We start from the raw sequence: 54,921 nt of genomic DNA on the forward strand, positions 1-54,921 counted from the left end.
CGCCGGCGCCGGGGCCGCTCGCCTCCTCGCCCTTGCGGACGAAGCGCTGGAACGGCGAATCCGCCTCGAACACGGTATCGAGATGGCCGATCAGCAGCAGCCGTCGGGTGCCGGGCGCGCCGCCATGCGTCGCGATGATGTGGCCCGCGCGGCCGGTCTGCGGCAGCGGCTTCCACGTCACGGTGAAGCCCAGCCCGCGCAGTTCCTCCGCCATCATCGCGCCGACCTTCGTAACGCCGGGCAGGTTCATCGTGCCGCTGTTCTGATTGACCAGCCGCTCCAGCAGCGTAACCGAACGTTCGTATTCGGCATCGACCGTCGCGGCCATCCGCGCCTCCGCCGAAGACAGGCGTGGTGCGGGATCGGCGGCGGCGGGGCTGGCCGCGAGCAGCAGCGGCAGGAACAGCGTCAGCATCACGACGCGACCCTCGCCGCCATCAGCGACAGGGCCGCGGTCTTGCTGCCGGTGAGCTGGACCTGATAACGACCGGGGGCGAGATCGAAATCGACCATCTTGCGGATCGGCGAGCAGGCGGGACCATGGCCGTGCGTAGCGGACGCGACGATGCGGTCGCCCGCGACCACGTCGATCCACGCGCCGCTTCCGAGCGCGATCCGGTAGCGGCCCCGCGTTGCGACCGAGAGCGTGAAGACACCGCCGAAGCCCGCAGGCGTGCCGGCTTTCCCGGAGGCCTGCGCCAGACGCAAGGTCGACGTGGCGACCAGCGTCGCGCGGACGCCACTACCGATCGGCAGCGCTGGTGCGTCTCCGGCGGACACGCCGGCGGCGAGCGGGACGGATCGCGCCCAGCCGGACAGGCCGGCAGGCAGGACCGTCGATCCCGACGGGCAGGATGCGGTCGGCGATGCGGCGGGAACGGCGACCTGTACGGCGGCCGCCATCATCGCGCCCCAAAAGATCGATAGCATTCGCACCATCCTCCATATCGTTCGAGGACGAGGATAGCAGGGGCGTCCGTCGTGTCACGGCCCGATCCGCGCGAGCCACGATCAGGCGTCGAGAGCAGAAACACCTTCTTACGCTCTAAAAATCCAAACCCAGATTGATTTGTCCGACCAGTTGGGCCTAAACGGGAATATCCGGAATGGACGTTACAATCGCCGGCCGGATCAAAGGGGAGCGGTGAAACGGTGATGATCGGGACAAAAGTCATGAACGCCGACGTGCACGACCATGTTTGCGTGTTGCTGCTGGATACACTCGATCTGCTGGACGAGCAGGGGGCGACGATGGCCGCAATCCACGTCAGTCACGCGCTCGAGGTGCTGGGGTGTGCGGTTACCGATCCTGCGGATCGGCCCGCTGCAGCGGTATAGCGGCAATTTCCGTCAGCCATGCACGGATCGTCGAGCGGCCGGTCTGGCTCAACGCCAGCATCGTCACACGCCGGTCGCTGACATCGTCGCTGCCAAGAACCAGACCCCGGTCCTGCAACAGCTTGATCCAGCGTAACGCGGTGGTGCGCGGAACGCCGGCGGCGGCGCAGCAGGCATTGGTGGTCACCGTGGCACCGTTCAGCCCCTCGGCGAACAGGAACAGCATGATGTCCAGTCCGGGATTGGCGAACAGGGATGCTTCCAGATGATCGGCGAGCTTGCGGCGCGCTCCGGTGATGCTGCACGCTAGCGTCGCAAGCGCGTCGTCACCGGGCTGAAAACCAGTCGCGTCGATCGGCATCGGTGAACCGGCAAACCGGCTGACACCGGTTTCCCGATCGACAGAGGCGGAGACATCCTGTTCGCGCAATATGGCATCCATCGTGATCGTCGCCTCCTTTACCGCAGCACGGCATAGCCGGAGACGATCCGAAATCAACCCGTGTCAACGTTGTCGAGGTCCACGGGTAGCCCCTCGCGGCGATAACGGGCGAGCGATTCCGACAAGCTGCGGCCCAGATCTTCCAGTGTAACCGTCTCGAGCCGCCGATCGATCGGATCGGTGGAGCGGAGCACGTCGGCGATCGCCAGCTGCGCCTGGGTGATCCGGTCGATCACCTGCAGGCTGTGCATATGCCGGCGCAGCGTTTCGCTGTCGCTCGCAAGGTCGAACGCCAGTTCGGCGAGCAGGCCGGTGAGACCGACCAGCTCATCCGCCAGTGCATAGGCCATGGCGGGCTCCATGCCGTCGAGCGACGGGTCCGCCCCAGGGACGGGAATGGCGCGGATGATCGATTGATGGATCATTTGCCACACAATTTCAGGATCGTGCCGGCCAGCTGGTCCGCCGGCACCGCCTGCGTCGCGATCCGCCGCGACATCACGAAGCCGTCGGCGCGCCGTTCCGCCGGCACGATGCCGTAGCTTCCCCCCGCCTGCAGCGCGCGGACGCCGGCATCGCCATCCTCGCCGTCGGCCCCGAGCAACAGCCCGACCGCTTCGGCGCCGGCAGCCTTGGCGATCGAGGCGAACAGGATCGAGATCGACGGCCGCTCGCCCGCCACGGGATCGCGCGGCAGCATGCGGAGGCGCCCGTTCGGCCAGCCGTCGACGACGACATGATGCTCGCCCGGCGGCGCGAGGTAGATCGTACCCTGTTCGATCGCCATGCCATCCTCGGCCAGCACGATCCGCGGCGCGATCTCGGCGGCCATCGTATCGATCATCGTACCGGCAAGGCCTGCGCCCAGATGCTGGACGACGACGGTCGGCGGGCAATTCGCCGGAAAGGTGCCGAACAGGTCGAACAGCGCCTGCGTGGCGGCCGCCTCGCCGCCGATCGCGACGATCCGGCCGTTCCAGTCGAGCGGCGGAGCGGCGACGGGCTTCGCACCGCCACTCGGCTTGACCGCCGCGCCCTTCGCGGCCTTGATCCGCTTGCCGAGCTTGCTCAGGATCTTGTCGAATTCCGCGGCGACGGCGACCTTTGGCTTGGGGAAACAGTCGATCGCCCCCAGCCGAAGCGCCTCGATCGACGCCTCCGCGCCGGCTTCGGTGCGGGTCGAGAACATGATGATCGGCATCGGCCGCGATGCCATCACCTCGGCCAGATATTCGAGGCCGCTCATTCCCGGCATCTCGACATCGAGCGTGATGACGTCGGGGTGCAGCTGTTCGCGCATCGTGCGGGCTTCGTCGGCACCGCCCGCCGATCCGACGACAGCAACGCCGGGAATGCGTTCCAGCGCGCCGGACAGCAGGGCGCGCATGGTGAGGGAATCATCGACGACTAGGACTTTAACCGGGGCAGCCATGGCGGTGTTCACTTTCTGTGGCGGGTCTGCGGCGTTCAGGCGGCGTCGGCGAGCGGCATCGACGGGTCGGTGAGCCGTTCGAGCGCCAGGATCAGGATCAGGCGCTGATCGATCGTCGCGAGCCCTTCGAGGTAGTTGGCGGCGGGCGTTTCGCCGATGTCGGGCAGGGGCTGCATGCCGTCGGCGGGGACGGTGACGATGTCGTTCACCGCGTCGACGATCAGGCCCTGCAACTGGTCGCCGATGCGGACTACGATGATGACGTGACGCGACGACGGATCGGTCATGCCCCAGCCGAGGCGGTGGCTGAGATCGAGCACGGGCAGGACGACGCCGCGCAGGTTGACGACGCCGCGGACATGCGGCGGCACGTTGGGCAGCGGCGTCGCGGGCGACCAGGCGCGGATTTCACGGATCGCCATGATATCGACGCCGAGAACCTGCTCGCCGATCTGGAAGGTGATGAGCTGACGGGACATGGAAGGTCTCCTGAAGGGCGATCAGTGCAGGACGCGGCGGATCGCCGCGGCCAGCTTGTCGGGATGGAAGGGCTTGACGATCCAGCCGGTCGCGCCGGCGGAGCGCGCGCGATTCTTCTTCTCGTCGGAACTCTCGGTGGTCAGCACCAGGATCGGCAGGTTGCGATGGCGATCCTCCGCACGCACCTTTTCGATCAGGCCGAAGCCGTCGAGCCGGGGCATGTTGATGTCGGTGATCAGCAGGTCGGGTTCGATCCCGTCGAGCCGCTCCAGCGCATGGACACCGTCCTCGGCCTCCAGCACCTTGTAGCCGAGATCGGTCAATGCCGCCTTCAGCAGCATGCGCATGCTGGGCGAATCGTCCACGGTCATGATCGTACCGGACACGGATTTTCCTTCGTTGGGGGAATGTTGCATCAGAAGAACTCCACATCGCCGAGCTGTGCGGCGGGGATCGGAGGCGCGACGAGGCGGGGGCGTTCCGCGGGCCGGTCGGCGGCGATGCGGCACCGGGCGAGGCCCAGCGTCGGCCGGAATTCGACGCGCCGCGCACCGTGCCCGCCGACATCCTCGCCGACCAGCGCGATGCGCTCGTCACGCAGGAAGCGCCTGGCGAACAGTGCGTTGGTCGCGCCGATATCGCGGAACCCGTCGCGCAGGCTAGCGCCGCCATAGATGCGCGCCTTCAGGTTGGAGCGCGACGCGCCCATCGCCATCATGGCGTTGATCAGCACCTCCATCGCATAGACGCCGTAACGCTGCAGCGAGCGCACGTCGGTGTCGCCGTTGCCGGGTTCCGCCAGCAGGAAGTGGTTGAGGCCGCCGACTTTCGCGACCGGATCGTACAGGCAGGCCGAGATGCAGCTGCCGAGCACCGTCGTCATGATGACGCCGGCATCGTTCGATACCCTGGTCTCGCCCTGCATGATCGTCATGCGGACGAGGCCATCGGCCGGTCTGGGCAAGGCGCTCACGCCCGGCATTCCGACAGCAGCCGTGCGGCGATCCGCGCGAGCGGCAGCTGGACGGTCACTGCACCGATCCGGTGTGCGGCGGCGGGCATGCCGTAGACGACGCAGCTCTCTTCGTCCTGGCCGATGGTCATCGCTCCCCTTTCTTTCATGATCTTGAGTCCTTCCGCGCCATCCGCCCCCATGCCGGTCAGGATCGCTCCGACCGCCGATGCGCCGGCCCAGCGTGCGACCGACAGGAACAGGCGATCGACCGAGGGACGGTGGCCGCTCATCTTTTCGTCCACGACCAGCCGGCAGCGGCGCAGCGGCCCGCCAGTGATTTCGCAATGATGCGTGCCCCCCGGCGCGACATAGACGTGGCCCGGTTGCAGCGGTGCACCCGACCGGGCGACGCTGACGTGCGGTGCCGACAGGCGGTCGAGCCGTGCGGCGAAGGTCGGGACATAGGCCTCGGGCATATGCTGCACGATCACCGTCGGCGGGCAGTTGGCGGGAAAGCCGGACAGCAGCTCGATCAGCGTCTCGACGCCGCCGGTCGACGATCCGATCGCGATCATCGCATCGGCACGAGGGACGTAGCCCTGCGGCGGCTGCCCGGTTTCCGCGACGAAGCGAGGTCGGACCCGGCTGTTCGCAGCGGCCTTGACCAGCCTCGTGAGTTCTTCGCCCAGATCGCTGCCGAATGCCCGGTCGGGCTTCTGGTAGCAATCGAACGCACCCAGTTCGAGCGCGCGGACCGTCGCATCGGCGCCGCGCCCGGTCAGCGTCGACAGCATGACGACGGGCATCGGTCGCAGCCGCATGATCTTGTCGAGGAATTCCAGCCCGTTCATGCCGGGCATCTCGATGTCGAGCGTGATGACGTCCGGCGCCAGCTGCTTGATCATGTCGCGTGCGGAGGCGGTGCCGTCGGCGGTGCCGACCACCTCGATGTCCGGATCCTGCGACAGAGTGTGCGACACCATCGCGCGCATCGTCGGCGAATCGTCGACGATCAGCACACGCGTGCATGGCCGCGGCCGTCGCATGCCCGATGGCGCGGCCGGATCGGTGATGCTCATGCGTCGTTCTTCAGGAACGTCGTGCGACCGACGCAGGTGAAGCGCGTGGCGACGGATGCCGCCAGCCGTTCGGAATGACCGATGTACAGGAACCCGCCGGGCGCCAGCTGATCGGCGAGCCGGGTCTGCAGCCGCTCCTTGGTCGGCTCGTCGAAATAGATCATGACGTTACGGCAAAAAATCGCGTCGAACCGGCCCTTGATCGGCCATGGCTCGATCAGGTTGAGCTTGCGGAAGCTGACACGGTCGCGGATCAGCGGGTGAACCTCCGCGCGATCGTCCACCTTGGTCATCCACGTCGAGCGCAGCGGTAGCGGAACGCCCGCGGCGGTATCCAGCGCGTAGCGGCCGGCGGCGGCGGCAGCCAGGATCTCGGTCGACAGGTCGGTGGCGAGGATGCGCAGATCGGTGCGCGACAGGCGCTGGCCGGTGCCGCGCTCCTTGCCGAACATCGCCATCAGCAGCGAATAGGGCTCCTCGCCGCTCGAGCAGGCGGCGGACCATATCCGCACCTTGCCGCGCGCGGACAGGCGCTGTTCCAGCGCGGGCCAGGCATGTTCCATGAAATGGTCGAAATGGTGCGATTCACGGAAGAAGCTGGTGTGATTGGTGGTCAGCGCGTTCAGGGCGGCGGTGCGTTCCTTCGCATCGTGGCCGATCAGCGCGATATAGTCGGCGAAATTGGTCAGGCGGCATGACCGCACGCGGGGTGCGAGACGGCCGTAGACCAATTGCATCTTGCCGGGCGGCAGCAGGATCGCCGATTCCTCGTAGACCATGGCGCTGATCGCCTGATGATCGGCGGGCGTGAAATGAAATTCGGCTTGCCGGTCGCCGGTGCGGGCTGCGGCGCTCATGCCGCCAGTCCGATCGGTGCGGCGACGAGCCGGGGATCGCGTCGCCAGCGCGAGATCAGGGCATCGACGTCGAGGATCAGCGCGACGCGGCCGTCGCCCAGGATGGTGGCGCCTGCAAGGCCGGGAATCGCCTCGTAATTGGCCTCCAGGCTTTTCACAACCACCTGGCGCTGGTCCTGGATCGAGTCGACCATCAGCACGGCCTGGCCGGTATCCGATTCGACGACGATCAGCACCGCCTGCGAGGGATCGCTCTGCGCGCCGTGGATGCCGAGCTGTTCGGCGACGCGATGCACCGGCACGTACGATCCGCGGACGTCGAGCAGCGAGGCGGTCGGACCGAGCACCTTCACGCCCGCATCGGTCGGGCGCAGGCTTTCGACGATGTGGCTCAACGGAATGACGAAGGTCTGGTCGCCGACGGTGACGATCATGCCGTCGAGCACCGCCAGCGTCAGCGGCAGCGACAGCGCGAAGCTGGAGCCGGAACCGAAGTTGGAATTGATCCCGATCCGCCCGCCCAATGCCTGGACGTTCTTGCGCACCACATCCATGCCGACGCCCCGGCCGGAAATGTTGGACACGGTTGCCGCGGTCGAGAAGCCCGGTGCGAAGATCAGATTGTCGATATCCTCGTCGCTCAGCACCGCATCGGCAGCGATGATGCCACGCTCCACCGCCTTGCCGCGGACACGCGTACGGTCGATGCCACGTCCGTCGTCGGCGACGGTGATGACGATCCGTCCGGAATGATGCGCGGCGGACAGGGTGACCACACCCTCTTCGGACTTGCCGGCGGCGAGGCGGTCGGCGGGTGTTTCGAGGCCGTGATCGACGGCGTTGCGGATCAGGTGAGTGAGCGGTTCGCCGATCCGTTCGACAACGGTCTTGTCGACCTCCGTCATCTCGCCGACGATATCCAGGCGGACCCGTTTGCCGGTTTCCAGCTCCAGTTCGCGGATGATCCGCGGCACGCGGCTGAACACCGTCTTCATCGGCTGCGCGCGGATCGCCATCGTCGATTCCTGCAACTCGCGGGTCAGGTGATCGAGGTCGGTCAGCTCGCTGATCCCGCCCATCGCATGTTCCGACAGGCGCTGCGCGAGCATCGCCTGGGTGATGACCAGCTCGCCGACCAGGTTCACGAGCCGGTCCAGCTTGTCGAGGTCGACGCGGATCGTCTGTGCCGGGGGCGGTACGGCGGAACGCGACGCGGCGGCATCGGCGATCGGTACGATCGTCGCGACCGGCGTGATCCCTGCCGGTGGCGCGATCGCCGGTTCGACCGTCGGCTCGTCTCCGTCATCGAGATCGGTCGCGGTGTCTTCGACCGGCGCGGCGACATCGGCGCGGGTCAGGGTGAGTTCGCATGCACCCATGAATTCGAAGATCGCGCGGATATCGTCCTCTGCGGCCTCAGCCGGGACGATCACCGTCCAACCGAGATACGAACGATCGGGCCGAAGGTCGTCGAGCAGCGGCAGGCGCGATACATCGACCGAGACCGTCTCGCCGTCGAGCATCCCCAGTTCGCGCAGCAGCAGCAGCGGATCGCCGCCGTTTTCCAGCGCATCGATACCGGGGACGAAGGTCACCCGCCACTCGCCCACACCGGCGGGCGTCGCGGCCGGCGCTTCGCAGAGCGCGAACAGGTCGTCGAAATCGTCGAGCGGAGGCGTGGACGGCACGACATCGGCCACCGTCGTCGGCGTAGCCGCCGCGACCAGACGGGCCAGCATCGCGGTGTCGACCGGCGCATCGCCGCCATCACGTGCCGCGGCGACATGATCGGCCAGCATGTCGAACGCGCTGACGATCGTGCCGAGCAGGTCGGGTGTCAGCGACAGCGTGGCGTTGCGGACCAGATCGAGCAGCGTTTCGTATTCATGGGTGAACGCCTGCAACCGTTCATGCCCGAACGCTCCCGCGCCGCCCTTGATCGAATGCACGGCGCGAAAGATCGTGTTGATCGTCTCGTGATCGTAGTCGCCCTGCCGGACGAGGGCGAAGCTCGCCTCCATCATCGCGAGGCCTTCGTCGCATTCCTGGAAGAATATCTGCTGGATCTCGTCGAGATTCATCATGCGTCCTTTCAGACGACCGGATCGCGCACGGCGTCGAGCCGGGCGAGGGTGATCATGCGGGCGAGGGCGTCGCTCGGGTTATCGAGTCGAAAGCCGACGCCGCGCGCGATGGCGGTGAGGCGGGCGCTGGCCAGGACCTGAAGGCAGGCCTGCCCGATCCGCGCGACCTCGTTACCGTCGAGGTGCAGGGGTTCGCCACGGTCGATCGATGCGGAGAGCGTGTCACGCAGCGCGGTGGCGGCAGACGTATCGAGCGTGGCGGGGAGCGGATGAGCAGCCATGGTGTGCGACCTTCCCGGGGGGATCAGAATTCGGACCAGTCGTCCGCGGCAACGGCCACGGCGGCGGATCGACCACCGCGCGACTGCGCGGCCAGACGACGGCCCGCATCCGCGGCACGCTGTTGCAGGCGATGCACCGGCTGGTTCGATGCTCCGTTGCCGTTCGCCGCGTGCGACGTACCGTTTTCGATCTTGAAGCGGGCGACATGGCGGGCGAGTTCGTCCGCTTCCGTCGACAGGCTGCGGGCGGCGGCGGTGGCCTCTTCGACCATCGCGGCGTTTTGCTGCGTCACGCCGTCCATCTCGCTGACCGCGGTGTTGACCTGTTGCAGCCCATTGGCCTGCTGGTCGGCGGCGGTGGCGATCTGCGACACCAGCGTGCTGATTTCGGCGATGCGGCCGATGATGCGCTGCAAGGCCTTCCCCGTCTCGCTGACCAGCTCGACGCCGGCGTCAACCTGTTCGGACGACGCCATGATGCGGGTCTTGACGTCCTTGGCGGCCTCGGCGGAGCGCTGGGCGAGCGCACGCACTTCGGATGCGACGACGGCGAATCCGCGTCCAGCATCGCCGGCGCGTGCCGCCTCGACGCCGGCGTTGAGCGCCAGCAGATTGGTCTGGAAGGCGATGCCGTCGATGACCGAGATGATTTCGGAGATCTCGTTCGACGAGCGTTCGATGCCGCTCATCGCGTCGACCGCGCGGCGCACCACCTCACCCGACTGCTCGGCCTCGACGCGCGCTTCCTCGACGACGCCGTTGGCACGGTTCGCGCCGGCTGCGGTCTGACGCACGGTCGAGGTGATCTCGTCCATCGCCGCCGCGGTCTCTTCCAGGCTGGCGGCCTGTTGCTCGGTCCGCTGCGACAGGTCGTCCGACGCCTTGCGGATGTCGATCGCGCCGTTGCTGATCCCGCTGGTCGCTTCGGTCACCGCGGTCATCGTGTCGGCGACGGCGTCCAGCGCGCGGTTGTAATCGGCGCGGAGGCGCTCGTAATCGGCGGGGAAGGCCTGGTCGATCCGGTAGCTGAGGTCGCTGGACGCCAGCCGGGTCAGTCCCTCGCCCAGCGCGGACACCACGACCTGCTGCGCGGCCCCGGCGTGTTGCACCGTCTCGGCGTTCTGCTTGAACACCTCCATCGCCCGGGTCATCCGGCCCACGCAGTCGCGATAGTCGGTGAACTGGATCGGCGCATCCAGATCGCCCGCCGCGAGCGCTTCCATGCGGACGACGGTGGTGACGTAGGGATCGCTGATCATCTTGCCGCTGAGCAGGACCGTGACGACCGTGGTCGCGAACAGCGCAGCCGAGATCCCCATATAGATAGTCGCCTCGGCCGGCATGGCCTGCGCCGCGAGGAACGTGGTCACCACCCCGCCGCCCGCGATCGTGCTGTGGAGGAGAAGGAGCGTCTTGAACTTGGTGCGGATCGGCGCGTTCTTCTTGAACCAGGAAAACATCGGCATGTCCTTCGATCGATTGAGCGGGACGAGCCGGCACGACGTTGGCGACCCGGGAACTCGGGTTATCGACATGGCGGCATCTGCGTCCGTATTGGACAGACAATGGTGAAGGACGGGTAAAGCATGTCGATATTGGACGAATTATTTCACTGATCCGACGGCAAGTCGCGACCTGCGCGCGTCCGTGTGTCGTGCATCGCTGGTTGCAACGAAGGAGAGGGACATGACGTGCTACGGACTGGGCGATGTCGAGCCGGCGATCGGGGCGGACGTGTATGTCGCCCCCGGCGCGCACGTCATCGGCGACGTCATATTGGGTGATCGCGTGTCGATCTGGTTCGGCGCGGTCGTGCGCGGCGACAACGATCCGATCCGCATCGGCGCGGAGAGCAACGTACAGGACGGGGCGATGGTCCACGCCGACCCCGGCGTGCCCACGACGATCGGCCGCGGCGTCACGATCGGCCACCATGCGATCGTCCATGGCGCCACGGTCGGCGACAACAGCCTGATCGGCATGGGCGCGACATTGCTCAATCGCGCGGTGATCGGCGCCGATTCGATCGTCGGGGCGAACGCGCTGGTGACCGAGGGAAAGGCGTTCCCCGCCGGGTCGCTGATCGTCGGCAGTCCGGCGCGCGTGCTACGGCCGCTGACCGACACCGAAATCGCCGGGCTGCGCGTGTCGGCCGCGACCTATGTCGCCAACGCGCGCCGCTATGCCGACGGTTTGCGGCCGGTCTAGCCGTATCGTTCCGCTGCTTCGGCGACGAAGCGAACACATGCCCCCGGTGCGGTGATCGGGATCATGTGGCCGCCATCGATTACCTCGAGCCGCGCGTCCGGGATCTGCCCGGCGGTGCGATGACCGTGCAACGCCGGGTCGAGGATCGCGTCGTCGCGGCCGAACAGGATGGCGGTCGGCACCGTCAGTGTCGGATAGCGTGCGGCGATGGCCGCGACGTCGGTGCCGCCGGAGTGAAGATCGGCCGATGCCGCCGCGATGTTGGCGGGCCTCTGGCTCAATGCACCTCCGCCGCGGGTGATGAAATCGGCCGGCGGCGTTTCGGGCGCGAAGACGGCTTGCAGCACGCGATCGGCGGTCAGCCGGCTCATCGGTGTGCCGAGCGTCTGCGCCATCAGCCGGCGCAGCGACGGCGGGATCGCGGCGAGCCCCCTGAATGCATCCGGTACGTCGTCCTGCGCCTGCGACAGCGGTGCGATCAGGGCAAGGCCACGCACCAGCTCCGGCCGGTCGAGCGCCAGGGCCAGCGCCACCGCTCCGCCGAGCGAATGGCCGACGAGCAGCGGGCGATCGAGGCCCAGCGTATCGATGAACCGGCCGATGATCGCCGCCTGTTCGGGAATCGTCGGTTCGCCTTCGTCGTCCGCCGTGGAATAGCCCGATCCCGGTCGGTCGACCAGAATGACGCGGTGATCGGCGGCGAGCGGCTCCAGCATCGCATAGCTGAAGTTGCGCAGCTGGCCGCTCAGCCCATGGATCATCACGATCGCCGGGCCGCTGCCCTGATCGACATAATGCAGCCGCGCACCTTCTACCTGGATATGGCGGCCGTCCTGCGGCACCAGCCGCTCCGCCTCGCGCGCGATACGGTCGGAATAAAAGGACAGGCCCAGCCCGCCGGCGGCGGTCAGCGCGGCGCTGCCGAACACCGTTCCAAGCATCCAGCGTGTGCCGCTCTGCATCCGTGCCTCCCGTCCAAAGAGAGACAGTGTAGCACGTCAGGCGGTCGTGACGATCCCGTCCGCGACGACGACCGGCCATGGCGTCAGACGCTGGCCGATACATGGCCCGCCGACGCACAATCCCTCGTCCAGCGTGAACAAGGCGCCATGCCAGCTGCACGCGATCATCTCGCCCGACGGCGTCAGATAGTCGTCGAGCTGCTGCGCCAACGGCACGCCCGCGTGCGGGCAGCGATCGACATAGCCGACCGCCGTATCGCCGCGGCGCACCACGAAACCATGGAACCGACCGGCGCGCATCTGCAGGACGAAATTGCGCGCCTTGCCGTCGCCGATGTCCGCCAGCGGCGCGAGCGCGACGCCCGCCGGGGTCGCGGTGAGGCGTTCGGTCATGCGTCGGCGCTCATGCGTCCGCGTCGGGCTGGCGGCTCGGATGCGCGGCCTCGGCGAGCGCGGCGGCGCGTCTCGCCGCGGCGACGAGATGCGGGTAGGGCATTGTATCCACGCCGAACCGCTCCGCCGAATACAGCGCCGGCACGACGACGCAATCCGCCAATGTGGGCGTCGTGCCATAAGCGAAGTCGCCGCCATGCCGCATGATCAGCGTTTCCAGCGCGGCGAACCCGGCGGTCATCCAGCGCGCCATCCACGCGTTTACCTGATCCTCCGATGCGCCGAAATCCTGCCGCAGCGCCTTCAGCGTGCGCAGATTATGCAGGGGATGCACGTCGGTGACGATCGTCTGCACCATGCTCCGCACGATCGCGCGACCGTCCGCATGGGCAGGCAGCAGCGCTGGCTCGGGGAAACGCTCGTCCAGCCATTCGAGGATCGCGACGCTCTGGGTGATGATCAGTCCGTTGACCTCCAGCGCCGGCACCAGCCGCTGCGGGTTGAGCGCGGCATAGTCGGGCGCGGCCTGCCCGCCGGTGCGCAGGTCGTGGTTGACCTGTTCGTACGCCAGCCCCTTCAGCGCCAGCGCGATGCGGACGCGATAGGCCGCGCCCGAGCGCCAATAGCCGTGCAGGATCATGGCAATACCGCCTTGGGGAAGTCCGCCCACACCGCGTCGTAATCGAGCTGGCTGTGCTCCAGTGCGTATGACGTCGGCTTATACGGCCAGCAACTTTCCAGCATGAAGGCCATCGTGCCCTCGATCTTGTGCGGCTTGAGGTCGGCGGCGGATGCGCCCTGCCAACTGGCGAGGTCGGGGCCGTGGCCTGCCATCAGATTGTGCAGCGAGATGCCGCCGGGGGCGAACCCCTCCGCCTTGGCATCGTACGCGCCGGTGATCAGGCCCATCGCCTCGGACATGATGTTGCGGTGGAACCACGGCGGGCGGAACGTGCCCTCCGCCACCATCCAGCGCGGCGGGAAGATCACGAAATCGGCGTTGGCGCGGCCGGGCACGTCGGAGGGCGAGGTCAGCAGCGTGAAGATCGACGGATCGGGATGGTCGAAGCTGACCGTGTTGATCGTGTTGAAGCGCGACAGGTCGTAGCGCCAGGGCGCGAGGTTGCCGTGCCAGGCGACGACGTCGAGCGGGCTGTGATCGAGCGTCGTCGTCCACAGCGACCCCATGAACTTCTGGATCACCTGCGTCGTGTCGTCGCGATCCTCGAACCACGCCACCGGCGTTTCGAAATCGCGCGGGTTGGCAAGGCCGTTGGCGCCGATCGGGCCGAGATCGGGCAGGCGGAACAGGCTGCCGTGGTTCTCGCAGACATAGCCCTTCGCCGCGCCGTCCGGCAGCAGGGCGCGGAAGCGGACGCCGCGCGGGATCAGTGCGATCTGGCCGGGTGCGACCGCGATCCGGCCGAGTTCGGTGAGCAGTTCCAGACGCCCGGCTTGCGGCACGAACAGCAATTCGCCGTCCGCGTCGGTGAAGACGCGGTCCGTCATGTCCGCGCTGGCGGCGTAGACGTGGAGCGCGACGCCCTCCAGATCGGCGGGATCGCGGTTGGCGAGCATCGTCGTCATGCCGTCGATCAGGTCGGTGCCGGACGCGGCGTCGGCTATCGGATCCCAGCGGAGGCGATTGGGGGCTAGCGGCGCGTCGGTGGTGCCGGGGGCGAAGCGCTTTGCGCCCTCGTAGCGGACGTAGGGTGGATGCTCGGCGGTCGGGCGCATCCGGTAGAGCCACGAGCGGCGGTTCTCATGGCGCGGCGCGGTGAAGGCGGTGCCGCTGAGTTGTTCGGCGTAGAGGCCGAAGGCAGGGCGCTGCGGCGAATTGCGGCCGATCGGGAGCGCGCCGGGGACGGCCTCGGTCGAAACGTGGTTGCCGAAGCCGGGGATGTAGTCGCTGTCGGGGTGGTGGGTTGTCATTGTTCTGGCGTCCTCTCCTGCTCCACCACCCCTTGCCGCAAACTCGCCGTCACCCCCCGGACTTGTTCCGAGGTCCACCCATCCGCAGCGGAAGGCCTTTGAGCCTCTTGCTTCTCACGTTGCCGCGGAGTGGATCCCGGAACAAGTCCGGGATGACGGAGGAATTTAGGCGTCGACGGTGATCACGCCGCGACGGATTTGGTCGAGTTCAATGCTTTCATACAGCGCCTGGAAATTGCCGTTGCCGAAGCCCTCATTGCCCTTGCGCTGGATGATCTCAAAGAAGATCGGACCGACCATCGTCTCGGTAAAGATCTGCAACAGCAGCCCTTCCTCGCCGACGTTGCCGTCGATCAGGATGCGGTTGGCGCGCAGGCGTTCCAGGTTCTCGCCGTGGTTCGGCACGCGCTTGTCGACCAGTTCGTAATAGGTCTCGATCGTGTCCTGCAACTTGACGCCACGCGAGCGCAGCTTCTCGACGGTGGTGTAGATGTCGTCGGTGGTCAGCGCGAGGTGCTGGATGCCTTCACCATTATAATCGCGGATGAATTCCTCGATCTGGCTTTTGTCGTCCTGGCTCTCGTTCAGCGGGATGCGGATCGCACGGTCCGGCGCGATCATCGCCTGGCTGAAAAGGCCGGTCGCCTTGCCCTTGATGTCGAAATACTTCTGTTCTTCGAAGCCGAATATCTGGCCGTAGAAGGTCGACCATGTCCGCATCTGGCCACGACGTACGTTGTGGGTGAGGTGGTCGAGCAGGTCGAGTCCGACGTTGTTGGCGGCCTCCGCCTCGGCGGCGCCGGGGGTCTGCTTCCAATCGTCGTACACGCTGCCAGCCGCACCATGGCGATCGACCAGATACAGCAGCGAACCGCCGATCCCCTCCAGCGCCGGAATCCCGTCCAGCGCGGCCCCTGCCGGTGCCGGCTTCGCGCCGCGTTCGATCGCCGCATCATAGGCTGCCTGCGCATCCTGCACGCGGAACGCCATCGCGCTGGCCGACGGGCCGTGCGCCGCGCGGAAATCGGCAGCATGGCCGCTCTCCTCGCGGTTGAGCAACAGGTTGATCCTGCCCTGTTTGTAGCGGGTCAGCGCTTTCGTCGGATGGGTCGCGGCGACAACGAAGCCCAGTGCCTCGAACTGCGCGGCGAGCGCGTCGGGATCGGGCGAGGTGAATTCGCAGAATTCGAACCCGTCGAGGCCCATCGGGTTGACGTCCATATGTTCCATCGTCGCTGCTCCGATTGGTATCATTCGTTACCAATCGTGTGCGTCATTGCCAAACTGGTGTCAACTGATACGAAGCCATCATGGCTGCCAAGCGCCTCGTCCTGGATGATTTCATCCCGTATCGCCTGTCGATCACGTCGAACCTCGTCAGCGATTCGATCGCGCGAGCATATGAGTCGCTGTTCGGCCTGACCATTCCGGAATGGCGGCTGATCGCGGTAATCGCCGAAACCGGCGGCATCACCCAGCAGGCGATCGGTGCCAGGACGCTGATGGACAAGGTGACGGTATCGCGTGCCGCCATTGCGCTGGTCGATCGTGGCCTGCTCGTGCGGCAGGCGAATCCCGAGGATCGCCGCTCGCACTTGCTCGAACTGACCGACGCCGGCCGCGACCTGTACGCCGCCGTCTCGCCCAAGGCGCTCGATCTCGAAGACCGCATCTTCGCCGCGTTCGATCCGATCGAGGTGGCGCAATTCATGGACATGCTCCGCCGTGTCGAAGCGGTAACTGTCGCGATCGGGCGTTAGCGGCGAACAGCGACGCTCCGGCACAATTGTGCGACAATTGCCGTTTAGAGGCCCCGTCAGGATACGAATAAAGGGGCAGTTATGCGTTTGGCGGCGGTGATGATGATGGCGGCGAGCTGGCCGGCGATGGCGGCGGCACAGCAGGTGCCCGCGCCTGGCCCGGTTTCGGCCCCCGTCCCGGCGCAGACGACGACCGCTCCCACTGCCGCGCCCGCGACGGGCACGGCCCCGCAGGACCAGCCGGCCGCCGTCGCCGCCGACCCGACCGTGCCTGCCGCCGCCGCCGCACAGTCGCCCTCCGTGCCGCAGACGACCGCGGCGCAATCCGATGCCGAGGAGGGCGAGGAGAACGAGATCGTCGTCACCGGTCGGCGACCGCCCGGTTCGGTGGTGGGCGACATTCCCGCCGAACAGATCCTCAGCCCCGCCGACATCCGGAGCTACGGCGTCAGCAGCGTCTCCGACCTGCTCACCGAACTGGCGCCCCAGACGCGCAGCGGTGCGGGGGGGCCGCCGGTGGTGCTGCTCGACGGCAAGCGTATCTCCGGCTTCCAGGAAATCCGCGATATCCCGACCGAGGCGATCCTGCGCGTCGACATCCTGCCCGAAGAGGTCGCGCTGAAATACGGCTATACCGCCGATCAGAAGGTCGTGAACTTCGTCCTGCGACGCCGCTTCCGCTCGACCACGGTCGAGCTCGCCGATGTCATCCCGACGGAGGGCGGCAAGAACAGCCCGCAGGGCGAACTCGACCTGCTCACCATCCGCAGCGGATCGCGCTTCAACCTGCACAGCACCTATCGGCAAAGTTCGGCGCTGACCGAATCGGAGCGTGACATCGCGTTGGCGACGACCGAAGGCGGCACCAGCAGCTTCGACCAGCGGCCGTTCCGCACGCTGCAGCCGTTCAGCCGCAACTTCGGCACCAACGCCACCTTCGCGCAACCGATCGGCGACGTCTCCGCCTCGATCAACGGCGAACTCAACGCGACGCAGTCGGTCGGCCGCTTCGGCCTGCCGCTCGACGCGGCGGGCATTCCGATCAGCCGCGATCCGCTCGAACAGCGCAACAACAACGTCACCGGCCACGTCGGCACCAGCCTCAACGGGCGGCTCAGCCCGCGCTGGCTGTGGACCGTCACCGGCGGTTTCGACCGGGCGGAGAGCAACACGTATACCGAACGCAACGGCGATGGCGTGCCGAACCGCGCCCGGTCGATTTCGAACAGCGGCGAGGTGCAGGCCCTCGCCAACGGTCCACTGTTCTCGCTGCCCGCCGGCGACGTGTCGACCGCGATCCGCGTCGGTGCCGACACCAGCGATTTCACCAGCCGCTCGGTGCGCGGCGGCCTCGCCACCACCGGCGACGTGTCGCGCGACAGCGCCAACGGCCGCATCAACGTCGACCTCCCGATCGCCAGCCGCAGCCGTGCGGTGCTCGGCTGGCTTGGCAATCTGTCGCTGAACGGGAATGCCGCGGTCAACCGGCTGTCGGATTACGGCACGCTGACCTCCTATGGCTATGGCCTTAACTGGGGCCCGATCGAAGGCGTGCGGGTGATCGGGTCGATCAACCAGCAGGAGATCGCCCCCAGCGCCGCGCAACTCGGCAATCCGGTCGTCGTCACGCCGAACGTGCGCGTGTTCGACTTCGTGCAGGGCCAGACGGTGACGGTGACGACGGTGACCGGCGGCAACCCCGACCTGCGATCGAGCGACCGGCGCGTCACCCGCCTCGCACTCAACCTGAAACCGTGGAGCGCCAAGGATCTGACGCTCACCGCCAATTACACCAAGCAGGATGTGCGCAATCCGATCCAGGGGTTGTCGTCGGCGACGTCGGTGTTCGAGGCCGCGCTGCCCGGTCGCTTTATCCGCGACGCGGACGGCAACCTGACCCGTGTCGACCGGCGATCGGTCAATTTCGCGCGATCGGAGACCGAGAACATCCGCTGGGGGATCAACTTCTCCAAGCCGATCAAGTCCAAGATCCAGAAGCAGATCGAGGCGTTCCGCGCCGGCACCGGACCGAACCCGTTCGCCGGACTACGTTTTCCCGGTGCCAATGGACGTCCCGGTGAGGGCGGACCGGGGCAGCGAGGCGGCGGCGCACCGGGCGCTGCTCCCAATGCGGCCGGCACCGATGCACCGCCGCAGGGCGATCGGCCCAATGCTGGTGACCGCCCGGCCGGCGATGGCGCGCAGGCCAACGGCGGCGGCGAGGGCGGTGGACGTGCGCGCGGGGGCTTCGGCGGCGGCGGCGGCGGTGGCCGTGGTTTCGGTGGCGGCGGCGGGCGCGGCGGCCAGGGTGGCGGCCGCATCCAGTTCGCCTTCTACCACACGTTGAACCTGACCAACCGGTTGACGCTGGCGGAGGGGGGACCGGTGCTCGACGCGTTCAACGGCGACATCATCGGCTCCTCGACCAGCGACGGCCAACCGCGCCATGAATTCGAAGGGCAGGCGGGCTATTCCAACAACGGCATCGGCGTGCGCCTGTCGGCGAACTACGCTACGGGCGCCAGCGTCAACGGCGGCACCGCGGCCAACCCGACGCCCTTGCGCTTCGAAGGGCTGGCGACCGCCGACCTGCGCCTGTTCGCGGACCTCGGCCAGCAACTGGAACTGGTGAAGGCCCATCCCTGGGTCCGTGGTGCGCGTGTCACCTTGTCGGTTGATAACATCTTCAACAGCCGCCAGCAGGTCCGCGACGCCGCCGGCCTGACGCCGATCACCTACCAGCCGGACTATCGCGATCCTCTGGGTCGCACGATCCGGTTGAGCCTGCGCAAGCTGTTCTTCTAGGGACGGAAAGAAGGTTGGTTCGCGCGGAGGCGCGGAGAAGAAAGAAGAAGGTCTGCGGGGGCCGCGTGCTGCACCGCAGGCCTTCTGACCGAGTGATGAAAGCGGCTGCGCCGCGGCGGCATCCCTCTTCTTCTCCGCGTCTCCGCGTGAATCACATCTTCTAAAGCCCGATCCGCGTTGCCAGCCAGTCCGCCGCCTGTTCCGGCGTCCGCTTGTCCGCGTCGCGATCGACCTGATAATTCGCCTCGCGCATTGCACTCACCGGAATGCGCCCGACCAGCGGGGTCAGCGCCGCAACGAACTTCGCGTCTTTCGCCCGCGCCGGTGCGACCATCAGCAGCGCATTGTAGCTGGGTATCGCATGCCGCGGATCGCTCAATACCGTCAGCCGGTCCGCCGCGATCCGTCCGTCGGAAGAGAAAGCGGAGATCACGTCCGCCCCGCCACTCGCCAGCGCACGGTACATGAAGGTCGGCGCATAGGGCGTCGTCGCCTTGAACCGCAATGGATAGGCCTTGCGTACCGCCGTCCATTCCGGCCGTTCGAGGAATTCAAGGTCGCTGCCCAGCGTCAGCCCCGGCGCCGCATCGACCAGATCGGCCAGGCTCTCGATCCCCCGCCGCTTCGCATCGTCGCCGCGCATCGCAAAGGCATAGGCATTCTCGAACCCCAGCGATCCGATCGACCGCACGCCGCTGGTAGCCTGCGCCCAACGCCCGATCCCGGCGACCATCGCCTTCGGATCGGGCACGTCGGTCCGTCGCATCGGCCCGGTCCAGAGGGTGCCCGCATATTCGACATAGACGTCGACGTCGCCGCCGCTCAGCGCGCCGTAGATCACCGCCGACCCCAGCCCGTCGCGATAGCGGACGGTATAGCCGGCGCGCTCCAGCCGGTCGCCGATCAGCCGTGCGAGGATATATTGCTCGGAGAAGTTCTTGGCGCCGATGGTTACGACCGTGCCGTCCGCGCGCTGCCACAGCGGTGCGGTGGCGAGCAGCAGCCCGACGATCAGCGCGACGCTTGCGCCGATCCACAGTGGCCGGCGCCGCCGCGCGATGCCGCGCTCGATCAGCCCGATCAGCGCATCGGCGGCCAATGCCAGTCCTGCCGCGGCAAAGCAGCCCGCCAGCACCAGCGCCCAGTTCTGCGTCTGCAACCCGGCGAAAATCATGTCGCCAAGGCTCGGCTGCCCGACCGTGGTCGACAGCGTCGCCGCGCCGATCGTCCACACCGCCGCGGTGCGGATGCCGGCGATCAGCACGGGTGCGACCAGCGGCGCCTCGACCAGCCGCAATGTCTGGGCCGACGTCATCCCGACCGCCTGTGCCGCCTGTCGCACCGCCGGATCGATCCCGGTCAGCCCCGCGACGCCATTGCGGATGATCGGCAGCAGCGCATACAGCGTCAGTGCTATGAGTGACGGCAGGAAGCCGAGCGCCGGTATGCCGCCGCCGACCAGCGCCGACAGCCACAACAGCAACGGATAGAAGAGCGCGAGCAGCGCAAGGCTGGGCACCGTCTGCACCAGACTGGCGCACCCGAGGATGACGTTGCCCGCGCGCGGCCGGCGTGTTGCAAGGATGGCGAGCGGAAGGCTGATCACGATCCCGAGCACCAGCGCCGCCGCCGACAGCAGGACATGCTGCGCCAGTAACGGCGGCACCCGGCCGAGCGCGTCGAGAAAGGCGCTCATGCCGACAGGGCCCGCAGTCGCTCTGCCTGATGACGGGGCACCGCGACCAGCGCCTGTGCGGCGTCCCCGCCGCCGCCGTTCAGCAATGCGGCAGGGGTGGCATCCGCGACGATCCGCCCCGCCTGCATCACCAGCACCCGATCGGCGAGCAGCAACGCCTCCGCCATGTCGTGCGTGACGAGGATCGTGGTCAGCCCCAGCCGATCGTGCAGCGCGCGTATCTCGCCACCCAAGGCGTCGCGCGTCACTGGATCGAGCGCACCGAACGCTTCGTCGAGCAGCAGCAGTTTCGCCCCCGGTGCCAGCGCCCGCGCGATGGCGACACGCTGCCGCTGTCCGCCCGACAGCGCATCCGGCATGCGACCGGCGAGGTCGCGGGGCAGGTCGACCAGTTCGAGCAGCGCGACCACGTCGGCGGGCGGTTCGCCGGCGATGCGTGGGCCGATGCCGATATTCTCGGCGACGGTCATGTGCGGGAACAGGCCGATGCTCTGGAAGACATAGCCGATGCGCCGCCGCAGCGCCGGGGCGGGGCCGCACGCGACATCCGCGCCGTCCAGCAGCACGCGGCCCGACGTGGGTTCGATCAGGCGATTGATCGTTTTGAGCAGCGTCGATTTGCCCGACCCCGACGCACCGACCAGCGCGACGAAGCTGCCCCGCGCGATGCTCAGGTCGACCTGGTCTATCGCCAGCGTATCGCCATAAGCCTTGGTGACGGCGTCAAAACGGAGCGATTCTGCTGGCATCGGACGCGACGATGCGGGATGCCCGGATCAAAGTCCAACGAATGGACCGACCGGAGAGGGAACGGCATGAGCGATGTGAAGGCGATCTTCATCACGGGTGGCGGATCGGGCATCGGCCGTGCGGTCGCGCGACTGTTCGCCGAGCGGGGATGGCGGGTCGGGATCGCCGACGTCAACACCGCCGGCCTCGCCGAAACCGCCGCGATGCTGCCTCGCGGGATGGTCGAGACCTATGCCATGGACGTGCGCGACCGCGATGCGTGGACCGCCAGCCTGAATGCCTTCGTGCAGGCCAGCGGCGACCGGCTCGACGTTTTGTTCAACAATGCCGGGATCGGCACCGGCGGGCCGCTGGCGGAGGCGGATTTCGACGCGATCGACCGGACGGTGGCGATCAACCTGACGGGCGTGCTGAACGGTGCGCGGATCGGCCACGCCTATCTGGCGCGGACCCCGGGATCGGTGTTGCTCAACACCTCGTCGGCGTCCGGCATCTACGGGTCTTCCGGTCTCGCAACCTATTCCGCGACGAAATTCGCGGTACGCGGCCTCAGCGAGGCGCTGGACGGCGAATGGTATCGCGAGGGGATCAAGGTCCGCTGCCTGCTGCCCAGCTTCATCGAAACGCCGTTGCTCGACGGCGTCGCCGGCGGCACCAACCGTTCGATCCGCGAGGCGGTGACCGGTGCCGGCCTCGAACTGACCCCCGTCGATACGGTGGCAGAGGCGGCGTGGAAAGCGGTGCACGGCGACACCGTCCACACCTATGTCGGCAAGACCGCCGATCGCCTCCGCTTCGCAGCGCGCTGGATGCCGGGCGTGTTGCGCAAGCGGATGCGGCGGTCGATGCGCTGACCTATTCGTCGACTATCGCGTCGATCGCCTCCGCCATCTCGATATCGCGGCCCGACAGTCCGCCGGCATCGTGGGTAGTCAGCAGGATTTCGACGCGGTTGTAGACGTTGCGCCATTCGGGATGGTGATTGGCCTTTTCCGCCATCAGCGCGACCTGCGTCATGAAGCCGAATGCCTCGACGAAATCGGCGAACACGAGACTGCGGGTGATCGCATCGCGCGCCTCGTCATAATCCCATTCGGGCAGACCATCGAGCGCGTCGGCGCGTTCGGCTTCGCTGAGGGGCTCGATCATGCGTGCGTGTTCCTTGCTGGAGGGCAAGCAGACGGGGTATGGCGGCGGCGATGAACGGGCAAGATGCTTATGGACCGGCGCCGGACGCCGAGGCGATCGAGGGAATCGCCCGCGACACGATCGCGCGACTGCCGTCGACGTTCGCCACGCATCTGGGCGACGTGCTGTTGCTGGTGGAGGAAGAAGCAGATGCGGAGACGCTCGCTGCATTGGGTCTGGAGCACCCTCTCGACCTGACCGGCCTGTATCACGGGCGGCCGTTGGGCGAGAAATCGTCGATGGATTCCGGCACGATGCCCGATCGCATTCATCTGTATAGACAGGCGATCCTCGCCGAGTGGGCCGAAACCGGGGTGCGGCTGGACGATCTGGTCCGTCACGTGACCATTCACGAAATCGGCCATCATTTCGGCCTGTCCGACGACGACATGCACGCGCTGGAAGACGCTGTGGCGGATTGAGCGCACTGGCCCTCGCCGATGTCGCCTGCGCGCGCGGCGGGCGCATGTTGTTCGAGGGGCTGGGTCTGTCGCTCGGGCCGGGCGACGCGGCACTGGTGACCGGACCCAATGGAGTCGGTAAATCCAGCCTGCTGCGGATCGCGGCGGGACTGCTCCGGCCGGCGGCGGGGACGGTGAACCGGAATGGCGACGTGGCGCTGCTGGCCGAGGCGCATGCGCTCGATCCGGAAGTATCGTTGATGCGCGCACTCGCCTTCTGGATCGACGATCGCGCCGCGGCGGCTCTCGCCGCGACAGGGCTGGCCGGACTGGGCGAGGTGCCGGTGCGGGTCCTGTCTACCGGACAGCGGCGGCGGGCGGGGCTGGCCCGCGTTATCGGCACGCGGGCGGCGATCTGGCTGCTCGACGAACCTGGCAACGGGCTCGATAGTGCCGGGATCGCGCTGCTGGAATCGGCCGTGGCGGTGCATCGGGCCACCGGCGGTATCGTCGTCATCGCGACGCACCAGCCGGTCGACCTGCCCGGCGCGGTGCCGGTGAGGCTCGGCTGATGATGTTCGTCAGCCTCGTCGGGCGCGATCTGCGACGCGCGTGGATGGGCGGCGGGGCAGGCTGGCCGGTCGCTTTCTTCCTGCTGGTCGCGTGCCTGTTCCCGTTCGCGGTCGGGCCGGATGCCGCCTTGCTGGCGCGGATCGGCGGCGGTGTGATCTGGACGGCGGCTTTGCTCGCGGCGCTGCTGCCGGTCGAGCGACTGGTGGGCCCGGATGTCGAGGCGGGGGTGATCGATCAATTGGCGGTGCGAGGCGTGCCGCTGGCGCTGATCGGCCTCGCCAAAACGACCGCGCACTGGATCGGATTCGCGCCGCCGTTGATGGCGGCCGCGATCGTCGCGGCGGGATTGTTCGACCTATCGGCGGCGACCGTCTGGCGTATCGAACTGGGCCTCGCCATCGGCACGCCCGGACTCGCGGCACTTGCCGTGGCGACATCCGCACTGATCGCGGGATTACGCGGCGGCGGGGCGGTAGCCGGACTGGTCATGTTGCCGCTGGCGATCCCGCTGCTCGTCTTCGGCGCGGGATCGCTCGATGCCACTGCGGGGGAAGGAGCCCTCAAGCTGCTGGGCGCGGTCAGCCTGTTACTGGTGGCCGGCGCACCTTGGATCGCTGCCGCTGCGATGCGGGCCCGGATGGATTAGGGTCAAATTCAGGATTGATGATCCGAAGCATAGACCATCGCTGCGGCCGTACCGGTTGCCGGTTTTAAATGAAACCATTCAGGGCGATCGATCGCGGTAAGAAATGCGAGGACGGTCAGGCCGAACATCAACAGGGCAAGCCTGCCCCACAACGGATTCAGCGGCTGATCGTCGGTACGGTTATTGGTGTTGTCGTCGTTCGTCTGCATCGTTGTGCCTCCTTCGTGGGCAACAGCATATGCACATCAAAATTCTTCCGTACGACGAGCGTTCCGTAACGAATTCTTGCTGCGCTGCAGCGAGTGGCGGATGCGCGACGAATAGTGAGCGATGCCAAAAGCTTCGACGCTTTGTAACATTGCATGGCGGCCGATCGACGATCGGGCGGCAGGCCTTTAGCGGCTCCAGCGTGCCCAGATCGCCGTCGGCAGGGCAAGGCCGCGTGCTTCTTCACGCACGCCCAGTTCCCCCGCCTCGACCGTGCCGGGCAGGTCGGCGAACAGCTGGGTCAGCAACTCCCCGATCGCCAGCGCGGACATGCGCACCGCGTACACCGTCAGGAACAGGAAGCGGCTGTCCGCATCGATCAACTTGCGGCAGTCGGCGAGCAGGCGCGGCAGATCCTCCTCCAGCCGCCAGATCTCGCCCTCCGGCCCGCGGCCATATTTCGGCGGGTCGAGCAGGATACCGTCGTAGCGGCGATTGCGACGCACCTCGCGCGCGATGAACTTGGCGGCGTCGTCGATGATCCAGCGTACCGGCGCGTCCTGCATGCCCGACAGCGCGGCATTGGCCTTCGCCGCCTCGATCGACTTCTTCGATGCGTCGACGTGCACCATTTTCGCGCCGGCGCTGGCCATCGCCAGCGTGCCGACGCCGGTATAGCCGAACAGATTCATGCACTCCGCGCCCGGCTTGTCGGCGACCTGCTCACGCATCCAGCTCCACACCGGCGCCATGTCGGGGAAAAAGCCGAGGTGGCGGAACGGCGTCGTCTGCGCGGTAAAGCGAACCTCGTTCCACTTCAGCGGCCAGCCTTCGCGCGGCACCGGTTCGGCAAAGACCCAGCGGCCGCCGCCGTCTTCATCGCTGGCGGGGACGAATTCGCCATGCGCCTTCCAGTTTTCGGTCGCGGGCGCCCACATCGCCTGTGGTTCGGGGCGGACGAAGCGGAAGCGGCCATAGCGTTCGAGCTTCTTGCCATGCCCCGAATCGATCAGGCCGTAATCCGCCCAGGGTTCGCCGATCAGCGTGTCGAGCTTCACCGCATTCAACCCTTCGGCACCGCGCGTTCGGCGATGTAGCCGGTCACCGCCTCGAACGTGCCGGGCAGCTCGGCGAAGCGCTCCTCGCGGTCGAACAGGTCGCCGATCCGGCCGGGCAGTTCGGGACGCTGGCCGGTGGCGCGCTCGACGGCGTCGCGGAACTTGGCGGGGTGCGCGGTGGCGAGCGTTACCACGGGCACGTCGCTCGGGTGGCGGCGGGCGGCGGCGAGCGCGATCGCGGTGTGCGGGTCGATGACCTGACCGGCATGCTCGTGCGCCCAGCGCATCGCCAGTGTCATGTCGTCCAGATCGACGCGGTCGCTGGCGAACAGGTCCGCGCCGGTGTGCTGTTCGTCGGTGAGGCGCATCGCGCCCGACGATTCGAAGCCCTGCATCTGCGCCGACAGCGCCGCGCCGTCGCGCGCGCCGAGGTCGAACAGCAGGCGCTCGAAATTGGAGCTGACCTGGATGTCCATCGACGGGGTCGGCGTCTGCTGGACTACGCCCTTGCTGTAATCACCCGCCGAGATCGCGCGGTGCAAGATGTCGTTGACGTTGGTCGCGACGATCAGCTTCGAGATGGGGAGGCCCATCTTCGCGGCCACGTAACCGGCGAACACGTCACCGAAATTGCCCGTCGGCACCGAAAAGGCGACGACGCGATCGGGCGCGCCGAGGCGAACCGCGGCGTAGAAGTAATAGACCACCTGCGCCATCAACCGCGCCCAGTTGATCGAATTGACCGCCGAGAGCGCGAACGTGCCCGAGAAGCCGGGATCGTTGAACATCCGCTTCACCAGCGCCTGCGCGGTGTCGAAATCGCCGTCGATCGCGATGTTGTGGACGTTGGGGGCGAGCACCGTCGTCATCTGGCGGCGCTGCACGTCCGACACGCGGCCGGCGGGGTGGAGCATGAAGATATCGACGCCCTGCCGACCGGCGATCGCGTCGATCGCGGCGGAGCCGGTGTCGCCGCTGGTCGCGCCGACGATGGTGAGGTGCTTGTCCGTGCCGGTCAGGAATGTCTCGAACAACAGGCCGAGCAGCTGGAGCGCGACGTCCTTGAACGCCAGCGTCGGGCCGTGGAACAGTTCGAGCAGCCACTGGTCATGGTCGAGCTGGACCAGCGGCGTCACCGCGGCGTGACTGAAACGGCCATAGGCCTGCGTGCACAGGTCCTTCAGCTCTGCCGCGGTCAGCGCGTCGCCGACGAAGGGTGTCATCACCGCGACGGCGGTGTCGACATAGGACAGGTTGGCGAGGCCAGCGATCTGATCGCGGGTCAGGCTGGGCCATGCCTCCGGCAGGTAGAGGCCGCCGTCCGACGCCAGCCCGGCGAGGGTGACGTCACGGAAATCGAGGGCGGGCGCGGCCCCGCGGGTGCTGACATAGCGCATCGCGGCTGGGTAGCGGGCGAGGGCGTGAGGGGCAACGGCGGGATTCTTGGGGCGAGGCACGGTGGGGCTATCGCCCGGACGGAGCGGCGGAGAGGTGATTTGCCGATTCGAACGTTCGGAAGTTGCCGAAGTTGACGGTACGTCTGTGTCGAAAACGCCGCCTTGCCCGGTGCCGCAGGACACGCGGGTGGGTCGGTTGCGACGGTCGGACATGCGCGGGAGATACATTGCCGGCTGCGTGTAGGACAGCGCTTATGCGCTGTGGCGGGAGGGTGGGCAAAGGGTCGCCGGGGTGACGCGGGAGTGGTGCTGCCGTCTTCCCCCGGTCGTGAGGCTTACCGCCGCCGTCGTACCGCCAGAACGTAGATCACTGCGGCGATGGCGGCGAAGAAGAACCATTGCACCGCGTAGGACAGGTGATTGTTCGGGACGGACGACAGGTCCGGCTTGCCGTTCGCGCCCAGGCCCAGCGCAGGCGTATCGGCGACCAGCATCAGGCGTTGCGGGGTGCGATCGAACAGCGAGCCGATCAGCGAGCGCGAATCAGGGGCGTGACTGATGAAGCCCGAGACTGGGCCGCCGGTCCAGCGACCGGCAAACTTCGGATCGGGGGTGGTCCCGAGCTGGACGATCATCCCCGGACCCTCTGCCCCGGTGCGGCATTCGACGATGAGGCGGAAGCCCGCAGCACCGGCGCCAGCGAGGCGTTGCGCGACGGGTTCGACACATAGGCCGGACGCGCGCCGGAACAGCAGCGTCTCGTCAGGCAGATCGGGGAAGGCGATCGGCGGCTTGGCGGGGTTGGCCGCGAGCTGCGCGATATACGCGTCCTTCTTCGGGGCGCGATCGAGCAACTGCCAGAGGCCGAGGGCGATCATCGCCGCCACCGCGATGACGACGACGATGGTTGAGACGACGGGAATACGCTTCATGAATTAGGGTCGATCCGCCCTTCGCGCGCGGCGTTACGATATTCGGCGGACATCAGCGCGCCCTTGGCGATGCGGAGCGACCAGACGACTCCGGCCAGCGTCACCGGAATCCAGATCAGCATGTGCAGCCACAATGGCGGACTGAGCGTCAGTTCGAGGATGATTGCGCCGGCGACGACGATGGTGCCGAGGATCAGGGTGAGGAACGCCGCCGGTCCATCGCCGACGTTGAACTGCGTGTAATCGAGCCCGCAGGCGCGGCACCGATCGGCGAATTTGATCCAGCCGGCGAACAACGTGGGCTGTGCGCAGCGCGGACACAGCCCTTTCAGAGCGACCTCAACGATGGCCGGTGAGGTCGCCTCCGTCATCAGCCGCCGTGGACCGGCGCGCCCCAGCCACCCCAAACGTAGACGGTGACGAACAGGAACAGCCACACCACGTCGACGAAATGCCAATACCAGGCGGCGGCTTCGAAGCCGAAATGCTGGCGCGGGGTGAAGTCGCCCTTGTACGCGCGGATCAGGCAGACGGCGAGGAAGATGGTGCCGATCAGGACGTGGAAACCGTGGAAGCCGGTCGCCATGAAGAAGGCGGCCCCATAGTTGATCCCCTTGAAGGGGAAGGGCGCGTGAGCGTATTCATACGCCTGAATGCTGCTGAACAGCACGCCGAGCGCCACCGTCAGCCACAGCCCCTTGAGCACGCCGTCCCGGTTGCCGACGCCGAGAAGGCCCCACAGGCCGGTCTTCTCGCCGCCGCGCTGGTTGTGGATCAGCGCGTGGTGCGCCCAGGTGACGGTGGTGCCGCTGGTGAGCAGGATCAGCGTGTTGAGCAGCGGCAGTTCGAAGGCGTTGATGACCTCCAGCCCCTTGGGCGGCCATTGCGCGGCAATCGCGGCCGCACCCTCGGCAGCGCGTTCGACTTGGCCGTCGACGATGCTCATCGCGGTCGGGAACAGGCTGAAGTCGAAGAACGCCCAGAACCAGCCGACGAAGAACATGACTTCTGAGGCGATGAACAGGATCATGCCGTAGCGGAAGTGAAGCTGCACGACCGGAGTATGATCGCCGTGATGCGCCTCGCGCACCACGTCGGCCCACCAGCTGTACATCGTGAACAATACGCCCGCGAGGCCGGCGAAGAAAATCCAGCCGCCGCCATTGGCCTTGTCGGCGGCGAGGTGTCCGCCATGCATCCACATGATCGCGCCGGACGCCATCACCAGCGCCGACAGCGATCCGAACAGCGGCCAGATGCTGGGGGGCAGGATGTGGTAATCGTGGTTCTTGGCGCCAGCCATGTCGTTTCCCTGTTCTTATCCTCTTATCCCACGCTCTAGCCCGTGGTTTTGGCAGAATCCACCGGGTAAAACGTGTAGGAGAGGGTGATCGTTTCCACGTCCTTCGCATCCGGGTCGTCCATGATCTTCGGATCGACGAAGAAGATGACCGGCATGCGCTGCGTCTCGCCCGGCTTCAGCGTTTGCTGGGTGAAGCAGAAGCACTGGATCTTGGTGAAATATTTGCCGGCCGAGCTGGGCGTGACGTTGAACGTCGCGGTGCCGGTGACCGGCTTCGTGTCGGTGTTCGTCGCAGTGAAGAACGCCATGTCGCGCGCGCCGATCCTGACGGTTTCCGATCCGGCTTCGGGGCGGAAGCGCCACTTCATGCCGGGGGCGACGTTGCTGTCGAAATCGACGCGGATCAGCTTGTTGACCGCGCCCGGTGCCTCTTCGCCGCGTTGCGTCGTGCCGTTAAGACCGGTGACCTGACAGAACATGCGATATAGCGGGATGCTCGCCCAGGCGACGCCGGTCATGAAGCAGATGCCGATCACCGCGAACATCGCGGTGCGCAGCTGGCGTTTGGTGGAGGAGGGGGCGGCGGCGGTCGTCACATCATCCCTTCGCGGATCTTCACAATCGCGACGGCGAAGATCAGGATGACGAACGCGCCGAGCAGCCACGCCATCACCTGCGCGCGCGATTTCTGGCGGCTGCGGATCAGGTCCTGTTCGTCCGGGGTCATGCGAACACCCAGCGATCGACGACGAGCGCGCCGAACATCACGAACAGATAGAGGATCGAATAGCTGAACAAGCGCTTCTCCGGCTTCATCGTGTCATCGGTGCCCGTCTTCCGCGTCGCGACGATCGCGGCGAGACCGGCGAAGGCGAGCGTCATGGCGACGGCGACAACGCCGTAGATCGCGCCGGTCAGGCCGAGCGCCCAAGGTGCGATCGCGACCAGCGCCATCGGGATGGTGTAGAGGCCGATCTGTCGCCGCGTCACGCGTTCACCCGCGACGACGGGCAGCATCGGCACGCCGGCGTTGGTATAGTCGCTGTTCATGAACAGCGCGAGCGCCCAGAAATGCGGCGGCGTCCACAGGAAGACGAGGCTGAACAACAGCACCGGCAGCAGCGCGACATGGCCCGTCGCCGCAGCCCAGCCGATCAGCGGGGGGAATGCGCCTGCCGCGCCGCCGATGACGATGTTCTGCGGCGTACGACGCTTGAGCCAGACGGTGTAGATCAGCACGTAGAACAGGATCGAGACGGTCAGGATCGCGGCTGCGGCAAAGTTCACTGCGACGAACATCAGGATGACCGAAAAGGCGGCAAGGCCGACACCGAAGTGCAGCGCAGCCTGCCGGTCCATCCGGCCATCGGGCAGAGGACGCTTTTGCGTACGGCGCATCTTGGCGTCGATATCGGCTTCATACCATTGGTTGAGCGCACCCGCCGCACCTGCGCCCAGCGCGATGCACAGGATCGCGGTGAAGCCGATCACCGGGTGGATGCCGACGGGAGCCGCCAGCATCCCGCACAAGCCGGTGAAGACGACGAGCGTCATCACCCGCGGCTTGGTCAGCGCCAGGAAATCGCGCCAGTCGGCGGGGGGAAGCAGGGGCGTCGCGGCCGTCATGATCGCGATGCTATACGCGTGCGACGGGCGATTAGAAAGGGCGAGCGGGGCGCCTGCCGGTATCGTCATGATCCACATCAAGCGACTCGGGAAGCCAAGGAACGATAAGCAGACCAAGCGGTTAGCCAGCCACCAGGAGAGAGTTTCGATGGCTACCCGTATCGCAGACGCCGACATTCGCGCGTCCCAATTTCTGACCGACAGCTTCCAGCGTGGTCTGGCGCACTGGAACCGGGAACGGCTGGAGCCGGCATTCCCGATCGAAGACTGGCAGCGCGTGCTCGATCGCGATGTCCGCATGCAGCGCCTCGAAGGCGGTTTTCTCGAGGAATTGCGTGACGAGGTCGCCGCCGAGGCTGCCGCTGCACCGACCGACGTCGAAGGCTTCATCGCCTGGTTCGAGGAACTGAAGCAGAGCGGGCCCGGACAGCACGATCCGCTGTTCCCGTGGCTGGCCGAAGAAGCGAACCTCGACCAGATCCGCTGGTTCTTCGAACAGGAAGCCGCCGGCGAGGCAGGATTCGACGACCTCGTCGCGATGACGCAGGTCAAGTTGCCGACGCTGCCCAAGCTGGAGCTGGCGCGCAATTATTGGGATGAAATGGGCCGCGGCAATGCCAAGGGCATGCACGGGCCGATGCTCGATGCGCTCGTCGAGACGCTGGCGGTGAACCCGGTGATCGAAAACACTTTGTGGCAGAGCCTGTGCCTTGCCAACGCGATGACCGCTATGGCGACCAGCCGCCGTTATGCGTGGCATTCGGTGGGTGCGCTGGGGGTGATCGAACTGACGGCGCCGGATCGATCCGCAGCAACCGCCAAGGGGCTGCGGCGGCTAGGCTTCAAGGACAAGGAGCGCCGTTATTTCGATCTGCATGCGGTGCTGGACATCAAGCATAGCGAGGACTGGAACCGCGAGGCGATTCGTCCGGCGGTGAGCGAGGACCCGCGGCGGGCGACGGCGATGGCCGAGGGTGCGCTGATCCGGTTGCGGTGTGGCGAGCGCTGCTTCGAAGCATATCGCGCTGTGTTGATGGGGTGAGCGTCGGGGGGGCGGTGTCGCGCGTCATAATGCGCCGCTTAGCTCCCCTTCTGCCACCGCTTTGCGGCACCACCTCCCCCTGACGGGGGAGGTGGTGCCGCGTTTGGTGTTCATCTTTGTCAGATGGCTCTACGAAGAACCGGTGGTTCACACGAAGCCCAGATTCCAGCTCGACGGATTGTAATTGCCCATGTTCGGCAGCACGGTCGTGAGATCGTTGTTGCCGACGCCGAACCAGCTGGCCAACGTCGCCGCATATTGATCGACCGACGTGGTCGGCAGCAACCGGCCCTGTCCGACATCGTCGGGTGTCCCGTTCCCGATCGCGGGCGGCGTGCCGTAGAAGCGGCGGCCTTTCACCGCTCCCCCCATCACGAAATGGTGACTGCCCCAGCCGTGATCGGATCCGTCGTCGTTCGACTGCAGCGTCCGTCCGAAATCGGAGGCGGTGAAGCTCGTCACCTTGTCCGCGACGCCGAGCGCCACCGTCGTATCGTAAAAGGCGCGCATCGCGTCGGCGACGCGACCGATCAGTGCGGGGTGCTGCGCCACGAGGTTGTCGTGCAGGTCGAACCCGCCGATCGAAACGAAGAACACCTGCCGCTTCGCGCCGAGTTCGGATGAGACGGAGATCAACCGCGCGACCATCTTGAGCTGGTCGGCAAGGCTGTTGCCCGTCGGGAACAGCCCGAACCCGGATGCCGGAGCGCCGGCCAGCGCACCGCTGACCTGCGCATAGGTGTCGAGCGAGCGTTTGCTGACGCGGGCGTGTTCGCTGGCGAACAGGTGCGGGTTGCTGCCGGTCATCAGGCTGCGCAGCGTCGTGGCTGCGGTAGTCGATCCGAAGAGCGCCGATGCATTGTTGATCAGCGGGATCGGGCCGCCGGTGCCGATCGCATATTGCACCGCCGACTTGCCGGTGAGGTAGACCGCGTTGCCGCTGGCGTTGATGCACGTCAGCGTCGATGCGCCGTTGCCGCTCTGGAACAGGTCACCGATGCGCCCGCCCCAGCCCGACGTCGCGCCTTCGGGATTGGAGGCCTGGAAATAGCTCTGCTGGTCATTGTGGCTGAACAGCTTGGGCGGCAGCTTGACTGCATTCTGCTGATATTGCGTTTTCGTGGTCGGTTGCACCAATGTGCCGACGTTGAGCGCCACCGCGAGCTTGCCCTGATCGAACAGCGGCATCAGCGACTTCATCGTCGGCGCCAACGCATATTGCCGCCCACCCGGCAGGCCGATCGTCGGGGTCAGCATCGTCCCCGCCAGCGATTCGCGGGTCAATGCGATATTGGCGCGCGCGGCTTGGTACTGGGCATAGCCGGCCGCGTCATAGGGCGGCAGCGTGTTCGCGTAATCGTTGCCGCCGTAGAGGAAGACGCAGACCAGCGCCTTGTAATCGGTCGCGGTCGCCGCCGCAGCCTCGCCGATCGCGGCGAGGCTGGTGACGAACGGCGTCGCGATGCCGGCGACGCCGAGGGCGGCGGAGCGCTTGAGGAAGGCGCGGCGGGAGGCGTCTCGGGTCATGTCCATGGGGCTCACCGCAGCGTCAGGAAGTCGGGGGAGGCGAGCGTCAGCAGGATCGCGATGCCGACCCGGTTGATCGGGCCGTTGGTCGCGGCCGCCGCGACGCTGTCGACCGCGGCGCGGATTGCGGTCACCGTGGCTGCGCTCAGCTGTCCGGCGGCGAGGACGAGATTGACCTCGTCCACCAGCGCGGCGCTGTCCGCCGCTTTGGTCAGGATGTCGGTATAATCGGCCTTGGTGTCGCCGGTGCCATTGGCGACGAGGCCCTGCATGTAGTTGACGTAGGCGACCACGCTTTGTTCGTTCGTGATCTGGAATTCGGGCGCGACGAGGCCGGCATTGCTGATCCCGCTCGCCGGCGGCGAATAGGCCGGGCGGAAGAAGTTGAAGACGGTGGCGCTGCGCCCCATCGTCTGGCCGAGCCGGTTCGACTGGCTCGACGTGTCGCCGATACCCCACGCATTGGAAGGCGAGTTGACCTTGAACATCCGGGCCCATGCGGTCAGCCGCATCACCGGTTCGCGCAGCTTGCCCGCGGTGGTGCTGGTCAGCGCATCGTCGCTGCGTGCATCGGTGTCGAGCAGGATCGCCTTGATCACCGCCTTCATGTCGCCGCGCACGCCCGCACCGTTGTTGGCGAACACTGCCGACACGCGGCCGACATACGCGGCGCTGGGGTTGCTGGTGACGAGGCGCTGGATCAGCTGTTTCGAGACGAACGGCGGCAGGTTGGGATGCGCGAAGATCGTGTCGAGCGCGACCTTCACCGCCGCCATGCCGCCGCCGCTGGTCGACGTGCCCAAGAAGCTCGCCGCGCCGGTTTCGTTGAGTGCGGCGTTCATGACCAGCGGCTGGCGATAGCGATCGGGCGTGGTGCTGACGGTGCTCGCGAGACTGAGGCCGGTGAACACGCGGGCCAGACCCGCGACATCGGCGGGGGTGTAGGTCTCCATCGGCACACCGTTGCTGGTCCTGACGCTGCCGTCCGTATTGAGCTGGTACAGACCGAGCGTGAACAGCTGCATCAGTTCGCGCGCATAATTCTCGTCCGGCTGTGCACCGGTGGTAGCGTTCGCCTTGCGATTGCCGAGGAAGGTGAGGAACGATCCCATCGCGGCGCTGGTCGTGATCGCATCCATGATCGTCCGGTAGTTGCCGAACGCATTGTCGAGCAGCACGTCGACATAGGCGGCGGTTGCGAACTGTTTCCAGTTGAGGTTGACCCCGCCGATGCCGACGACGAGCAGATCGAGCAGCGCCATGCCGACGCGCTGGCGAAGCTGATCCGGCTCGATGATCATCTGGCGCCACATCGTGACGTCGAAGCCCGCTTCGGAATTGATGTAGGTCGCGGCGGAATAGCCGTTGGCGACCAGCCAGTCCCAGTGCGACGTCGCGCGGGGCAGGGCGAACTGATCGTCGATCCAGCCTTCGTAGCGTCGGCTGACGACCGATTCGATCATCGGGCGGGTCGCGCCCATCGTGGATTGCGCGAGGAAGCGACTCGCCTGCGTCGGCGTGATGACGGCGGGTGCGACGACGACCGGCGGAGAGACGACGGGTGGCGCAGCGGTGGACCCGCCATCGCCACCGCCGCAGGCGGCGAGGAGCAGTGCGGGTGTGATGACGCCGCCGAACCTCAACGGGTCAACGAAACCGTCGGCACTCCCGTCATGCGCGACGAACGCCCCGGCGTCCGCCTGTTCACTATCCAGCACTGTTGCAGATCCCCCGACCCGGTCCGCCCGCGATTCTCCCGGAGCGAAGGCAGATCATACCAGCAATGTGGCCCCGCGACGATTTACGAAAATGCTTAACATGGATCGGTTCAGCGCGAACATTACGGATTTGGTCGTGACCGTAACGAAAAAGCCCCGGCGGTGAGGCCGGGGCTTTTTTGCCTCAATCGATCCGCGGAAGCGTTTCGAACTGGTGATACGGCGGCGGGGAGGACAGGGTCCATTCCAGCGTCGTGGCACCTTCGCCCCAAGGATTGTCGGGGGCCGGCTTGCCCGCGATCAGCGACCAGATCACGTTGACGAAGAAGATCGCCATGCCCGCGGCCATGATCTCGTAGCCGTGGCTCGCGAGCGCGTTCCACGTCGCATAGGCGTCCGGATAATCCGGATAGCGGCGCGGCATGCCCTGGAGGCCGAGGAAGTGCATCGGGAAGAACAGCACGTTCACGCCGACGAAGAACACCCAGAAGTGCAGCTGGCCGAGCAGTTCGCTGTACATCTTCCCGAACATCTTCGGGAACCAGTAATAGAAGCCGGCGAACAGGCCGAATACCGCACCCAGGCTGAGCACGTAGTGGAAGTGCGCCACCACGTAGTACGTGTCCTGCATGTAATCGTCGATGCCGCCGTTGGCGAGCACGACGCCGGTGACGCCGCCGACGGTGAACATGAAGATGAAGCCGATCGCCCAGACCATCGGGGTCTTGAACGACATCGATCCGCCCCACATCGTCGCGATCCACGAGAAGATCTTGATGCCGGTCGGCACCGCGATCACCATCGTCGCCGCGGTGAAGTACATCTTCACGTTCACTGACAGGCCGGTGACGAACATGTGGTGCGCCCAGACGACGAAGCCGACGACGCCGATCGCGACCATGGCATAGGCCATGCCGAGATAGCCGAAGACGGGCTTGCGGCTGAACGTCGCGATGATCTGGCTGACGATGCCGAAGCCCGGCAGGATCATGATGTACACTTCGGGGTGGCCGAAGAACCAGAACAGATGCTGGTACAGGATCGGATCGCCGCCACCAGCGGGATCGAAGAAGGTGGTGCCGAAGTTACGGTCGGTCAGCAGCATCGTGATCGCCGCTGCGAGTACCGGCAGCGCGAGCAGCAGCAGGAAGGCGGTAACGAGCACCGACCACACGAACAGCGGCATCTTGTGCAGCGTCATGCCAGGCGCGCGCATGTTGAAGATGGTGGTGATGAAGTTGATCGCGCCGAGGATCGACGAGGCGCCCGCGAGGTGGAGCGACAGGATCGCCATGTCCACCGACGGTCCCGGCTCGCCATAGGTCGAGAGCGGGGCATAGACCGTCCAGCCGGTGCCGGCGCCGCCGAAGAACGGCGAGGCGAGCAGCAGCGAGAAGGCGGGGATCAGCAGCCAAAACGACACGTTGTTCATGCGCGGGAACGCCATGTCCGGCGCACCGATCATGATCGGCACGAACCAGTTGCCGAAGCCGCCGATCATCGCCGGCATGACCATGAAGAACACCATGATCAGGCCGTGCGCGGTGATCAGCACGTTCCACAGGTGGAGCGCGTGGTCGAGGCCGCCGTCGCCGCCGGGCAGGAAGTTCGCCCAGCCGACGAGATACTGGATGCCGGGATGCGCCAGCTCGGCGCGCATCAGGCCCGAGATCGCGCCACCGATGATCCCCGCGATGATCGCGAAGATCAGGTACAGCGTCCCGATGTCCTTGTGGTTGGTCGACATGAACCAGCGGGCGAAGAAGCCCGGCTTGTGGTCCGCGTCGGCGTGGGCGTGATCGTCATGTGCGACGAAGGCCGCCCCATGAGACGAGGAGGGATGGAGGGCGGTATCGGTCATCTTACTGTCCCGCGTTGCCGGTGGCCGGATTGCCGGTTGCACCCTGCGAAGATGTTGGAGCGGTGGTGGTCACGTTCTCGACCGGGCCGGTGGCGGCATCCGCCTCGTTGCCCTCGGCCTGCTTCACCGCGGAGCCTTCGGCGCCGGGCTGCGGAATGACCTTGTCGGAGAGCTGGCCGGGGGCCGGCATCGTGCCGCCCTTGGCGCGGACCCAGGCGGCAAACTGCGCCTGCGGTACGGCCTGCACCGCGATCGGCATGAAGGCGTGACGCGCGCCGCACAGTTCCGAACACTGGCCGAAGTACAGGCCCGGCTTGTCGATGGTGAAGCTGGTCTCGTTCAACCGGCCCGGCACCGCGTCGAGCTTGATCCAGAAGGCGGGGACCGCCCAGCTGTGGATCACGTCCTGCGAGGTGGTGATCAAGCGGATCGGCACGCCGACCGGCAGCACGATGCGGTTGTCGGCGGCGAGCAGGCGCGGACCGTCGGCATCGGTGCGGAAGCGTTCGCCGGCGGCGACCTGATTCTTTTCCTTCAGCATGTTGGCGGTGATCTCGAACCCGCCATGATCCGGATATTGATACGACCAATACCATTGGTTGCCGATCGCCTTCAGCGTCACCGCACCTGCCGGGGCCGGCTTGAACTGCGCCTGCAACAGGCCGATCGACGGCACCGCGATCAGCACCAGGATGATCACCGGCGCCAGCGTCCAGATGATCTCGATCGCGGTGTTGTGGCTGGTCTTGGACGGGATCGGGTTCGCTGCCTTGCGGAAGCGGATGACGACGTAGATCAGCAGCAACAGCACGAACACGCTGATGATGGTGATCAGCGGGAACAGGATCGAATCGTGGAACCAGTGGGCGAATTCGCCATTGGTGGTCACCTGCGGCTGGATGCCGATGCGACCGTCGACTGGATGGCCGACACCGGGTTCCATCTGCACCGCTGGCGCGCCGTCCTGCGCCAGCAGCGGCGACGCTGGCGCGGCCGGGGCGGTCGCGTTGGCGGTGGTGGGGGCGATGTTGGAGACGCCGGCGGGCGCGGCGGCACCCTGCGGAGCCGGTTGGGCGGCTTGCGATGCTGCCCCCAGCCCTGTCAGCAACAGGCCGGTGGCCAGTGCGATCCCCTTGAACCTCATGCGCATGCGTGTCGTCACCCCGTCCAGATTCCCTCGCCCGCCCGGCGAACGGGCCGTTTTAGGCGTAAGACTACGCCCCTTTTGCCATGGCCTATACGCGGGGGTGCCCTCCGCCTCAAGCGGTCGCCATATGTTTATGACTCGGCGCTGCTTGGCCTCGGCGGGCCAAGCACCTATGAGCGGCCGATACCGACGTATTCCTAGCGAGACCGCCGATGACCGACGACGACGTGCTGGCTGAATTCCGCGCCGCCGATGCGCTGCTGGAGGGGCATTTCATCCTGTCGTCGGGCCTGCACAGCTCGCGCTACCTGCAATGCGCGCGCGTTCTGATGGACCCGCGCCGCGGCGCCCGCCTGGCCGACGCGCTGGTCGAGCGCATGCCGGGCGAGATCAAGGCTCGCATCAGCGCGGTGGTTTCACCCGCGATGGGTGGCGTGATCGCCGGGCACGAGATGGCGCGTGCGCTGGGCGTCGAGGCGATGTTCGTCGAACGTCCCACCGGCACGTTCGAGCTGCGCCGCGGATTTCGGCTCGAGCAAGGGCAGGAGGTGCTGATGATGGAGGACGTCGTCACCACCGGGCTGTCCAGCCGCGAGGCGATTCTGGCGATCGAGGCCGCGGGCGGGCGCGTGATCGCAGGCGCGTCGCTGGTCGACCGTTCGGGCGGCACCGTCGATCTGGGCGTACCCTTCTATGCGCTGATCCGGCTGGACGTGCCGACCTACGCTGCCGACGGGCTGCCACCCGAACTGGCGGCAATCCCCGCGATCAAGCCGGGCAGCCGCGCGGCGTGATCCGCTTCCTGCTTGGCGCTCTGGCTGTTCTGGGATCGTCGGCGGAGGCCCGGGTGCTGGACCGCGTCGGACCGGCGGCGGCGCTCGCCGCATTGGACCGGAGCGGCTTCGCCGGCCGGGTGCTTGTCGCCCGAGGTGACAGGATCGTGATGCGGGCCGAATTCGGCGAGCCACGCGGCGTCCCGGACACCCGACCCAACGAGCAGGGCCGCTTTGGTGACAATATGATCTGGCCGTGGGCTTCGGTCACCAAACAGGTGCTGGCGACGCTGGTGATGCAGGAGGTCGCACGCGGACGGATCGCACTCGACGTGCCCGCCGCGCGCTACGTTCCGGCTCTCGGCCAGGCGCGGTCGCCGACGATCCGGCAATTGCTGCAACACCAAAGCGGCTTGCGCAATCCGGACGATACCGCTGTCGATACGCTGAGTTTCGCCTGGAAAGGCAAGCCCGGCTTCTATTCGATCGGTCCGACCGGCGTGACATGGTGTGTCGCCGCGCGGAGTGTCCCCGGCGGTCGATGGCGTTACAACAACTGCGATTATATCGTCTTGGGAGCGGTGCTCGAGCGGGTAACGGGGCGGACGATGGCTGCCCTGTTCCGCGAGCGGATCGCCGCGCCGCTGGCGCTCAAGGCCAGCGCGTTCGCTGGCGATCGCAGCGGGCAGAGGAACCCGTGGGTGGAAAGCTTCTATGCTGGACCAAGGCGTGACGAATTGTCGATCCTCGCCCGCTTCGGCGCTGCGGGCGGGCTGATGGGCACCGAAGACGATCTGCTCGCGTTCGATCGCGGGCTGTTGTCCGGCAAGCTGCTGCCCGCGCCCGCCCGCGCGACGATGTGGGCGGCCGATCCGAAGCTGGGCTACATGGCGTTGGGGCAATGGGTGTTCGAGGCGCCCTTGCGCGGCTGTGCCAAACCCCTCCGTATCGTGGAGCGCCGTGGCGAAATCGGGCGGTTCGAAGTGCGCAATATCCTGCTTCCCGATCGCGATATGGCGATCATCGCTTTCACCAACCTTGCCGGATTCGATTTCGGCGAAATCTGGCAGGGGAAGGGGTTGAGCTACGAACTCCTGTCCGCCGTCGCCTGTGGAACGCCATCATGACCGAACACCTGCGCTTGGGCGTCAACATCGATCACGTCGCCACCGTGCGGAACGCGCGGGAGGCGGGCTATCCCGACCCGGTGCGGGCGGCGCTGCTGGCGGTGGACGCGGGGGCGGACGGGATCACGGCGCATCTGCGCGAGGATCGGCGGCATATCACCGACGACGATATCGCGCGGCTGTCGGCGGAATTGACGGTGCCGCTGAACCTCGAAATGGCGGCGACCGACGAGATGCTGGCGATCGCGCTGCGGCATCGGCCGCATGCGGCGTGCATCGTGCCGGAAAAGCGCGAGGAATTGACCACCGAGGGCGGGCTGGACGCGGCGGGCCAGTTCGCGCGGCTGGCGCCGCTCGCGGCGCACTTGCGCGAGGCCGGCATCCGCGTGTCGCTGTTCATCGAACCCGAGGCGGCGCAGATCGATGCCGCGATCCGGCTGGGCGCGCCGGTGGTGGAGCTTCACACCGGCCGGTATGCCGAGATCGACGGCGCGGCGCGGACGGCGGAGCTGCGGCGGCTGTCCGATGCGGCGGCGCTGGCGGCGAAGAACGGGATCGAGGTGCATGCGGGTCATGGGCTGACGTTCGACAACGTCGGGCCGATCGCGGCGATTCCGCAGGTGCGCGAACTGAACATCGGCCATTTTCTGGTGGGTGAGGCGCTGTTCGTCGGACTGGGCGATGCGGTGCGGCGGATGCGCGAGGAAATGGATGCGGCGCGTGATTAGGGTTCACGCGAAGACGCTCAGCCGCGAAGAAGGAAGGCTGGTTCGCGCGGAGGCGCGGAGACGCGGAGAAGGAGGTTTGGCTGGCTGCGGGGCTTGGGGCAGATGTCTTCGCTATCCGTCGAGCCGTCACGCTGCGGTAGCGCCTTCGGCGCGATATCCGGCACGGGCCACGCGTACGGCCCATTCATTCTCCTCTTCTTCTCCGCGTCTCTGCGTCTCCGCGCGAAACAACCTTCTTCTCTCCGGACCAGCTGCATGATCGTCGGCCTCGGTTCGGACCTGTGCAATATCGAGCGCATCCAGCAGTCGCTCGACCGGTTCGGCGAGCGGTTCGAGGCGCGCGTGTTTACCGATCACGAGCGCGCCAAGGCCGCCCGCCGCCCGTTCACCAAGGCCGGCACCTTGGCCAAGAGGTTCGCCGCCAAGGAGGCGTTTTCGAAGGCGGTCGGCACCGGCTTCAGGGCTGGCGTGTTCATGAAGGACATCGGCGTGGTCAACGCGCCCTCCGGCGCGCCGACATTGTCGTTGACGGGCGGGGCCAAGCAACGGCTTGACGCGTTGATCCCCGAAGGCCACGTCGCGGCCGTACATTTGACCCTGACCGACGATCATCCATGGGCGCAAGCCTTTGTGATCATCGAGGCGATCGCGGATTCCAAGGCATGAAGGAAGCGGTGTTGGACGGCAATCAGCCCACCGAAACGGCGGCCACGCCCCCGCCGGCGGACGCTGCACCCGGCAAGAAGACCACGGACTGGTGGGGCGAGATCAAGGGCATCTTCTGGCTGATCCTGATCGTGCTGGGTTTCCACAGCTTCGTCGCCAAGCCGTTCTACATCCCGTCGGAATCGATGCTGCCCGGACTTCGTATCGGCGATCGGCTGGTGGTGTCGAAATTCAGCTACGGCTGGTCGTTCGTCTCGCCCACGATCCCGAATCCGGTCGCAATCTTCAAGGGGTTGGTGCTGCGCCAGCCCGAGGAGAGCTGGAGCGTCGGCTTGCCATTCGTCCACGGTCGCCTGTTCGGCAGCCTGCCGGAACGCGGCGATGTCGTCATCGTGACCCCGCCGGGTACGCGCAACGACTACATCAAGCGCGTCATCGGCCTGCCCGGCGACACGCTGGCGGTGCGCGGGGGGACGGTGATCCTCAACGGCAAGCCGATCGCCCGCGGGACGGTGCATTACGTCGACCTGCCGGTCGATACCAACAGCCCGTGCAGCGACAGCGAATATTATGGCGCCCGCCGTCCGGCAGCCGGCGGCGGTTACGTCTGCCACCTGCCGATCGTCACCGAAACGCTGCCGAACGGCCGGTATTACGACACGGTCGACATGGAGCCGGACAGCCCGGGCGACAATTTCGCGACGGTGACGATCCCCGCCAACCACGTCTTCCTGATGGGCGACAATCGCGACCGGTCGGCCGACAGCCGCTTTCCGTTGTCGCAGCTCGGGCTGGGTGGGCCGGTTCCCTATGAAAATCTGGGCGGCCGGGCGGAATTCCTGACCTTCAGCCTCGACGGCGATGCCAGCTGGAATCCGCTGACCTGGTGGGGTTCGCTGCGATCCAACCGTGCAGGCCTGTCGCTGCATCCGGCCGAAGGGAAGTAGTTTGACCGACGCGCCGCTCGCCAAAGAGCCTAGCCCCAACGAGCTGCGCGATCCCTTCGTCCGGCAGGAGCTGAAGCGGGCGACAGTGTGGCTGGGGCTGGCGGGCGCCATCGCGCTGGCGGTGATCCTGGTCCAGCCGCTGCTGATCATCTTCGCCGGGCTGGTGTTCGCCGCGTTGCTCGACGGCGGGGTGCGGCTGCTCGGCAAGGTGCTGCCGATCGGGCGCGGCTGGCGGTTGCTGATCGTCATGCTGCTGACGATCGCGTTCCTGTTCGGCACCTTCTATCTCACCGGCGTGCAGGTGTCGGCGCAATTCTCGCAGCTGCGCACGACGCTGGAATCGCAGGCGAACCGCGTCGCCGGCTGGCTGAGTTCGCAGGGGTTGATGCCGGGCGCGTCGGACGTCAGCGGCATCGCGCGGCAGGCGCTGAGCTCGGTCGGCCGAATCACCTCCTGGGTCGGCACCGCCTTCGGCGCGCTGACGACGATGTTCATGATCATCGTCATCGGGCTGTTCGTCGCGATGGACCCGCGCACGTACCAGCGCGGGCTGGAATGGATGGTGCCGCGGTCGAACCGCGCGGAGTTCGCAGTGGTGCTGGAGCGGATGGGCAAGACGCTGCGGCGCCTGCTCGCGGGGCGGCTGCTGGGCATGCTGGCGGAGGGCGTGCTGACGTGGATCGCGCTGTCGATCGGCGGCGTGCCGATGGCGATGATCCTCGGTATCCTGACCGGGCTGCTCGCGTTCATCCCCAATATCGGCGCGTTCATCAGCGGCGCGCTGATGGTGGCGGTCGGTTTCTCGGCGGGCACCGATGTCGGTTACTGGGCGATCGGCACCTATATCGTCGTGCAGGGTTTCGACGGATATGTGCTGCTGCCGATCGTCGCCAAGAAGACGGTCGACCTGCCGCCGGCGCTTACGCTGGGCGCCCAGATCATGGCGAGCGCGCTGTTCGGCATCCTCGGGCTGGCGCTGGCGGACCCGATGACCGCGATGGTCAAGACCGCGCTGGAACGCAGTTCGGAGCGCGAGGGCGAGCGCGACGGATCAGACGAGGGTGTCGAACAGGCGTAGGTAGCGCGCGGCGGCGTCCGCGCCGGGTTGCGGCACCGGCGCAGGGCGGCGCGCGTCGAGCCAATGGCCCAGTGCCGCGGCCAGGGCGGCGTGGTCGCCCAGGGCAACCACGCTGCCGAGCGCAGGCGTCGCAATGATCTCGCGTACCGCCGGGCTGCAATCGGTTGCGACCACCGGCGTGCCGACGGACAGCGCCTCCCGCAAAACGCCGGGCACGCCCTCGTAATCGCTGGGCAGCGCCAGCACCGCGGCGCGCGCCATCGCGGGCATCGGATCGCTGACATGGCCCGGCAGGTGGACGCGATGCGCCAACCCCAGGGCGCATGCCCGCCGTTCGAGGGCGGAGCGCACATCGCCTTCACCGAGGATTACCAGCTGCACGTCGTCGGGCAGCGTGGGCAAGGCGTCGATCAACCGGTCCCAGCGCTTTTGCGCGACCAGCCGGCCGACGCCGAGCACGACGCGGCCGGGGGGAAGCCACGGCGAGTCGCCGTCGCCGGACGATGCGACGACCGGATTGGGAATGACGCTGGTCCGGCCGGTCATACCGGTCGCGCGTGCCGCCTGCGCCGCGGTCGCGGGGGTCATGGCGACGAGATGGTCGCAGAACCGGTGATGCTGCGCCAGCCAGAGCCGATGGCCGGCCGCCGCGATCCGGCCGTGATCGCCGCGATCGACGGCGTTGGACATCTTGACGACGATCGGCGGGCAGTCGGAACCCAGCCGCGCCCGTGTCCAGGCGGCGATGGCGGTGTAGAAATTGCCGGGGCAGAACAGGACGTCCGGGCGCAGCTGCCGGACGATGCCGGGCAGGGCGAATTGGGCGCTGTAGCGGTCGTCGCGCAGGGGGTGCAGACCGATGCCGTCGGGCAGCTCGTCACGGAGTGGCCCGCGTTCGTCGCCGATCATCAGCGTCACCCGCCGGCCCAGTGCCAGCCATCCGCGCGCCAGCCGCAATTGCGCCCGCTCGACACCGCCGCCGGACAGGGTGCGGGCGTAGGTCAGGATATGATCGGCCGCCATCGTCGGGCGTCGTCCTGCCACAGTCAGCCGCATCGCGCCAACGCAGGCCGTCCGCGGCGCGGATTTCATGTGCAAAGCGTCGCCTGCCCGGCTAAGCGGCGCCACCTTCATCGTGCGGACCATCGGGTGCAGATCGATCAGAATGCAGGCCATGGCGACGTCGAACTGGTGCCGCCTTCCCCCGAGATCGCGGGACTTCAACCGTTGACGACCATCAAGAGCCGCTGGCCTGCCATTCTGGGCGCGCTGGTGACCGTGGCGATGCTGGCCGGCCTCGGCCACGAGCTGTTCAGTTCCGGGCTGGCCGGGCTGAACCGGGCGACGCCGCGCAATCCGGTGTTCTACATCGCCTTCGTCGGCCTGTACCTCACGCCGCCGCTGGCCGATTACGTCATCTTTCGCCGGCTGTGGGGCATCCCGCTCGCCGGGCTGGTGGCGCTGATCAAGAAGCGGATCGCGAACGACGTCGTGATGGGCTATTCGGGCGAAGCGTATTTCTACGCCTGGGCACGGCAACGGACGCGGCTGGTCGCGGCGCCGTTCGGGGCGGTGAAGGATGTGTCGATCCTGTCGGCGATCGCCGGCAATGCGGTGACGCTGACGATGATCGCGGTCGCGCTGCCGGCAGGCCGCGACCTGATCCCGCCCGAGATGATGCGCTACGTCTACGGATCGCTGGCGGTGATCTTCGGCACGTCGCTGCCGTTCCTGATCTTTTCGCGCAAGGTGTTCTCGCTGCCGCGTGCGCAGCTGTGGGCGGTGTTCGGTGTGCATTGCGTGCGGCTGATCCTCGGCACGGGCTTCCTTGCGCTGGCGTGGGCATCGGCGATGCCGGAGGTCGCGATCGGAACCTGGCTGTTCCTGTCTGCCGGCCGGCTGCTGTTTTCACGCCTGCCGCTGTTGCCGAACAAGGACCTGCTGTTCGCCAATTTCGCGATCCTGATGATCGGCGAGGATCAGGCGCTGTCCGAATTGATCGCATTTACCGCGGCGGCGGTGTTGCTGGTCCACGCGGTGCTGATCGTCGGGTTCGGCGTCCATCATCTGGCGACACGGCGGCGATGACGGTTCCGGTATGAGGATCGTCGACGTCAACGAATTCTATTCGCCGACCGGGGGTGGCGTACGCACCTATGTCGATCGCAAGATCGCATTGCTGGCGGCGATGGGCCACGAACTGATCGTGATCGCCCCCGGCCGCGAGGATCGGGTGGAGGAACGCCCCGGCGGCGGCGCGGTGCATTACGTCAAATCGCCCGGCATGCCGTTCGACGCGAATTACGGGCTGTTCTGGGATGCCGCGCCGATCCATCGCCGGCTCGACGCGCTGCTGCCCGACGTCATCGAAAATTGTTCGCCATGGCGCAGCGCATGGATCGTATCGGGCTGGCAGGACCCCCGGCCGGCGCATGCGAGGGGGGCGGCGATCCGCGCATTCTTCATGCACAACGACAATGTCGAATCCTATCCCAAGCGCTGGTTGCGGCCGGTGGCGTCGGGCGCGCGGATCGAGCGCGCGTTCGCGTGGTACGACCGCTATCTGGGCCGCTGCCTCGATCGATATGATACGGTGGTGACCAACGGTCCGTCGCTGACCCGCCGCCTGACCGGACGGGGCGTGCGGGTGGATGCGACGATGCCGCTGGGGATCGAGCGCAGCCATTTCTCGCCCGCCCTGCGCGACGAGGGACTTCGCGCGGCGCTGTTGCAGCAATGCGGCCTGCCACCGCAGGCGCACCTGCTGCTGGGCGTCGGCCGCCATCATCCCGAAAAGCGATGGCCGACCGTGATCGACGCGGTGCAACGTGCCGGTGCGCAGGTGCCGGTCGGACTCGTCATCCTGGGGCAGGGCATCGATACCCGCACGCTGGAAAGGCATATCGGCGACAATCCGCATATCCGCCTGTTCCTGCCGGTGTACGAGCGGCGGCGGCTGGCATCGATCATGGCGAGCGCCGACGCCTATATCCACGGCTGCGGAACCGAGACGTTCGGGCTGGTCCCGGCGGAAGCGCTGGCGAGCGGTACGCCGCTGATCGTGCCGGATGGCGGCGGCACCGCGGAAATCGCCGATGCCCCGTTCGCGGAGGTCTATGCGGAGCGTGACGTGCGATCGTGCGCCGCGGCGATCCTGCGGATGCTGTCGCGCGATCGGTCGCTGGTCCGCCGGGCGGCCGGCGTCGCCGCGGCGGGGGTGCGCAGCGACGTCGAGCACGCCGCCGATCTGGTGGCGCATTACGCCGGTGTGATCGCCGCCCGCGACGGATCGATCAGAAGGTCGGCATAGGTCGCGGGCCGATGGCGGGCGAACGCGGCGAAGGTCGCGGTGATGCTGGCAAGCAAGGCCGATACGCGGGTGTCGCCGGGATGCACCGCGATCCGTACGGTCGGTGCCGGCTGGAGCACGTGGCGTAGCGTCGCGGCGGCGGCGAGCGAACTCCACTGCCGCATCCGCGACCGGCTGGCCCAGGTGATCACGGGGCCACGTGCGACGATCGCGCCGCCCGGTCGCCAGACGCGCAGGTGATCCTCCGCCAGCGCGAAGCCGGCATCGGCCAGCGCCCTGTGCGCGCCATCGGAATACAGCCATGCCGGTGCGACGAAGCCCGCGGCGGGGCGACCGGTGATATCCTCGACCAGCGCCTTGCCCATCCGCATCCGGCGCAACGCTTCCGCGTGATCGAGGCCGAGGAACTCGCCCTCGCCCGCGGTCATGTGGCGCGCCTTCAGCGCGGTGGCTCCGGCATGACGGCCGTCGTCGCGATGCGTCCAGCCGTGGACGAACATCTCGACGCCTTCGTCCGCCCAGTCGCGCAGGCGACGCGCGAAGGTCGGGGTGATCGCCGCGTCACCCCAGTGATCGGGCACCACCAGCATCGCCAGCCGCCGTCCGACATGGGGTGCAAGATGGTCGAGCAGGCGATCGACCTCATGTTCGAAGCGCGGCGAGACGTCGTGGATCGAGGCGAGCAGACGCGTCACGGGATGCGGCGATAGACCTGGACGATCTCGTTACCCATCGGCAGCCGGGCGGCCAGACGGTAGTCGCGGACCATCGCCGCGGTGACGATCGCATGCGCGGCGGGACGTTCGCCGCGATAGGGTGGGCGGATGACGACCGCTTCTGGCCGGGCGGCGAGGATGCGGCGGATCTCGCTATCCTGATCGACGCCCGTGGCGCCGGCTTCGCGTGCGCGGACCAGATGCGAGGGCATCAGGTAGCGCGACAACGCGCAACGACCGGTCGCTGCGTAGAGCATGGTCGAGCCCGAATAGACGTACAGGCATCCGGGACCGTGCCCGACGGCCGCCGCCATGGCGGCCAGCTCGCGTCCGTCGCCGCGCCCACGGTTCTGGAGGATCAGAACGATCTGACCCGCGAGCGCAGCCGTCAGCAGCAGTGCGGGGGTATAACGGTGTCGCCAACGCTCGCTGCCCCAGATCGCAGCGCCCATCGCACAGGCGGGCAGCAGCGCCGGCAGTGCATAATGGTCGAACCATGGCCGGAAGATCAGCACGCTGCCGATCGCCACCGCGAGCCATAGCGTGACGAACCGCCGTTCGCGGCGCTGGTCGGGCTGCGCCGTGGTCCTGATCGCCGCCAGAATAGCGATGGCGACGATCGGCGAGGTGATGAGCACCATCTCGCCGATGTTGCCTGCGAGTTCCGACAGCGGATCGGGTACGCGCTGGAAGATCGAGACGACGTTGGCGTAGACGAATGCATCCCAGGCGCCGACCGCCCGATAATAGCCTGCCACGGCCGCTGTCGGCAGCAGCGCCACGATCACCAGCGCGATGCCGTAGCCGGACAGGGCGAGCGGTTTCCGCGCGATCCGCCATTCGTCGGCGAGCAGCCACAGGCCGAAGAACAGGCCCTCGAACACCAGCGACGTCTTGATCTGCAGGCCCGCGCCGATCAGCGCCATCACGCCCAGCCCGTACAGGCGGCGGCGGGGCGTCGCGGCGGACGAGAGGATCAGCAGCGCGGCGGCGATCGTCAGCAGATTGTAGAAGACCGGCGTCTGTCCGCCCTGTCCGCCGAGCAGGTCGAGCCAAAGGATGTAGGCGAGGCCCGCCGCGGTCGCGCCATGATGGTGGCCGAGGCGATCGGCCAGCCTGCCGATCAGCCATGCGGTCGCGACCGTGCTGGCGAGCGCCATCATCTGATACGCCCAGATGCCTGCCGGAAATCCCAGCCATGCCGGAATGGCATAGAGCAGGAACAGCCCGACCGGCTTGCGATCCCAGACGTCGACGAAGGGCAGGGCGCCTTGCCACATCCGCATGGCCGTGACGAAATAGAATTCCTCGTCGACATGGACGAGCGGATTGCCGAACGTCAGCCAGCGTGCGGCGATCGCGACCAGCAGCAGGATCGGGAGGCGCAGCCGCGGGTTGGTCAGTGCTTGCATGGCGGACGGGTAGCGGGGCGGGGCAGCCTGCTCAATCCTTCCCGGTGCGGGCGGTTATCCCTGTGCGGATCGAGGAAAACTACAGCCGCTTCGCCGTCACGAAATAGTCGAGCTGCGTCGAATCGGACAATGTGAAGCCTGTCGCGGGCGAGAAGCCCAGTCCGCGTACATCCGTCACCGTGAGGCCGGCGCGTTCCAGCAGGCCAGTCAGTTCGTCGGGCGTCAGGAATTTATCCCAGTCGTGAGTGCCGCGCGGGATGCGCCGCGTGCCCTCCGCCAGCGTGATCAGCGCGAGCCGCGACAGTGGCGTGCGGTTGGGGGTGGACATCACCAGCAGGCCGCCGTCCGCCAGCGCCTCCGCCAGCCCGCGCACGAAGCCGGCGGGATCGGTGACATGCTCGATCACCTCCAGGCTGGTGACGAGGTCGAAGCGTTCGCTCATCGCCTCGACGCCGACCGCGCGATAGTCGATCGTGAGGCCGCCCTGCGCTGCATGCGCTTGCGCCACCACGATATTCTCCGCCGCCGCGTCGATGCCGGTTACCGCTGCGCCCAGCCTTGCCAACGGCTCGCACAGCAGACCTGCGCCACAGCCGACGTCGAGCGCGGTCTTGCCCGCCAGCGGCGTGAAGCTGGTATCGTCGCCATCCCAGTGTAGGTCCACCGCGGCACGGATGTAGCCGAGCCGCGCCGGGTTCAGCTTGTGCAGCATCGCCGACGACCCCCTTGGGTCCCACCAGTCCTTCGCCATCGTCCCGAAATGCTCCGCCTCGCGCGGATCGATCGTGCTGCTTGCGCTTCCCATGACCGCTACCTATCAGGACGGCCCCTTTACCCCAAGGAGTTTGGCGACCCAGATGGCGCGGATCGTGATGAAGTTCGGCGGCACGTCGATGGCCGGGATCGAGCGCATCCGGAGCGTCGCCGCGCGTGTCAAACGCGAGGTCGAGGCGGGCAACCAAGTCGCGGTCGTCGTGTCGGCGATGGCGGGCGAGACCGACCGGCTGGTCGGCTTCTGCCGCGAGGCATCCTCGTTGTACGATCCGCGCGAATATGACGTCGTCGTCTCGGCGGGCGAACAGATCACCAGCGGGCTGCTCGCGATCGCGTTGCAGGCGGCGGGGGTGAAGGCGCGGTCGTGGATGGGCTGGCAATTGCCGATCCATACCGACGATGCCTTTGCCAAGGCGCGGATCGGCACGATCGATACGGCGGCGCTCGACGCCAGCCTGTCGGCGGGCGAGGTCGCGGTGATTCCCGGTTTCCAGGGCATCGCCGATGACGGCCGGGTGACCACGCTCGGCCGCGGCGGATCGGACACCTCGGCGGTCGCGGTGGCGGCGGCGATGAAGGCGGACCGCTGCGACATCTACACCGATGTCGACGGCGTCTACACCACCGATCCCCGCATCGTGCCGCGCGCGCGCAAGCTCGCCAAGGTGACGTATGAAGAGATGCTGGAACTCGCCAGCGTCGGCGCGAAGGTGTTGCAGACCCGATCGGTCGGCCTCGCGATGAAGGAACAGGTCCGCGTCCAGGTGCTCTCGTCGTTCACCGGCGAGGATGCACCGATGGCGGACACATTGCCCGGCACGATGATCGTCGGCGAAGAGGAGATAGACGACGTGGAACGCCAGCTGATCACGGGCATCGCGCACGACAAGAACGAGGCGAAGATCACGCTGATCAGCGTGCCGGACAAGCCCGGTGCGGTCGCGGCGATCTTCGAACCGCTCGCGGCGGCGAACATCAACGTCGACATGATCATTCAGAATATCGCGCACAACCACGGTTCGACCGACGTCACCTTCACGGTGCCGGCGGCGGACCTCGCGCGGTCGCTCGAATCGCTCAATCAGGGGCGCGAGGCGATCGGGTTCGCCGAGATGGTCCATGACACGCGGGTCGCCAAGATCTCGGTCGTCGGCGTCGGCATGCGCAGCCATGCGGGCGTCGCCAGCACCATGTTCACCACGCTCGGCGCACGCGGGATCAACATCCAGGCGATCTCGACCAGCGAGATCAAGGTGTCGGTGCTGATCCACGAGGACGAGACCGAACTCGCCGTCCGCGTCCTCCACACCGCCTACGGCCTCGACGCCGTGGACGCCGCGGCGTGACCGTCGGACAGGAGCGACTGACCCGCCGGATGGCGCGGGGTGCGGAATTCCTCGGCAGCGAGGTGGCGATCATGGCAGGCGCGATGTCGTGGGTGTCGGAGCGCAACCTCGTATCGGCGATGTCCAACGCCGGCGGGTTCGGCGTGATCGCGTGCGGGGCGATGACGCCCGAATTGCTCGACACGGAAATCGCCGCGACCCGCGCGATGACCGACAGGCCGTTCGGCGTGAACCTGATCACCATGCACCCGGCGCTATTCGACCTGATCGCGGTCTGCGCGAAGCACGAGGTCGGCCATGTCGTGCTCGCCGGCGGCCTGCCGCCGAAGGGTTCGTTGGAGGCGATCAAGGCATCGGGTGCCAAGGTCATCTGCTTCGCGCCGACGCTGGCGATGGCGAAGAAGCTGATCCGGTCGGGCGTCGATGCGCTGGTGATCGAGGGGATGGAGGCCGGCGGCCACATCGGCCCGGTGTCGACCAGCGTGCTCGCGCAGGAGATGCTGCCCGAGATCGCCGAGCTGGTCCCGGTGTTCGTCGCCGGCGGCATCGGCCGGGGCGAGGCGATCGCCGGCTATCTCGACATGGGTGCGGCGGGCGTCCAGCTCGGCACGCGCTTCGTCTGCGCGACCGAATCGATCGCGCACGCCAATTTCAAGAAGGCGTTCATCCGCGCCTCGGCACGTGACGCGATCGCCAGCGTGCAGATCGATCCGCGGTTGCCGGTGATCCCGGTCCGCGCGCTGAAGAATGCGGCGGGCGAGCTGTTCGGCGCGAAGCAGCGCGAGGTCGCGCTGCTGCTCGACGGCGGCAAGGTCGAGATGCTCGAGGCGCAGTTGCAGATCGAGCATTATTGGGCCGGCGCGCTGCGCCGCGCGGTGATCGACGGCGATATCGAGCATGGCTCGGTCATGGCGGGGCAGTCGGTCGGCATGGTGACGAAGGAAGAGCCGATCGCGGAAATCATCGGCGCGCTGATGAGCGAGGCGGCTTCGGCGCTGGAGAAGCGGGCGGGTTGAGGCGTTTTGACGGGGGGCGTCGCTTACCTCCCCCTCCGTCACCGCTCACGCGGTGCCACCTCCCCCTGGCGGGGGAGGAATTGAGATAGGCCAGTCCTCCCGCGCAAGGGGAAGGTGGCGCCGCGTAGCGGCGACGAACGTCGTTGCGCATTTCGGTCCGAAACACGACGAACCGCGCGCCGTCCTTACTCGCCGTTAACCATTGTCCTGCCATGACATCCGCCTGCCGGGGGGCGGAAGGACGAGTTGGCGATGCGGAATTATGTAGCTCTCACGGCCGTCGGTCTGGCGTTGCTCGCCGGGTGTTCGATCAAGCCGAAGGTCGTGGCGGTCGCGCCACCGCCGCCGCCGCCCGCCGCTCCCGCACCGCTGGCGATGCCGAAGGGTGCCTATGTCGGCATGCAGATTCCGGCCCTGATGAACGACGGGCGCTACATGACGCCGAACCGCAACCTGTCGGGTGACGGCGCGGTGTGGCATCTGCGTGCCGCGCTCAACGTCGCGGCGCTCGCCTGTCGCGGTCCGGACGAGGCGACCATCGTCGCGGGCTACAATGCCTTGCTGGCCCGCCAGAAATCCGTCCTCAACGGCGCGCAGACGCGGCTCACCGCCGAGTACAAGGCCGGCGGCGGCGACTGGCAGGACCGCTACGACGACCAGATGACGCGCCTCTACAACTTCTTCTCGCAGTCGCAGGCCCGCGATGCCTTCTGCAACGCCGCCGTCGCGACGCTTGCCGACAGCGCGGCGGTTGAGTCGGCGGATCTGCCCGCCTTCGCCTCGGGCAGGCTCGCCGTGCTCGAAAAGCCGTTTACCGATTTCTACGCCGCCTATGATGCGTGGCGGTCGGAGCGCGCCGCCGCCAACCGCATGGCGATGGCGAACACCGTTCAACCCGCGCCGCGCACCGTGCAGATGATCCCGGTCGCCACACCTGCACCCCGACCGCGACTGGAGCTGGACCCGGGCATCTTCGCCGAGTCGAGCGCCACCGTCACCCACTGACGGGGTTCCCCCTGCACGCCGGTTCGGTTAACGGGCGGCAGGATGAGGGACGAAGAAAGCGATCAGCCGCAGGCAGGACGCTTCGAGGGGCGGGAGCACCGGTTCGCCGTGCGCGTCTACTTCGAGGACACCGATCTGTCGGGCGTCGTCTATCACGCCAATTATCTCAGATACATGGAACGCGCCCGTTCCGACATGCTGCGCCTCGCCGGCATCGACCAGCGGACCGTGCATGACGCGGGCGAGGGTGCCTATGCGGTCGCCGATCTGGCCATCCGCTATCGCGCGCCGGCGAAGCTGGACGATGCCCTGCTCGTCGTCAGCCGCATCCATGCCGTACGCGCCGCAAGCGTCGTCATTCATCAAACAGTCAGGCGCGGTTCGCTTGTCTTGACGCAGGCCGATGTCACGGCGGCGCTGGTCGCGCCATCGGGACGGCCGAAGCGTCAACCGGCCGCCTGGACCGATATCTACCAACGCCTGATCTGGCAGGGGACCAATTCATGAATCCGGTGTTCAACATGGATGCGGCGACGATGTCGCCCGTCGCGCTCTTCATTCAGGCGGATTGGGTGGTGAAGTTCGTGATGGGCGGGCTGCTGCTCGCCAGCGTCTGGACCTGGGCGCTGATCATCGCCTTCTGGCGGCGGCTGGGCCGTATCCGCAAGGGCATGACCGGTTTCGAACGCGATTTCTGGAAGGCGGAGGACATCGACGCCTTCTACAAGGCGGAGGCGGACAAGGACCTGCCATCGGCGCGCGTGTTCGCGGCGGGCGTCAAGGAATGGCGCCGGTCCACCGCCGGCGGATCGATCGACAAGGGCGGCACGCGCGAACGGCTGGCCACCGCGATGGGTGCGGCGGCGGCGCTGGAGATCGACCGGATCAGCGACCGGCTCAACATCCTCGCTACGATCGGATCGGTCGCGCCGTTCGTCGGGCTGTTCGGCACGGTGTGGGGCATCATGCGGAGTTTCACGGGCATCGCCCAGGCGCAGAATTCGTCCCTCGCGGTGGTCGCGCCGGGTATCGCCGAGGCGCTGTTCGCGACCGCGATCGGCCTGTTCGCGGCGATTCCCGCAGTGATCGCCTACAACCGCTTCAGCCATGGCGTGAACCGGATCGAGGCGGCGCTGAACCGCTTCGCGGATGGTTTTCATACGACGCTGTCGCGGCAGCTGGATGGCGGTCGCTAGACGATGGCGATGAACCTTCCCTCCAACCGCGGCCGAGGGCGGCGTGCGCCGGTGGCGGACATCAACGTCACGCCCTTGGTCGACGTGATGCTGGTGCTGCTGATCATCTTCATGGTCACCGCGCCGCTGTTGACCGCCGGCGTGCCAGTAAACCTGCCGGACAGCCGGGCCAAGGCGCTCGATCAGGACCAGAAGCCGGTGCAGCTGTCGCTCGATGCCGCGGGCAAGCTGTTCATCGACGATGAGGAGATCGCCGAGACGGCGCTGCCGCAGCGGCTGGAACAGATCGCTGCGGTGCAGGCCGGTGGCGAACCGCCGCAGGTGTTCCTGCGGGCGGACCGCGCGCTCGACTACGGCCGGGTGATGCGCGTGATGGGTGAACTGAACCGCGCCGGCCTCAACCGCGTATCGCTTCTCACCGTAGAGGGCGGATCGGCAGCACGGTGATGGATCGGGCGGAAAAGGTCGGGCTGGGGATAGCGGTCGCCGGGCACCTCGTGCTGTTCGGCCTGCTGTCGGTCGGCTTCCTGTCGACGCCCAATCCGGAGAAGCTCCAGCAGACGCCGATGGAGGTCAGCCTGGTCAAGGACGTCGGGCTGGAAGCCGCCGCGCCGCAGGCGGTGACGCCGCCTGCGCAGTCGATCGCGCCCGAGCAGGGCGAGCCCGAAGATGCCGCTCCCCCGGCAGAGACCGTCGTCGAACCGGAGCCGGAGCCCGAACCCGCGCCACCCCAGCCGCAGCCGAAAC

The 54,921-nt window shown here is 67.1% G+C and carries 61 protein-coding genes (2 of these 61 only partly in view); 24 read left to right on the top strand and 37 right to left on the bottom strand.

Features of this window, described 5'->3' with window-relative positions; translation table 11 throughout:
• Together NF699_12875 and NF699_12880 are read right to left on the bottom strand one after the other, a co-directional pair.
• Positions 1 to 415 carry the beginning of a M20/M25/M40 family metallo-hydrolase gene (locus NF699_12875; GenBank protein USU03955.1) on the bottom strand. Its footprint begins 890 nt before the window's first position, so only the first 415 of its 1,305 coding nucleotides appear in the window; the start codon lies at positions 413 to 415; the stop codon falls past the left edge of the window.
• A complete protein-coding gene (locus tag NF699_12880) occupies positions 415 to 930 on the bottom strand; it encodes a homogentisate 1,2-dioxygenase (GenBank protein USU03956.1) in 516 nt (171 codons plus the stop codon). Before NF699_12880 ends, NF699_12875 begins: the two co-directional genes overlap by 1 nt.
• A 243-nt stretch (positions 931 to 1,173) precedes the next feature.
• On the opposite strand from NF699_12880, the gene NF699_12885 reads away from it, so the two are divergent.
• A complete protein-coding gene (locus NF699_12885; GenBank protein USU03957.1) occupies positions 1,174 to 1,338 on the top strand; it encodes a hypothetical protein in 165 nt (54 codons plus the stop codon).
• On the opposite strand, the gene NF699_12890 is transcribed toward NF699_12885, so the two are convergent.
• The 11 genes from NF699_12890 to NF699_12940 form a co-directional block, all read right to left on the bottom strand.
• Positions 1,301 to 1,780: a hypothetical protein gene (locus NF699_12890; protein ID USU03958.1), complete on the bottom strand. Its 480-nt coding sequence runs from the start codon at positions 1,778 to 1,780 to the stop codon at positions 1,301 to 1,303. The genes NF699_12885 and NF699_12890 overlap by 38 nt on opposite strands.
• Before the next feature lie 53 nt (positions 1,781 to 1,833).
• The gene (locus NF699_12895) at positions 1,834 to 2,205 is read right to left on the bottom strand and encodes a hypothetical protein (GenBank protein USU03959.1); all 372 of its coding nucleotides are present in this window, start codon (positions 2,203 to 2,205) and stop codon (positions 1,834 to 1,836) included.
• Positions 2,202 to 3,167 (bottom strand): response regulator, encoded by a 966-nt coding sequence (locus NF699_12900; GenBank protein USU03960.1) that lies wholly within the window; start codon positions 3,165 to 3,167, stop codon positions 2,202 to 2,204. The genes NF699_12895 and NF699_12900 overlap by 4 nt, the downstream gene beginning before the upstream one ends.
• A gap of 80 nt (positions 3,168 to 3,247) precedes the next feature.
• Positions 3,248 to 3,691 carry a chemotaxis protein CheW gene (locus tag NF699_12905; GenBank protein ID USU03961.1) on the bottom strand — a complete coding sequence of 148 codons (444 nt, stop codon included), beginning with the start codon at positions 3,689 to 3,691 and terminating at the stop codon, positions 3,248 to 3,250.
• Positions 3,692 to 3,712: 21 nt separating this feature from the next.
• The gene (locus NF699_12910; GenBank protein USU03962.1) at positions 3,713 to 4,078 is read right to left on the bottom strand and encodes a response regulator; all 366 of its coding nucleotides are present in this window, start codon (positions 4,076 to 4,078) and stop codon (positions 3,713 to 3,715) included.
• Between the two features lie 29 nt (positions 4,079 to 4,107).
• A complete protein-coding gene (locus NF699_12915; GenBank protein USU03963.1) occupies positions 4,108 to 4,674 on the bottom strand; it encodes a chemotaxis protein CheD in 567 nt (188 codons plus the stop codon).
• Positions 4,662 to 5,693: a chemotaxis response regulator protein-glutamate methylesterase gene (locus NF699_12920; GenBank protein ID USU07084.1), complete on the bottom strand. Its 1,032-nt coding sequence runs from the start codon at positions 5,691 to 5,693 to the stop codon at positions 4,662 to 4,664. Before NF699_12920 ends, NF699_12915 begins: the two co-directional genes overlap by 13 nt.
• A 29-nt stretch (positions 5,694 to 5,722) precedes the next feature.
• Positions 5,723 to 6,583, bottom strand: coding sequence for a protein-glutamate O-methyltransferase CheR (locus NF699_12925; protein USU03964.1), 861 nt, complete (start codon positions 6,581 to 6,583; stop codon positions 5,723 to 5,725).
• On the bottom strand, positions 6,580 to 8,664 hold the full coding sequence (locus tag NF699_12930; protein USU03965.1) for a chemotaxis protein CheA: 2,085 nt from the start codon (positions 8,662 to 8,664) through the stop codon (positions 6,580 to 6,582). The genes NF699_12925 and NF699_12930 overlap by 4 nt, the downstream gene beginning before the upstream one ends.
• Positions 8,665 to 8,675: 11 nt before the next feature.
• Complete coding sequence (locus NF699_12935; protein USU03966.1) at positions 8,676 to 8,948, bottom strand: STAS domain-containing protein; 273 nt, start codon at positions 8,946 to 8,948, stop codon at positions 8,676 to 8,678.
• A 23-nt stretch (positions 8,949 to 8,971) separates the two neighbouring features.
• Positions 8,972 to 10,414, bottom strand: coding sequence for a methyl-accepting chemotaxis protein (locus NF699_12940; protein ID USU03967.1), 1,443 nt, complete (start codon positions 10,412 to 10,414; stop codon positions 8,972 to 8,974).
• Between the two features lie 220 nt (positions 10,415 to 10,634).
• Here NF699_12940 and NF699_12945 point away from each other — a divergent pair, with 220 nt between their 5' ends.
• Positions 10,635 to 11,156 carry a gamma carbonic anhydrase family protein gene (locus NF699_12945; protein USU03968.1) on the top strand — a complete coding sequence of 174 codons (522 nt, stop codon included), beginning with the start codon at positions 10,635 to 10,637 and terminating at the stop codon, positions 11,154 to 11,156.
• On the opposite strand, the gene NF699_12950 is transcribed toward NF699_12945, so the two are convergent.
• From NF699_12950 to hppD, 5 genes are all read right to left on the bottom strand, one after another.
• Positions 11,153 to 12,118, bottom strand: coding sequence for an alpha/beta fold hydrolase (locus NF699_12950; protein USU03969.1), 966 nt, complete (start codon positions 12,116 to 12,118; stop codon positions 11,153 to 11,155). The genes NF699_12945 and NF699_12950 overlap by 4 nt on opposite strands.
• 36 nt (positions 12,119 to 12,154) lie before the next feature.
• On the bottom strand, positions 12,155 to 12,511 hold the full coding sequence (locus NF699_12955; GenBank protein USU03970.1) for a Rieske 2Fe-2S domain-containing protein: 357 nt from the start codon (positions 12,509 to 12,511) through the stop codon (positions 12,155 to 12,157).
• Positions 12,512 to 12,521: 10 nt separating this feature from the next.
• The gene (maiA, locus tag NF699_12960; protein USU03971.1) at positions 12,522 to 13,151 is read right to left on the bottom strand and encodes a maleylacetoacetate isomerase; all 630 of its coding nucleotides are present in this window, start codon (positions 13,149 to 13,151) and stop codon (positions 12,522 to 12,524) included.
• Entirely contained in the window at positions 13,148 to 14,443 is a 1,296-nt protein-coding gene (hmgA, locus tag NF699_12965) for a homogentisate 1,2-dioxygenase (GenBank protein ID USU03972.1), read from the bottom strand. The genes maiA and hmgA overlap by 4 nt, the downstream gene beginning before the upstream one ends.
• A gap of 165 nt (positions 14,444 to 14,608) precedes the next feature.
• Positions 14,609 to 15,673 carry a 4-hydroxyphenylpyruvate dioxygenase gene (gene hppD / locus NF699_12970; GenBank protein USU03973.1) on the bottom strand — a complete coding sequence of 355 codons (1,065 nt, stop codon included), beginning with the start codon at positions 15,671 to 15,673 and terminating at the stop codon, positions 14,609 to 14,611.
• A gap of 80 nt (positions 15,674 to 15,753) precedes the next feature.
• On the opposite strand from hppD, the gene NF699_12975 reads away from it, so the two are divergent.
• The gene (locus NF699_12975; protein ID USU03974.1) at positions 15,754 to 16,203 is read left to right on the top strand and encodes a MarR family winged helix-turn-helix transcriptional regulator; all 450 of its coding nucleotides are present in this window, start codon (positions 15,754 to 15,756) and stop codon (positions 16,201 to 16,203) included.
• A gap of 81 nt (positions 16,204 to 16,284) precedes the next feature.
• Positions 16,285 to 19,008, top strand: coding sequence for a TonB-dependent receptor (locus NF699_12980; GenBank protein USU03975.1), 2,724 nt, complete (start codon positions 16,285 to 16,287; stop codon positions 19,006 to 19,008).
• A 160-nt stretch (positions 19,009 to 19,168) separates the two neighbouring features.
• On the opposite strand, the gene NF699_12985 is transcribed toward NF699_12980, so the two are convergent.
• Positions 19,169 to 20,704, bottom strand: a complete 1,536-nt coding sequence (locus NF699_12985; protein USU03976.1) for an ABC transporter permease/substrate-binding protein — start codon at positions 20,702 to 20,704, stop codon at positions 19,169 to 19,171.
• Entirely contained in the window at positions 20,701 to 21,453 is a 753-nt protein-coding gene (locus tag NF699_12990; protein ID USU03977.1) for an ATP-binding cassette domain-containing protein, read from the bottom strand. The genes NF699_12985 and NF699_12990 overlap by 4 nt, the downstream gene beginning before the upstream one ends.
• 66 nt (positions 21,454 to 21,519) lie before the next feature.
• Here NF699_12990 and NF699_12995 point away from each other — a divergent pair, with 66 nt between their 5' ends.
• Entirely contained in the window at positions 21,520 to 22,308 is a 789-nt protein-coding gene (locus NF699_12995) for an SDR family oxidoreductase (protein ID USU03978.1), read from the top strand.
• A 1-nt stretch (position 22,309) separates the two neighbouring features.
• Here NF699_12995 and NF699_13000 read toward each other — a convergent pair whose 3' ends face one another.
• Positions 22,310 to 22,603, bottom strand: a complete 294-nt coding sequence (locus NF699_13000; protein USU03979.1) for a 4a-hydroxytetrahydrobiopterin dehydratase — start codon at positions 22,601 to 22,603, stop codon at positions 22,310 to 22,312.
• Between the two features lie 50 nt (positions 22,604 to 22,653).
• Here NF699_13000 and NF699_13005 point away from each other — a divergent pair, with 50 nt between their 5' ends.
• Genes NF699_13005 through NF699_13015 form a run of 3 tightly spaced genes read left to right on the top strand, consistent with a single transcriptional unit; the run spans position 22,654 to position 24,262 of the window.
• On the top strand, positions 22,654 to 23,064 hold the full coding sequence (locus NF699_13005; GenBank protein USU03980.1) for a metallopeptidase family protein: 411 nt from the start codon (positions 22,654 to 22,656) through the stop codon (positions 23,062 to 23,064).
• Positions 23,065 to 23,108: 44 nt separating this feature from the next.
• The gene (gene ccmA / locus NF699_13010; GenBank protein ID USU07085.1) at positions 23,109 to 23,615 is read left to right on the top strand and encodes a heme ABC exporter ATP-binding protein CcmA; all 507 of its coding nucleotides are present in this window, start codon (positions 23,109 to 23,111) and stop codon (positions 23,613 to 23,615) included.
• Positions 23,615 to 24,262 (top strand): heme exporter protein CcmB, encoded by a 648-nt coding sequence (locus NF699_13015; GenBank protein USU03981.1) that lies wholly within the window; start codon positions 23,615 to 23,617, stop codon positions 24,260 to 24,262. The genes ccmA and NF699_13015 overlap by 1 nt, the downstream gene beginning before the upstream one ends.
• 8 nt (positions 24,263 to 24,270) lie before the next feature.
• Here the strand turns inward: NF699_13015 and NF699_13020 are convergent, their stop codons facing one another.
• The 8 genes from NF699_13020 to NF699_13055 all read right to left on the bottom strand — a co-directional run bounded on the left by NF699_13020 (position 24,271) and on the right by NF699_13055 (position 30,785).
• Positions 24,271 to 24,471, bottom strand: coding sequence for a hypothetical protein (locus tag NF699_13020; protein USU03982.1), 201 nt, complete (start codon positions 24,469 to 24,471; stop codon positions 24,271 to 24,273).
• Positions 24,472 to 24,657: 186 nt separating this feature from the next.
• On the bottom strand, positions 24,658 to 25,527 hold the full coding sequence (locus NF699_13025) for a class I SAM-dependent methyltransferase (GenBank protein USU03983.1): 870 nt from the start codon (positions 25,525 to 25,527) through the stop codon (positions 24,658 to 24,660).
• 5 nt (positions 25,528 to 25,532) lie between these two features.
• Positions 25,533 to 26,924 carry a threonine synthase gene (gene thrC, locus NF699_13030; GenBank protein USU07086.1) on the bottom strand — a complete coding sequence of 464 codons (1,392 nt, stop codon included), beginning with the start codon at positions 26,922 to 26,924 and terminating at the stop codon, positions 25,533 to 25,535.
• 335 nt (positions 26,925 to 27,259) lie between these two features.
• Positions 27,260 to 27,856: an SURF1 family protein gene (locus tag NF699_13035; protein ID USU03984.1), complete on the bottom strand. Its 597-nt coding sequence runs from the start codon at positions 27,854 to 27,856 to the stop codon at positions 27,260 to 27,262.
• Positions 27,853 to 28,227: a DUF983 domain-containing protein gene (locus NF699_13040; GenBank protein ID USU03985.1), complete on the bottom strand. Its 375-nt coding sequence runs from the start codon at positions 28,225 to 28,227 to the stop codon at positions 27,853 to 27,855. Before NF699_13040 ends, NF699_13035 begins: the two co-directional genes overlap by 4 nt.
• Positions 28,227 to 29,159 (bottom strand): cytochrome c oxidase subunit 3, encoded by a 933-nt coding sequence (locus NF699_13045; GenBank protein USU03986.1) that lies wholly within the window; start codon positions 29,157 to 29,159, stop codon positions 28,227 to 28,229. Before NF699_13045 ends, NF699_13040 begins: the two co-directional genes overlap by 1 nt.
• Positions 29,160 to 29,194: 35 nt before the next feature.
• On the bottom strand, positions 29,195 to 29,704 hold the full coding sequence (locus NF699_13050; protein ID USU07087.1) for a cytochrome c oxidase assembly protein: 510 nt from the start codon (positions 29,702 to 29,704) through the stop codon (positions 29,195 to 29,197).
• Positions 29,705 to 29,882: 178 nt separating this feature from the next.
• Complete coding sequence (locus NF699_13055; protein USU03987.1) at positions 29,883 to 30,785, bottom strand: heme o synthase; 903 nt, start codon at positions 30,783 to 30,785, stop codon at positions 29,883 to 29,885.
• Between the two features lie 148 nt (positions 30,786 to 30,933).
• Here NF699_13055 and NF699_13060 point away from each other — a divergent pair, with 148 nt between their 5' ends.
• Entirely contained in the window at positions 30,934 to 31,827 is an 894-nt protein-coding gene (locus NF699_13060; protein USU03988.1) for an iron-containing redox enzyme family protein, read from the top strand.
• A 147-nt stretch (positions 31,828 to 31,974) separates the two neighbouring features.
• On the opposite strand, the gene NF699_13065 is transcribed toward NF699_13060, so the two are convergent.
• The 4 genes from NF699_13065 to coxB form a co-directional block, all read right to left on the bottom strand.
• Positions 31,975 to 33,360, bottom strand: a complete 1,386-nt coding sequence (locus NF699_13065; GenBank protein ID USU03989.1) for a DUF1501 domain-containing protein — start codon at positions 33,358 to 33,360, stop codon at positions 31,975 to 31,977.
• A 5-nt stretch (positions 33,361 to 33,365) separates the two neighbouring features.
• On the bottom strand, positions 33,366 to 35,072 hold the full coding sequence (locus NF699_13070; GenBank protein ID USU03990.1) for a DUF1800 domain-containing protein: 1,707 nt from the start codon (positions 35,070 to 35,072) through the stop codon (positions 33,366 to 33,368).
• Between the two features lie 184 nt (positions 35,073 to 35,256).
• Complete coding sequence (gene ctaD / locus NF699_13075) at positions 35,257 to 36,933, bottom strand: cytochrome c oxidase subunit I (protein ID USU03991.1); 1,677 nt, start codon at positions 36,931 to 36,933, stop codon at positions 35,257 to 35,259.
• A 1-nt stretch (position 36,934) separates the two neighbouring features.
• Positions 36,935 to 38,083 (bottom strand): cytochrome c oxidase subunit II, encoded by a 1,149-nt coding sequence (gene coxB / locus NF699_13080; GenBank protein ID USU03992.1) that lies wholly within the window; start codon positions 38,081 to 38,083, stop codon positions 36,935 to 36,937.
• 209 nt (positions 38,084 to 38,292) lie between these two features.
• On the opposite strand from coxB, the gene pyrE reads away from it, so the two are divergent.
• The 6 genes from pyrE to NF699_13110 all read left to right on the top strand — a co-directional run bounded on the left by pyrE (position 38,293) and on the right by NF699_13110 (position 43,399).
• A complete protein-coding gene (gene pyrE, locus NF699_13085) occupies positions 38,293 to 38,874 on the top strand; it encodes an orotate phosphoribosyltransferase (GenBank protein USU03993.1) in 582 nt (193 codons plus the stop codon).
• On the top strand, positions 38,871 to 39,980 hold the full coding sequence (locus NF699_13090) for a beta-lactamase family protein (GenBank protein ID USU03994.1): 1,110 nt from the start codon (positions 38,871 to 38,873) through the stop codon (positions 39,978 to 39,980). The genes pyrE and NF699_13090 overlap by 4 nt, the downstream gene beginning before the upstream one ends.
• Positions 39,977 to 40,708, top strand: a complete 732-nt coding sequence (locus NF699_13095) for a pyridoxine 5'-phosphate synthase (protein ID USU03995.1) — start codon at positions 39,977 to 39,979, stop codon at positions 40,706 to 40,708. Before NF699_13090 ends, NF699_13095 begins: the two co-directional genes overlap by 4 nt.
• A gap of 255 nt (positions 40,709 to 40,963) precedes the next feature.
• Entirely contained in the window at positions 40,964 to 41,374 is a 411-nt protein-coding gene (gene acpS, locus NF699_13100) for a holo-ACP synthase (GenBank protein ID USU07088.1), read from the top strand.
• Positions 41,371 to 42,321 (top strand): signal peptidase I, encoded by a 951-nt coding sequence (gene lepB, locus NF699_13105; GenBank protein ID USU03996.1) that lies wholly within the window; start codon positions 41,371 to 41,373, stop codon positions 42,319 to 42,321. The genes acpS and lepB overlap by 4 nt, the downstream gene beginning before the upstream one ends.
• Before the next feature lies 1 nt (position 42,322).
• Positions 42,323 to 43,399 carry an AI-2E family transporter gene (locus tag NF699_13110; protein ID USU03997.1) on the top strand — a complete coding sequence of 359 codons (1,077 nt, stop codon included), beginning with the start codon at positions 42,323 to 42,325 and terminating at the stop codon, positions 43,397 to 43,399.
• Here the strand turns inward: NF699_13110 and NF699_13115 are convergent.
• Entirely contained in the window at positions 43,373 to 44,575 is a 1,203-nt protein-coding gene (locus NF699_13115; protein USU03998.1) for a glycosyltransferase, read from the bottom strand. The genes NF699_13110 and NF699_13115 overlap by 27 nt on opposite strands.
• Between NF699_13115 and NF699_13120 the strand changes: the two genes are divergently transcribed.
• Both NF699_13120 and NF699_13125 read left to right on the top strand, forming a co-directional pair.
• Positions 44,549 to 45,487 (top strand): hypothetical protein, encoded by a 939-nt coding sequence (locus NF699_13120; GenBank protein USU03999.1) that lies wholly within the window; start codon positions 44,549 to 44,551, stop codon positions 45,485 to 45,487. The two genes, NF699_13115 and NF699_13120, sit on opposite strands and share 27 nt — an antisense overlap.
• 10 nt (positions 45,488 to 45,497) lie before the next feature.
• On the top strand, positions 45,498 to 46,709 hold the full coding sequence (locus tag NF699_13125) for a glycosyltransferase (GenBank protein ID USU04000.1): 1,212 nt from the start codon (positions 45,498 to 45,500) through the stop codon (positions 46,707 to 46,709).
• Here the strand turns inward: NF699_13125 and NF699_13130 are convergent.
• The 3 genes from NF699_13130 to ubiG form a co-directional block, all read right to left on the bottom strand.
• The gene (locus NF699_13130; GenBank protein USU04001.1) at positions 46,658 to 47,404 is read right to left on the bottom strand and encodes a polysaccharide deacetylase family protein; all 747 of its coding nucleotides are present in this window, start codon (positions 47,402 to 47,404) and stop codon (positions 46,658 to 46,660) included. The two genes, NF699_13125 and NF699_13130, sit on opposite strands and share 52 nt — an antisense overlap.
• Positions 47,401 to 48,837: a glycosyltransferase family 39 protein gene (locus NF699_13135; protein ID USU04002.1), complete on the bottom strand. Its 1,437-nt coding sequence runs from the start codon at positions 48,835 to 48,837 to the stop codon at positions 47,401 to 47,403. Before NF699_13135 ends, NF699_13130 begins: the two co-directional genes overlap by 4 nt.
• A gap of 79 nt (positions 48,838 to 48,916) precedes the next feature.
• The gene (gene ubiG, locus NF699_13140; GenBank protein USU04003.1) at positions 48,917 to 49,642 is read right to left on the bottom strand and encodes a bifunctional 2-polyprenyl-6-hydroxyphenol methylase/3-demethylubiquinol 3-O-methyltransferase UbiG; all 726 of its coding nucleotides are present in this window, start codon (positions 49,640 to 49,642) and stop codon (positions 48,917 to 48,919) included.
• A gap of 52 nt (positions 49,643 to 49,694) precedes the next feature.
• On the opposite strand from ubiG, the gene NF699_13145 reads away from it, so the two are divergent.
• The 7 genes from NF699_13145 to NF699_13175 all read left to right on the top strand — a co-directional run.
• On the top strand, positions 49,695 to 50,957 hold the full coding sequence (locus NF699_13145) for an aspartate kinase (GenBank protein ID USU07089.1): 1,263 nt from the start codon (positions 49,695 to 49,697) through the stop codon (positions 50,955 to 50,957).
• Positions 50,958 to 50,986: 29 nt separating this feature from the next.
• Positions 50,987 to 51,973: a nitronate monooxygenase gene (locus NF699_13150; GenBank protein ID USU07090.1), complete on the top strand. Its 987-nt coding sequence runs from the start codon at positions 50,987 to 50,989 to the stop codon at positions 51,971 to 51,973.
• 252 nt (positions 51,974 to 52,225) lie between these two features.
• Positions 52,226 to 52,978 (top strand): hypothetical protein, encoded by a 753-nt coding sequence (locus tag NF699_13155; GenBank protein USU04004.1) that lies wholly within the window; start codon positions 52,226 to 52,228, stop codon positions 52,976 to 52,978.
• A 42-nt stretch (positions 52,979 to 53,020) separates the two neighbouring features.
• Positions 53,021 to 53,485: a YbgC/FadM family acyl-CoA thioesterase gene (locus NF699_13160; protein USU04005.1), complete on the top strand. Its 465-nt coding sequence runs from the start codon at positions 53,021 to 53,023 to the stop codon at positions 53,483 to 53,485.
• Positions 53,482 to 54,174, top strand: a complete 693-nt coding sequence (gene tolQ / locus NF699_13165) for a protein TolQ (GenBank protein ID USU04006.1) — start codon at positions 53,482 to 53,484, stop codon at positions 54,172 to 54,174. The genes NF699_13160 and tolQ overlap by 4 nt, the downstream gene beginning before the upstream one ends.
• 3 nt (positions 54,175 to 54,177) lie before the next feature.
• Entirely contained in the window at positions 54,178 to 54,621 is a 444-nt protein-coding gene (gene tolR, locus NF699_13170; protein ID USU04007.1) for a protein TolR, read from the top strand.
• A protein-coding gene (locus tag NF699_13175; GenBank protein ID USU04008.1) for a cell envelope biogenesis protein TolA crosses the window boundary here: on the top strand, positions 54,621 to 54,921 show its beginning. The gene runs 686 nt beyond the window's last position; the window shows 301 of its 987 coding nt (coding positions 1–301); the start codon lies at positions 54,621 to 54,623; its stop codon lies beyond the right edge, outside the window. Before tolR ends, NF699_13175 begins: the two co-directional genes overlap by 1 nt.

Source organism: Sphingomonadaceae bacterium OTU29LAMAA1, from assembly GCA_024072375.1.
Lineage (GTDB): Bacteria > Pseudomonadota > Alphaproteobacteria > Sphingomonadales > Sphingomonadaceae > Sphingomonas.

What these genes read in the sequence shown, in the direction of transcription:
- NF699_12880 (USU03956.1), bottom strand. Translation starts at nt 930, where the DNA reads ATGCTATCGATCTTTTGGGGCGCGATGATGGCGGCCGCCGTACAGGTC.
- NF699_12885 (USU03957.1), top strand. Translation starts at nt 1,174, where the DNA reads ATGAACGCCGACGTGCACGACCATGTTTGCGTGTTGCTGCTGGATACA.
- NF699_12890 (USU03958.1), bottom strand. Translation starts at nt 1,780, where the DNA reads ATGGATGCCATATTGCGCGAACAGGATGTCTCCGCCTCTGTCGATCGG.
- NF699_12895 (USU03959.1), bottom strand. Translation starts at nt 2,205, where the DNA reads ATGATCCATCAATCGATCATCCGCGCCATTCCCGTCCCTGGGGCGGAC.
- NF699_12900 (USU03960.1), bottom strand. Translation starts at nt 3,167, where the DNA reads ATGCGCGCCCTGCTGTCCGGCGCGCTGGAACGCATTCCCGGCGTTGCT.
- NF699_12905 (USU03961.1), bottom strand. Translation starts at nt 3,691, where the DNA reads ATGTCCCGTCAGCTCATCACCTTCCAGATCGGCGAGCAGGTTCTCGGC.
- NF699_12915 (USU03963.1), bottom strand. Translation starts at nt 4,674, where the DNA reads ATGCCGGGCGTGAGCGCCTTGCCCAGACCGGCCGATGGCCTCGTCCGC.
- NF699_12920 (USU07084.1), bottom strand. Translation starts at nt 5,693, where the DNA reads ATGCGACGGCCGCGGCCATGCACGCGTGTGCTGATCGTCGACGATTCG.
- NF699_12925 (USU03964.1), bottom strand. Translation starts at nt 6,583, where the DNA reads ATGAGCGCCGCAGCCCGCACCGGCGACCGGCAAGCCGAATTTCATTTC.
- NF699_12930 (USU03965.1), bottom strand. Translation starts at nt 8,664, where the DNA reads ATGAATCTCGACGAGATCCAGCAGATATTCTTCCAGGAATGCGACGAA.
- NF699_12935 (USU03966.1), bottom strand. Translation starts at nt 8,948, where the DNA reads ATGGCTGCTCATCCGCTCCCCGCCACGCTCGATACGTCTGCCGCCACC.
- NF699_12940 (USU03967.1), bottom strand. Translation starts at nt 10,414, where the DNA reads ATGCCGATGTTTTCCTGGTTCAAGAAGAACGCGCCGATCCGCACCAAG.
- NF699_12945 (USU03968.1), top strand. Translation starts at nt 10,635, where the DNA reads ATGACGTGCTACGGACTGGGCGATGTCGAGCCGGCGATCGGGGCGGAC.
- NF699_12950 (USU03969.1), bottom strand. Translation starts at nt 12,118, where the DNA reads ATGCAGAGCGGCACACGCTGGATGCTTGGAACGGTGTTCGGCAGCGCC.
- NF699_12955 (USU03970.1), bottom strand. Translation starts at nt 12,511, where the DNA reads ATGACCGAACGCCTCACCGCGACCCCGGCGGGCGTCGCGCTCGCGCCG.
- maiA (USU03971.1), bottom strand. Translation starts at nt 13,151, where the DNA reads ATGATCCTGCACGGCTATTGGCGCTCGGGCGCGGCCTATCGCGTCCGC.
- hmgA (USU03972.1), bottom strand. Translation starts at nt 14,443, where the DNA reads ATGACAACCCACCACCCCGACAGCGACTACATCCCCGGCTTCGGCAAC.
- hppD (USU03973.1), bottom strand. Translation starts at nt 15,673, where the DNA reads ATGGAACATATGGACGTCAACCCGATGGGCCTCGACGGGTTCGAATTC.
- NF699_12975 (USU03974.1), top strand. Translation starts at nt 15,754, where the DNA reads ATGGCTGCCAAGCGCCTCGTCCTGGATGATTTCATCCCGTATCGCCTG.
- NF699_12980 (USU03975.1), top strand. Translation starts at nt 16,285, where the DNA reads ATGCGTTTGGCGGCGGTGATGATGATGGCGGCGAGCTGGCCGGCGATG.
- NF699_12985 (USU03976.1), bottom strand. Translation starts at nt 20,704, where the DNA reads ATGAGCGCCTTTCTCGACGCGCTCGGCCGGGTGCCGCCGTTACTGGCG.
- NF699_12990 (USU03977.1), bottom strand. Translation starts at nt 21,453, where the DNA reads ATGCCAGCAGAATCGCTCCGTTTTGACGCCGTCACCAAGGCTTATGGC.
- NF699_12995 (USU03978.1), top strand. Translation starts at nt 21,520, where the DNA reads ATGAGCGATGTGAAGGCGATCTTCATCACGGGTGGCGGATCGGGCATC.
- NF699_13000 (USU03979.1), bottom strand. Translation starts at nt 22,603, where the DNA reads ATGATCGAGCCCCTCAGCGAAGCCGAACGCGCCGACGCGCTCGATGGT.
- NF699_13005 (USU03980.1), top strand. Translation starts at nt 22,654, where the DNA reads ATGAACGGGCAAGATGCTTATGGACCGGCGCCGGACGCCGAGGCGATC.
- ccmA (USU07085.1), top strand. Translation starts at nt 23,109, where the DNA reads ATGTTGTTCGAGGGGCTGGGTCTGTCGCTCGGGCCGGGCGACGCGGCA.
- NF699_13015 (USU03981.1), top strand. Translation starts at nt 23,615, where the DNA reads ATGATGTTCGTCAGCCTCGTCGGGCGCGATCTGCGACGCGCGTGGATG.
- NF699_13020 (USU03982.1), bottom strand. Translation starts at nt 24,471, where the DNA reads ATGCAGACGAACGACGACAACACCAATAACCGTACCGACGATCAGCCG.
- thrC (USU07086.1), bottom strand. Translation starts at nt 26,924, where the DNA reads ATGCGCTATGTCAGCACCCGCGGGGCCGCGCCCGCCCTCGATTTCCGT.
- NF699_13035 (USU03984.1), bottom strand. Translation starts at nt 27,856, where the DNA reads ATGAAGCGTATTCCCGTCGTCTCAACCATCGTCGTCGTCATCGCGGTG.
- NF699_13040 (USU03985.1), bottom strand. Translation starts at nt 28,227, where the DNA reads ATGACGGAGGCGACCTCACCGGCCATCGTTGAGGTCGCTCTGAAAGGG.
- NF699_13045 (USU03986.1), bottom strand. Translation starts at nt 29,159, where the DNA reads ATGGCTGGCGCCAAGAACCACGATTACCACATCCTGCCCCCCAGCATC.
- NF699_13050 (USU07087.1), bottom strand. Translation starts at nt 29,704, where the DNA reads ATGTTCGCGGTGATCGGCATCTGCTTCATGACCGGCGTCGCCTGGGCG.
- NF699_13055 (USU03987.1), bottom strand. Translation starts at nt 30,785, where the DNA reads ATGACGGCCGCGACGCCCCTGCTTCCCCCCGCCGACTGGCGCGATTTC.
- NF699_13060 (USU03988.1), top strand. Translation starts at nt 30,934, where the DNA reads ATGGCTACCCGTATCGCAGACGCCGACATTCGCGCGTCCCAATTTCTG.
- NF699_13065 (USU03989.1), bottom strand. Translation starts at nt 33,360, where the DNA reads ATGGACATGACCCGAGACGCCTCCCGCCGCGCCTTCCTCAAGCGCTCC.
- ctaD (USU03991.1), bottom strand. Translation starts at nt 36,933, where the DNA reads ATGACCGATACCGCCCTCCATCCCTCCTCGTCTCATGGGGCGGCCTTC.
- coxB (USU03992.1), bottom strand. Translation starts at nt 38,083, where the DNA reads ATGCGCATGAGGTTCAAGGGGATCGCACTGGCCACCGGCCTGTTGCTG.
- pyrE (USU03993.1), top strand. Translation starts at nt 38,293, where the DNA reads ATGACCGACGACGACGTGCTGGCTGAATTCCGCGCCGCCGATGCGCTG.
- NF699_13095 (USU03995.1), top strand. Translation starts at nt 39,977, where the DNA reads ATGACCGAACACCTGCGCTTGGGCGTCAACATCGATCACGTCGCCACC.
- acpS (USU07088.1), top strand. Translation starts at nt 40,964, where the DNA reads ATGATCGTCGGCCTCGGTTCGGACCTGTGCAATATCGAGCGCATCCAG.
- lepB (USU03996.1), top strand. Translation starts at nt 41,371, where the DNA reads ATGAAGGAAGCGGTGTTGGACGGCAATCAGCCCACCGAAACGGCGGCC.
- NF699_13115 (USU03998.1), bottom strand. Translation starts at nt 44,575, where the DNA reads ATGGCCTGCATTCTGATCGATCTGCACCCGATGGTCCGCACGATGAAG.
- NF699_13125 (USU04000.1), top strand. Translation starts at nt 45,498, where the DNA reads ATGAGGATCGTCGACGTCAACGAATTCTATTCGCCGACCGGGGGTGGC.
- NF699_13135 (USU04002.1), bottom strand. Translation starts at nt 48,837, where the DNA reads ATGCAAGCACTGACCAACCCGCGGCTGCGCCTCCCGATCCTGCTGCTG.
- ubiG (USU04003.1), bottom strand. Translation starts at nt 49,642, where the DNA reads ATGGGAAGCGCAAGCAGCACGATCGATCCGCGCGAGGCGGAGCATTTC.
- NF699_13145 (USU07089.1), top strand. Translation starts at nt 49,695, where the DNA reads ATGGCGCGGATCGTGATGAAGTTCGGCGGCACGTCGATGGCCGGGATC.
- NF699_13150 (USU07090.1), top strand. Translation starts at nt 50,987, where the DNA reads ATGGCGCGGGGTGCGGAATTCCTCGGCAGCGAGGTGGCGATCATGGCA.
- NF699_13155 (USU04004.1), top strand. Translation starts at nt 52,226, where the DNA reads ATGCGGAATTATGTAGCTCTCACGGCCGTCGGTCTGGCGTTGCTCGCC.
- NF699_13160 (USU04005.1), top strand. Translation starts at nt 53,021, where the DNA reads ATGAGGGACGAAGAAAGCGATCAGCCGCAGGCAGGACGCTTCGAGGGG.
- tolQ (USU04006.1), top strand. Translation starts at nt 53,482, where the DNA reads ATGAATCCGGTGTTCAACATGGATGCGGCGACGATGTCGCCCGTCGCG.
- tolR (USU04007.1), top strand. Translation starts at nt 54,178, where the DNA reads ATGGCGATGAACCTTCCCTCCAACCGCGGCCGAGGGCGGCGTGCGCCG.